This window comes from Paenibacillus elgii NBRC 100335, assembly GCF_004000865.1.
Classification (GTDB): domain Bacteria; phylum Bacillota; class Bacilli; order Paenibacillales; family NBRC-103111; genus Paenibacillus_G; species Paenibacillus_G elgii.
In genome coordinates this window covers 1-57,671 of record NZ_BIMB01000013.1, presented here as the reverse complement: position 1 = coordinate 57,671, position 57,671 = coordinate 1, and the positions used below count along the sequence as shown (strand labels likewise).

The window sequence follows — 57,671 nt, the reverse complement described above, 5'->3', positions numbered from 1 at the left end:
TCGTTAACGAAAGCGCACGCCGCCACATCGGGCGGGATACGTCGCTTACCGAAGAAACGCTTCGTCAGGCGCTCGATCCCGTGCATTTTGTGGAAATCCGCTCGCTGCCGGGAGGACCGAGTCCGAAGGAAATCAACCGCATGGTCGACCTCCGAATGTATCAGCATCAAGCGCATCTGAATTGGCTGGGACAAGCGGAGGGCAAAATCCAGCGGGCGATGGAGCATCTGGACCAAGTCATGACGGAGTGGAGTGGTTCCTGATGGCAAAATGCAGCATCCCTCTGCTAGCGATTGACGGCGGAGGGACGAAATGCCTTGTCATCTTCATGGATCGGCAGGGCAACGTACTCGGGCAAGGAAAAGGCGGCTCGTCCAATTACCAGGGCATCGGGAAAGACGGTGCGATGCGTGAACTGGTATTCGGAATCGAGGAAGCGATTGCGGACTTGCGTCAAAAGGACGATAGCGCTCTGCCGCAGGCGGAAATCGAGGTGGAGTGCGCCGTGTTCGCCCTTGCGGGGCTGGATACGGAATATGACCGGCGCGTGATTACCGGGCTGGTGCAGGAGGTGCTGGAGCAGCTGCCGATCAGGGTCCAACATCTGATCGTGGAAAACGACGGCTATGCCGCATTGCTCGGCGCCACCGGCGGCCAGCCGGGAATTCTGGCCATTGCCGGCACAGGCTCCATCATCTTCGGGATCAACGAGCAGGGACAGACGGCCAGAGCCGGAGGCTGGGGCCACCGCGTCGGAGATGAAGGCAGCGGCTATTGGATCGGCAAGCAGGCGGTTATGGCAATTCTCAAAGCCTATGACGGCAGGGAGGAGGGCACCCGGCTCGGCGACTGGGTGCTGCCGCATCTAGGCATGGACCAGGAAGAGGACTTGTTCAACTGGATGTACGGCCCGGACTACTCGGTCGAGAAATTGAGCGAGCTGTCCCGTGTGGTAGGCCAAGCGGCTTCGGCAGGGGATCGGGAAGCACAGCGGATTCTTGAGGCGGCCGCTCACGAGCTGTTCATCGGCGTCGCTGCAGTCGTCCGGCGCTTGTCGTTCCTAGACAAACCGTTTACAATGATACTACAGGGCGGCGTGCTGCAGAACGAAGGGCACGTCAGGGAGCTGCTGATGAACAAGATCAAAGCGTACGCTCCGCAGGTTCAACTGGACGAGGCCCGGAAGGAGCCGATTTACGGCGTAACGGCCATGGGGCTCTCCTATTTGCAAACGAAGACGTCCACAGAGGCGTAGTGAAATACGAACAACAGGGGGCTGAAGGGGAATGAAGAAAAGATGGTTATTCGTTTTCGCCCATCCCGACGACGAATCCTTTGCAGCCGGAGGGACAATCGCCAAGCTTAGCGGCACCGGCCACGAGGTCGTTCTGGCATGCGCCACCTCGGGATGCAAGGGGAAGTCGGGCGAGTTTCAATTCGCCACCCGCGAAGAGCTGGCCAGGCACCGGGAAGAGGAGCTGCGCAGCGCGTGCTCCGTACTCGGCGTTGCTGAGCTGATTCTGTACCGTTATCGGGACGGCGAATTAAAGTCGATCGATCCGGAAGCGTTGGCGGAGCGGATTCGCTCGACCATTGCGGAGCTGAAGCCGGATGCGGTGCTGACGTTCCCGCCGGACGGGGTAACGGGGCATCCCGATCATATCGCGATTTCCCAAGCGACGGAGAAGGCGGTCGCGCTGGCGGAAGCGGAGTACCCGGAGGGACGGCGGCCATCTTTTTATTACACCTCGATCCCCCATTATTATGACCACTGCCAGGACTCGGGACCGAAGGATACGTGCCCGATTACGGCACGGGTCGATATCAGCGACTACCGTCAGCACAAGGGGCGGGCTTTGCAGGCTTACCGGAGCCAGGTTTACTCGGTGAACCGCGCCTATCCCGGGGTGATGGAAGACGACTTCACGGTGATCCGAAACTACGAATATTACACCTTGGTTCGCGCCAACGGCCAGCACGTTCAAGACATGACGAAGACGGCTTTGAGCGAGCTGCCGACGATGGATTTGACCTGACGGATCGCGATAAATCGAATAAGCGGATTTCCGATTTAGTTCCTGCCGTTCCTTTGCGAGCGGCAGTTTTTTTTGTTCGGTCTTGACAAATGAATCAAAAATGTCATAATGATATTATCGAAACGGAGAATTAGAAGGAGGAGTGGCGCATGACTATGGAAAACGGTTCGAACTATACGGCAAGCAAATACCGGACGCCGGACGGGGCGCCGGCGGATATCGTCATCTTCACCATTACGTCCGAGCCGCAGCCGACGGCGACGAAATCTCTGCCGAAGCGGGAGCTGCAGGTGCTGCTCATCAAGCGGAAGGTATGGCCGTACGAGGGCATGTGGGCGCTGCCCGGAGGCTTCTCCCGGGAGACGGAGTCGATGTACGAGACCGCGAGGCGCGAGCTGCAGGAGGAGACCGGTGTGGACGGCGTTCACATGGAATATTTCAACGTCTACAGCGACCCGGGCCGGGACCCGCGGGGATGGATTATCTCCCATGCTTTTTTCGCGCTGGTGCATGAGAAATATTTGGCCGCGCGGGCTGCTGCCGACGATGCGGCGGAGGTGGCGCTGTTCCCGGTGTCCGAGGCGCTGACCCGGCTGGAGCTGGCCTTCGACCACAGGCGGATTCTCTCGGATGCGCTGGAGCGGGTCAAGCAGAGCATGCTGGTCACCCCGATTGCCGGAGAATTTCTGCCGGACGAGTTCACGCTCGGCGAGCTGTATCAGGTCATCCGGACGGTGGTGCCGGACTTCGAGGAAGCGAACTTCATCCGCAAAATGAAATCGACCCAGAGCCGCAGCGGAGTGTTGGAGGAGATTCGCGACGCGAACGGGGAGCCGAAGAAATCGAACCGCTACTCGCAGCGCGCCGCACAGTTGTACCGTTTTACCGGCAATCTGCCGAAGCTGTCGTTGTACAGCTAATTTTTTTAGGTTTCGATATAGTCGTTTTGAAAGTATTGAAGTTGTATTGTCAACGTAGAACTACATCGGGAGGATGAGATTCATGGACAGATGGTATACGATGGTCGGACTGCTCGCCTGCATGCTGTTGGTCGCTTATTTCACGTCGTCGACGCCGCTGGAGATTGTGGCTACGACGAGCGGACTGCTCAGCGTATGGCTGACGGCGCGGCAAAACATTTGGTGCTTTCCGGTCGGGCTGGTGAATGTAGCGTGCTTTTTCGTCATGTTCTACGATGCAAAGCTGTATGCGGATATGACGCTGCAGGTCGTGTTTTTCGTCTTGAGCATTCAAGGCTGGATCGTCTGGCTGACCAAGCGCGGTCAGGCCAAGGTGCGGCCGACGCGGCGGATGACGCCGCAGCTCGGCTTGGGGCTGGCGCTGCTGCTCGTCGTCGTGACGGCAGGCTGGGGCTACGTGCTCGCCCGCTTCACGGACGCGTCGATTCCATATGTGGACGCGTTCATTGCGACGCTGAGCATTCTTGCGCAGCTGCTGCTGTCGAACAAGGTGCTGGAAAACTGGCATTTCTGGATTGCGGTCGACGTGCTGTCGATCGGGATGTATGCGTATAAAGAGCTGTATGTTTTGGCCGCGCTGTACGTAATTTTCCTCGGCATCGCGACAAGCGGGCTGATTCAGTGGCGCAGCGAATACCGGGCCGCGCGGCGGAACGGACGCATGGGGGTGAGCTTATGAGCGACAAGCGGTTAACGGTCGGGTTGACGCTCGGCAAATTCGCGCCCTTGCACCGGGGGCACCAATATATGATCGAAACGGCCCTCGCGGAGACGGATCACGTGATTGTCGTCATCTACGATTGTCCCGAAACGACGGACATTCCGCTGACGGTGCGGGCGGACTGGATTCGCGCCTTGTACCCCGAGGTCGAGGTAATCGAGGCTTGGGACGGGCCGACGGAAACGGGCTATACGCCGGAGATCAAGAAGGCGCAGGAGGATTATATCCTCGGCCTGCTTGGCGGGCGAAGAGTGACGCACTTTTATTCCAGCGAGCCGTACGGCGAGCATATGAGCGAAGCGCTGAACGCCGTGAACCGGCAAGTCGACGCGAAGCGGGAGGCATTTCCGGTATCGGGAACGGCGGTGCGGCACGACCCGCCCGCGAACCGGGCGTTCGTCCATCCGCTGGTGTACCGGGATCTGGTGACGACCGTCGTCTTCCTCGGCGCACCCTCGACCGGTAAAACGACCGTGTGCGAAGCGCTGGCCCGCGAGTTCGGGACGGCCTGGATGCCGGAGTACGGACGCGAGTATTGGGAGCAGCATCAGACCGACCGACGGCTGACGCCGGACCAGCTGGTAGAAATAGCCGAGGGGCATCTGGCCAGGGAGGAAAAGCTGCTGCCGGAGGCGAACGGGTATCTCTTCGTCGATACGAATGCGATCACGACGTTTATGTTCGCGCACTATTACCACGGAATGGCGCTGCCGCGGCTTCGGGACTTGGCGGCGCAAGCGGCTTCGCGTTACGATCTCGTCTTTATGTGCAGCGACGACATTCCGTACGACGACACGTGGGACCGTTCAGGCGACGTGCAGCGCCGCGTGTTCCAGAAGCAGATTGCCGCCGATCTGGCGGCGCGTCGGGTGCCTTACATCCCGCTGCATGGCAGCTTGGAGGAACGGATCGCACAGGTGAAGCGGGTGCTGAGCCGCTACCGCAAGTATGCGAGCCTCGGCACACCGTGGGCGGAACTATAGGAGGGGGAAAGCAGAATGAGCGATAAAGGAAAAAGCTTGGCGGACCGCATCAAAGGCGGGCTGTACGGCGTCGCCGTCGGCGATGCGCTCGGCGGGACGACCGAATTCATGAGCGCCAAGGAAATTCGCCGCAAGTACGGCTATTTGACCGACATTGTCGGCGGTGGCGTATGGGATCTCGAACCGGGGGAAGTGACGGACGACACGATGATGACGCTTTGCGTGGCGGAGGGCATTCTCGACTACCCGGACGACCCGATGACGAGCATCGGGGAGCGCTTCCTGGCGTGGTACCGTTCCGATCCGAAAGATATCGGCAATATTATTCGCCGGGCGTTCACACGGTATGGCGGCCATTGGTTCGAGGCGGCCTTCCTGGCCGACCAGGATCTGGGCCGCAGCGCGGGCAACGGCTCGCTGATGCGCTGCCTGCCGGTGGCGCTCGCCTATGCCGATCCGGATCGGGTAAACCGCATGTCGCGGATGCAGTCGAAGATGACGCACTACGACGAGCGGTGCAACGAAGCGTGCGGCTTGTACAACCGCATCGCGCTGCGGCTGCTGAATGGCGAAGAGCTGCGCCCGGCGATGGCTGCGGAAACGCTGGGCACGCCGTACGCTTCCGCGCTGGCCGAAGCGCCGGACTGCGAGCCGACCGGCTTCGTCGTCGATACGCTGCGCTGGGCGTTCTACTGCTTGCAGCAGGGGGACGGCTTCGCCGATGTCGTGCAGCGGGCCGCCAATCTCGGCGGCGACAGCGACACGATCGGCGCCATCGCGGGCGGACTGGCGGGCGTGTATTACGGCTACGCCGGCATCCCGGCTGCGTATGCGGACGCCATCTTGATCAAGGACCGGCTGGACGCCGTGGCGGAGCGGCTGACGGCGCTGCGGCAGGCTACCTCCGACGGTTCGCAGTAGAAGCGGCTTAGCTTTTCTCTTTTAACATGGAAGGCCGTTTCAGCTTCAGCTTTTGCGAATTGTCCATCCGGACCTTCACCTTTACGCTTTGCAGAGAGTCTTTATTGAGGAAAAACTCGTCCTTTTGGGCGAGTTTTCGCCATTTTTTCGGATCCTTGCGGTATAGCGCGTCGGATAGCTGCAGCACATCCATTTTGCGCTCCAGTCCTTTGCGGTACGTGTGCTCGATTTCTTCTTTTATTTTCTGCTCCGCTTGCCGCTGAATTTCCTTTTCGTCCATTGGACGGTTGTATTGAAATACGCCGCCGGAAGTGGATACCTCGATGTTGAAGCTCACCCGGTTTTGCTGTACCACGGGAGAGATCACGGCTTTCGGCTTCTGCATGACCACCACCGCCGTCGGCTGCTTCGGATCGCCGAGCGCAAGCACGCCCCGGGAGGTGGAGCGATTCATCCAGCGAAAGCCGAGCAAATCTTTACTCGGCATCGCCGCGACCAGCTTGTCCTTCTTCATGCCGTACACTCCGTCCATCATCAGGTTCTTATGCGGAGCTGTGTTTTTGGTCCACGCTTTTTCGTTGATGGTGATGGAAGGCAGGAGAGAGGTCATTCCGGGCTCGTACAGGGTAGACATAAAATGGTACAGCCGCAGCGGCTGGATAAAAGAGCTTTGCCGGTAGATATCCGTGGGACTGCTGAGCTGGGAGTAAAGCATCGAAATGTTCAGAATCGGGTTAGCCGATAAAATCTCGCGCATCGGACGGTCGGTTCCGAACACCCACGGCGTCTGCCGGAATTCGTTGAATCGGCCCCACAGATCCATAACGTCCGTGATTCCATGCTCCAGCAGCGCTTTGCTAAAGACGATCGAGGAGATGTGACTCCAGGAAATGGATTGATGCGAAGTGCGGTACACTTGAAAGATGGCTTCATCGAAGGTGGAGGCCGTGCCTTCCCCGATAAAATTGCTCGGATTGGCCCGCCGCCCGCCGCTCTCGACCTTGGCGATGTTCGTGAAATCAATCACTTGGACGTACACTTTATATTGGCCTTTCACATAATCGATACCGATCGCATTCGGGTAAATGACTTGCTCGACGGACCTCATGCCGCAGGCGGAGAGCAGCAGGAGCGGCGGTAAAATAAGCATCAGCTGGAGCAAGGGATGCCTGCGCATCGGTCATTCCTCCCGTTCGGGCGAAGTCTTCTGCAAAAAGCGGAGCCTTTTCGTCAGTCGGTTGAACGGGGTGCGAAAAAACTCCGGAACAATCTCCTTGAAGGATGTAGGAGACAGCGGCGCCATGAGCGGAACGCCAAAGGAGGTCTGGTTCACCAGATAGGTGATGATCGCAAAGGCCGAGAGCAGAAAGCCGAACAAGCCGAAGCTTGCCGACAAGATCAGCACGAAAATGCGCAAAATCGAGATCGTCCCGAACAGCGTCTGGGTCGTCGTCACGAAGGAAGCGACCATGCTAGTGGCCATCACGACCACCATGCTCGGCGAGGCCAGACCGGCGCTGATCGCGGCCTGACCGATGATGAGGCCTCCCACCACCGACAGCGTCTGTCCGACGTTAGGCGGCAGGCGCATCCCCGCTTCGCGAAACAGCTCGAACAGGATCAGCATGGCGAAAAGCTCCAGTTGGCTCGGAAAAGGGACGCCTTGCCGCGAAATGACAATCGTCGCCAGCATGCTCACCGGAAACTGGTCTTGATGAAACGTCAGCAGCGCGATCCAGAACCCGGGCAAAAAAACGGCCAGAAACAAACCGAACATGCGCAGCAGTCGGCCGAAGGCGACAAAGTAGAAGTGGGTATGTGCGTCCTCGGCGGATTTGAAGGCGAACGTCACGGTAATCGGCGCGATCGCCACGGTGGGCGATCCGTCGAAGAGAATGACCAGCCTGCCTTTCAGCAGGGCCCGGACGGCGAAATCCGGGCGCCCCGAATGATAAGCGGCGGGAAACAACGCGAACTTGGAATCGACGATCCGCTCGATCAGCTCCGAAATGCTGAAGAGGCCATCCATCTCCAGCCTTGAGATGCGCTCCTCTACCACCCGAATGGTCCGCGGGTCCGTCGTTCCGTCCATATACATCAAACCGACCCGGGTGCGGGATTTGAGGCCGACCCGGAATTCCTTATAGCTCAGATGATGGGATAGCAGCCGTTTCCGGATCAGCGCGACGTTCGTATCGAGCTGTTCGATGAAGCCGTCCCGGGGACCCAGCAAGGAGGTTTCCGTCTTGGGTTCTTCCGGGCTTCGGCTTAGCGGAGCGGCCAGATTGCAGCTGTATAAGCGGTCCGATTCCGTCAAAATCAGCAGGTGGCCTCGGAACAGCAGGTCATTGGCCTGCCGAAACCAGTCCTTTCCTTCGACCGGCTGCAGATTCAGCCCGGTGATGCCGGAAAGGACGTGAGGAGCTTCACTCGCAATGTCCGGGGCAGCCTCCGCCAGTCTTGGCAGGACGGTCTGGTTTAGCTTGTCGGTATCGGTCAAGCCTTGGCAATAATAGAGCAGCAGTCGCGTGCTTTCGCTCGAAGAGACCGGATATTCGACGGTTAAGAACAAAATGTCCTGGCTTTTCTCATAGACCGAGCGCAAATACGGCTCGTTTTTTACAGGCGGCAGCTCATGATGAGTATTCATGGTCCATTCCCTTTCTGGCGACGGGGCAGCAAGGTCATTCCTGCCAGCGTGAAGGACAGCGCCAGCACCGCGCCCGATATATAGGGCAGCGTCGTTTGCAGCGTGCCGAGAAACCGCAGGCCCGTTACAGGAAAATAGGGCGCAATAATGAACACCCCCGAGCATACGATCAGCCATGGAAGCGATTTTTGTTTCCATAGAAGGCTTGCCATGTCTGCGATCAGATACATCGCCAAGGAAATTCGAATGTAGGCACCCGACAGCCATTGGTATACGGATAAAAAGTCGAGATGCTCGATATATTTACCGAGGTTCACCAGTCTCCATTCTTCAAATGCGGGATACCGGAGCAAGCCGGCCCGGACCGGCCCGAACTCGACGATCGCTCCGATCAGCGGCCCCATAGTCAGTCCTACCAAGATGATGCCTAGCGCCAGAAGATGAATGTACTTTAACGTTTTGCGAATGCGGTGCCGCATCAAGACAAGGACGAACAATTCGGTTAAGCCGGCCCCGATATACGGAATTCCCCGCAGTGCGGGCCCGTAGCCATTCTCGAAAAACGGCCGCAATAAACCGTAATTTTTGTGCGGGATATTAGACGACATGACGAAGAAACCGAGAATGACGACAATGGGAAGCAGCAGCGCGGCCGTCATGGCGATGCTTCGCAGTCCTTTATAGGCATTGTAAAAGCAAATCCCTACGAGCAGGACTGTAAGGGAAAGTCCGGGCATCAGCGGCAAGTAAATCCGGGACCATTTGATCGTATCCACGGTCGTAATTGCGCCCATGTACACCAAATAAGCGGCAAAGACGGCTGCGAAAAGGATGGCCCAAAACTTGCCGAACCGGATGCGGATCCACTCTGTAATGTGCCGGTTTCCGGTTCGCCGGACGATGCAATAGATCAAGGCCAGCCATACCATATATAAAACCGTCGCAAACAGGACGGAGATCCAAGCGTCTCTGCCCGATACCTCCAGCATAACCGGAATAATGATGACGTGATTCATCAATCCCGTCGACAACATCAGAATCATGGTTGCTTGCAGGAGTGAAATGGTTGGCATGTGCTCTCACCGTTTGGATTCGTTACCCAATTTACCAATATTGTCTTCCATTGGGTAAAGTTTTATCCAAACGCTATCGCGTCCGGAGAAGCGGATGTTAAAATAGGGCGAGGGAGGAGATGTAGGATTGATGAAATTAAATCATGGTTTTTACAGCAGATTTAATGAAGGGTTTGTCACCAAGATTAAAAATACGCCTCAATTCATGAAAGAAATGATGGAACACGCTTTTCCGGATGAAGAGACGCCCATCGATCACTGGGGATCCGATTCATTAGGGGGAGCCGAATTTTTTGTCGATAATACGAATCAAATCGTTAAAATGATCAGCCTCGATTATGAGGATTCGGAGCGGTTTGGCGAAGACGATGAGGAATTGCTTCAGGATGAAGATAGACGCTGGAAACAATACGAAATGACAATAAAACAAAATAAAGAGGATAATTCTCATTTTTTTGTTGATATTGTTGATTTGATAAAGGATGAACTGAAGATTGCCGAACCTCAATATATTGCCGGGGGCGATAAACAGGTTTTTTGTGATTTCATGCCTGAACCTACCAGCCAAGACCATTCTATATTCGATGCTTCAGAATACTTTTTTAGCAGCTATGCGAACATCAGTGCTTATTGGATGCTTAGCGATCGAATCGCCTTTGTTCAATATGCGGAGTCCGATGGGGATGGAGACGTTCAGATTTATGTCACGATAGGCGTTATCCGCCGAATAATAACTTAAATATTTCTATTAAAGGGATAGGAATAATGCTAGTTTTGAGATATAATCTGCATTGGAAATCTTGATTGTGAATGTAGATGTACGGTATACTTTTCTCGCCAAAACAAAACAAGTAAGGAGAATAAGGATGGATAAAGTACTTATTTTCGGACATAAGAACCCAGACACCGATACGATCTGCTCTGCCCTTGCCTACGCGCATTTGAAAACTCAGCTAGGCCAAAATGTCGAGCCTGTCCGCTTGGGCAGCGTCAACGGGGAAACCCAATACGCGCTCGACTACTTCAAAGTAGAAGCGCCGCGCCTCGTCGAGACGGTGGCGAATGAAGCGAAAAACGTCATTCTGGTCGACCACAACGAGCGCCAGCAAAGCGCGTCCGACATCGATCAGGTTCGCGTGCTGGAGGTCATCGACCACCATCGCATCGCTAACTTCGAGACAAGCGGCCCGCTGTACTACCGTGCCGAGCCGGTCGGCTGCACGGCGACGATTCTGAAAAAGCTGTACAAAGAAAACGGGGTCGCCATTCCGAAAGAAATCGCCGGTCTCATGCTGTCCGCGATCATTTCCGACTCGCTCCTGTTCAAGTCGCCTACCTGCACGGATGAAGACGTAGCGGCTGCCCGCGAGCTGGCTGAAATCGCCGGCGTGAACGCCGATGTCTACGGTCTGGACATGCTCAAAGCCGGCGCCGATCTGAGCGACAAAACGATCGCCCAGTTGATCACGCTCGACGCCAAAGAATTCCAAATGGGCAGCTACAAAGTGGAAATCGCCCAAGTGAACGCCGTCGACACGAACGACGTGCTGTCCCGCCAAGCGGAGCTGGAAGCGGCTCTCTCCGGCATCATCGCGGAGAAAAACCTGGACCTGTTCCTCTTCGTCGTGACGGACATCCTGAACAACGATTCGATCGGCTTGGCCCTCGGCCGCGCCGCGCATGCCGTGGAGCAAGCGTACAACGTGAAGCTGGAAGACAACAAAGCCGTGCTCAAAGGCGTCGTCTCCCGTAAATCGCAGATCGTACCGGTGCTCACCGACACGTTCAACAAGCTGTAATATAGGATGCAAACAAGGCCGCCGGCGCATTGCGCTTGGCGGCCTTTTATTTCTCTGAAGCCATCGTGCTATGTTAGTTTCATTTTTGGTATTCGGCGTACCAGGCTTTCACGTAACGCATGTACGTCGTCCAATCCCAACCGGACCCCGGGTCGGTGTGGGTCTGATTCGGGTACTCGCTATGCCCTTTGATGTGACTCCGATCGACCGGAATTCCATAGGTGTAGCACATGAGAGCCGCCAGCTTGGCCGACTGGTTGTACATGGTCGAGGTAAACCATTTTTTCGGATCGCTAACGTAGCCTTCATGCTCGATCCCGATGGTGTAAGAGTTCGCGCTGCGGGCGTGATAAGCAATATCTTTGTCTTTGACCATCTGGGTAATTTCTCCGTCCGAGCTTCTTACGTAATAGTGTGCGGCCGAAGGCCCGTCATGCTTTTGCTGCGCCCAACTGATGGAGCCGGCGTAAGTGCCCTGCATGACGTGGATCACCAGATGCGTAATGGTTCCGCGGCCGCGGTTTCCGGTTGCATAATTGGTGGGATGAGCCGCTTTCCAAATCGGCTTCACCACCGGCTTTCCGGCAAGAGCGGAAATGACGATTTCGTTTTTAATCGTTACCTTATTCCCCGAGGGAATAAACAGCTTGGAAGTGCCCAGCACTTGCTGAAGATAAGAGACGTTCAGCTCGTCATTTTCAGAGCCCAGATACATTTTGATGGCATTGGACCAGTCCGACAGATTGGGCGATTCCCGGAATTCGGGGTTAGCCGTCTTTTGAAATTCGGCAAGAAGCGCGGCCGCTCCCATAATGTTCGACTTATCGTCGGATTTCAGCAAATTCACGTCCAGTCTGGAAAGCTGAGAAGCTTTCTCCAGCGTTTGCTTGACCGGATTGGAAACGAGGTTCATCATTCCGTAACCGTTTTCAAAACTGGGAAGGCCTTCATGGTTGCTTAACCGGGATTCGTTCCAGCCCATCGCAATGAGCAAATCGCGGGGGACCTTATACTGCTTCGATGCTTCTTCGAATGCTGCCAATAAGGTATCGGGCACGACGTAAGCCTGCTCATTTGCCAGCTTGGCTTCCACGTCCAATTGCTGGAGCTCCATGTTTATTGGGCTGCCGCCGTTCTTTGCCGCTTCCTCCGCGTAGCTTGCCCATGGCGCGCTGACCGCGAACAGTGCCGCCAAAGATAAAATGCCTAGTACATGACGAGCCTTCATTCGAGAACCCTCCTAAAAAATGGAATGACGTCCATCTAATAATTAGGCGGGAAACTGCAAAAATCCTCCTTTTATTTCTAAATATTTCTTAATCCAGCGAATTTTCGACATCTTCCGTGCGTCATAACGCCGTTTTTCTGCAGGATCATTCATAATCCTATGCGGGCCGGCCCTTTGTTATATAGTTGCATTGTGCGCGAAATCAGAGCGCCACCGATGCCAATCCAAACTGAGGAGGAATGAATGATGTTCGGTAAAAAAATAGCTGCAAGCGCAATCATGTTATTTGCTTTAACTTCGGCCGTCGCTTTCGCCGATGACACGACCCTGAAGGCGGGCGATGCGAAAGTCCGGGAAGAGGCCCAAAAATTCGTTGTCGATTTTGTCGGGCAAGCATACAAGCCTTACTACACGCTGAATACCATCGACAGCGACATCTCCGAGTATTCGGTGAAAGACAATGTGCTGACGGCAAGGGTCAATATTTCTTTGAGCAAAACGTTAAAAGCCAAGTCGGTCGACGAAATTCCCTACGTCAAAGGAATGAAAGGTCAATCCGCCGCCTTAAAGCAAACCAACGCGATCAGCGCGATGGAAACCGAACAGGTCATCAGCGACCGGCTCAAAGACCTCAGTGAATATATCGGCACGGCAACAGAGCAGAACGATTCGTTCCGGCTCACAGCCAAGGTCGTCAACGGTGTCATCGATAACCAGAGCGCGAAGCTTGAATTTTTGAATTATATGGATTGGATTCCGGCGGCCCACTTCATTCCTGAAACCGAGGAAACGATGATGAAGCATGGACAAAAGGATTTGTTGGAAGCAGTTACGACCAATCGGGCTTACACGGTGCGAAGCGCAGTCCAGCCCCAGGCCGCTTTTACGTACAACCGGATTGCGGCAAGAGATTATGCGAACAAGTACACATCTACGGTGACTAGCTCGCCTTACTACGATACAAGCAAGTGGAATAAAAACTACAAGTTTCATACGGAGAGCGGCGGGGTCGATTGCGCGAACTATGTTTCCCAAGCAATGTATGCCGGCGGGATTCCGACGGATAGCACGTGGAAGCCTGAGTCGATTGCCTGGGTGAACACAGGCCGCAACATTAGCAACGGCTTGGAAGATTACATGGTGCGCACGAAGAAATATTTCTACAAAACCACGAAAGCTACCACGCCGGCCGGCGGATTTATCAGCGCGTTGGATTACTCGCATGTGATGTTTGTCGTGGCTAACGATACCGTGACGATGCAGTACAGCGCCCATACGAACGACAAATTGAAAGCTTCATTCGCCAATTTCAGCGACAGCAAGTTTGAGTTCTTCTATATTAATTCGGCATATTTAAAATAGTGGCTGGGAGATCAGTCCGCGCACTGAAAGAGCAAGGCATCAAAACGGAGCCTGCCTTCGCCAAGGTTCCGGGAATGGAAGGCGATCCGTATGACGCCTTGCTTGGTTTTTCTACACATGGGAATCCGATCTGAAATCGGGTTCCTTTTTACATTTCACTCAAGCGAAGGAATAAGATGTCTGGGACCGATAGGCGATGACATCACGATGAGGATCGTATACGTCCCGTATTTATCGCACTTGTTTCCAAACTCCTCAAGCGCGCGCGTGGAATCGGCCATCACTTTCAATAAGTAGTTATGTTCTCCGCTTGTGCGGTGGCATTCGACGACTTCGGGCGAGGAGCGGCAAAAGTCGAGAAAAGCATGACAATCCCTCGTACGGAACAAAATGTACGCGGCAGCGTGCTTCCCGATTTTTTCCGGTGACACCATCGTCCGATATTCCTCGATGATCCCTTTTTCCTCCATACGCTTTACTCTTTCCGTTACCGCAGGCTGCGACAAGCCTACTTGCTTGCCCAGCTCCGTCATCGAAATTCTCGCCTGACCTTGAAGATGGAAAAGGATTTGCTTATCTACGTGGTCCATCGTGTTCCCCACCTTTTAAATTTAAGGATTTTCCTTAAAACTACCATGATTTCCTTCGTCCAAGGCATGAAATAACATGGTTGCCTTATGTAAATCAAGTCACTGTATTTATATAATAAACTAACGATAGTAAAGTAATCAACACACGAGAGGATGAATAGCATTGCCTACATTGAAGGAACGTATTGATGAAGTTATCGACCGAACCATAGCCGAAAAAAGGCTGGTCGGTGCTGTTGTGAAAGTGTCGCTGGACGGAGAGTCTGTCTATAGCCACGCTGCCGGTTTGGCCGATCGTGAGGGCAATCGGCCCATGCAGGAAGATGCGTTGTTCCGGCTCGCGTCGGTATCCAAGCCTATCGTGTCGACGGCCGCCCTTGTACTTGTAGCGCAAGGCCGCCTTCGGCTGGACGATTCTGTCCACCGCTGGCTGCCGACGTTTCGGCCGCGTCTGAACAATGGCTATTTCGCGGAGATCACGATTCGGCAGCTGTTGACGCATACGGCGGGATTGACTTACCGCTTTTTTCAGGAGGAAAACGGTACCTACGAGCAAGCTGGTGTATCGGATGGCATGGATCAAGCCGGCATTACCCTGGAAGAAAATATGCGCCGCCTTGCAGCTGCTCCGCTCCTTTATACGCCGGGTACCGAGTGGAAATATTCGATTGCGACAGATGTGCTGGGGGCCGTGATCGAGAAGGCTGCAGAAGCACCGCTTGGAGAGGCCGTTCGTTCCTTGGTGACCAAGCCGCTGGCCATGAACGACACCGGATTTACGGCGGTCGATCCCGAGCGCTTGACGGCTGCCTATGCGAATGATATGCCGGAGCCGCGGCGCATGCAAGACCCTGAACAAGTCGCGTTCTTGGAAGGAACGGCCGGTTTCCGGCTGTCTCCCGGACGGGCGCTTGACGATACGGCCTATCCTTCCGGCGGAGCTGGTATGATCGGCAGTGCCGGCGATTTTATGCTGCTGCTGGAAGCCTTGCGGAAGGGCGGAGCCCCGCTGCTGCCGGAGCATCTCGTCCGCGAGATGACCACCAATCAGATCGGTGAGCTGCCGATGGCTTATTGGCCTGGGCGAGGCTTCGGCCTGGGCTTTACGCTGCTCAAAGACCCCGCCGCTGCAAGCACGCCGGAATCACCGGGAACGTGGCGTATGGGCGGTACGTACGGGCATTCGTGGTTTGTCGACCCGGCGCTCGGACTCAGCGTTGCGGCGTTTACCAATACGGCGTTGGAAGGCATGTCCGGCCTATTTACCGAAGAGCTCTGTGAAGCCGTCTATGCCGGGGTCTGGAAATGAACACAGCTCGGGCAACGCCGATATGGTTTATCGCACTCGGATTATTCGGCTTGTATACCATCGAGTTCGGCGTTGTCGGCATTTTGCCAGCCATCATGGAACGATTCCACGTCGGCACGGCCCAAGCCGGCATGCTCGTTGGCGCCTTCGCCTTTGTCATTGCGCTGTTCGGCCCTTTCATGGTCCTGATTCTTTCCAACCGTAATCGCAAACAGGTTCTGGTCCTGTGCTTGCTTATATTCGCAGGGTGCAGCGCATTGTCGGCATTTACCGATCATTTCTACGTTTTGCTGGTGCTGCGCGTGATTCCGGCATTGTTTCATCCCGTGTTTTTTTCCTTTGCCTTTGTCGCAGTCGCTTCCCTGTATCCGGAGGAACAAAGAGCTAACGCTTCCGCAAAAGCTTTTATCGGCACGAGCATGGGAATGGTACTGGGAGTTCCTTTAACAACGTATATAGCGGATCAATTTTCATATGAGGCGTCTTTTCTTTTTTGCGCTATTGTTAATGGCATTGCTGCCGCCGGGATCGCAGTCATCCTTCCCAAAACATCAGCAGCGCCTAGAGTTAAGTACAGGGAGCAGCTCAGTATTTTGCGCAAGATTCCATTATGGTTAAGTATTGGCGCTGCGACTTTTCTTTTTGCTGCGATGTTTGCCGTCTACAGCTATTCTGCGGAATTCCTGGGACAAGTAATGGGGCTGCAGGAACGCATCCTCAGTATCATGCTTGTCGTTTTTGGAGTCGGTGGCGTAGCCGGCAATCTGCTCGCGGGGAAGCTGCTGGGAATGAACAGGCTGCGAACGACGCTCATCCAGCCGTTCGTGCTTGCGATCGCTTATTTCCTGCTGGATTCGGGGGTAACCTCCCTCGTTCCCATAACTGCCGTCATGCTTCTGTGGGGGGCCGCCCATACGAGCGGACTCATCGTAACCCAGACGCTGCTTACGTCGGAAGCTTCGGAAGCTCCTGAATTTGTGAATGCCTTGTACATCTCTTTCATCAATCTTGGCGTGTCCATCGGTTCGGCGGTTGGCGGGAGATTTATTGCTGCGGCAGGTATAGAGGGGAGCTTAAAAGGCGGAATTCTTTTTATTGCATTGACGTTAGTGTGCATCGTTTCCAACATTTGGGTGAAAAGACGGGTTTAACCGAAGTTTCTTTACGCTGCCGTGATATGGGCATTAATGTCTGTGCTAGAAAAGCGTGCGAGTGAATATTTACAAATTGCGGTAACCAACTATTCCATCTTAGTATTCTTAATTGTGTTGACCCCTTCAATTATAAGTTGAAGGGGTTTTGTTTATATTCATTCCTTCGGAAATTCCCTTCAAAATTTTGTTAGAGAATCCGATATATAAGGAAGCCACCATATAAAAGGAAAGCAACAGGTGTAAAAGAGGGGAGTATTGAGATGTTTAATCGCAACAAAAGTGTTTTTTTGATTGGAATGGCTGTTGTAATGCTGTTCGTCAGTTCCGGATGTGCAAAAGAAAAAACCGATGAGGAAAAGATGGCTGAGGCCATTCAGAAATCGATTGCGAACTCTGCTAATAAGACGGATGCTTCTACTAAAAAGGAAGAGCCGACAGTAGAGTCAAAACTGGCTGAGATTAGCAACTTTATAACCGGGACGATTTGGAACGAAGGATTCGTAGACATCGGTTGGTACAAAAGTGACGGTACTAGCAGTACAGGCAAGGAGTTAGACATAGATTTCACAATTGACCGACTTGGTAAAGCGATGGAGAAGAAAGCGGAATATGATGCTTATATAAAGGGATTGGATGCGAAATATGATAATGTGAAGCAAGTTTGGACTAAGCTATCGGGTGAAACCGATAACTTGTACAAACAGCTTAAGGAAAATAAGCCCCAAGCCAAAGACAAGAGTTATAAGTTTAATACGGGATTATTCGAGCAGTATAGTAAAGCTTTTAAAGATGATGTACAGGCGCTGAAGAAGAAATAAATAGGCTTTAAGGTGTCCAATAGAAATGAAGAAACCCTTGATAAAGGGAGTGTTGACAAAGTGGTCTAAAGGGAATGAATCCCTCTAGAGCACTTTGTTTTTTTCATGCCACATTCAAAACGATACATCTTTTGATCGCCTTATTGATTTCCCCGGTTAAAAAATCTATAATGAAAGAAAAAATCAATAAAATAAGAACACCGTTCTTATATACGGAACGAAAGGTTAGCTGCCATGGAAAACAACACAAAGAAAACGGCTGTTCTCGAGACCGGGGACCGGATTCTGAGAATGCTGGAATGCTTCACGATCGAGAAGCCCGAATGGGGAGTGACCGAGCTTAGCGAGCATCTGGGTCTGTACAAAAGCGTCGTTCACCGCATGCTGGTCACGTTGGAGCACCGCGGCTTCATCACCCAAAATCCGCAGAGCCAGAAATATATGCTCGGGATCAAGCTGTTCGAATTGGGCGTCGTCGTCGGCAATCAAATGAATTTGCGAACGGTTGCAAAGCCGGTCATGGAAGAGCTGTGCGAGAACACCAAAGAGACGGTCATGCTCATGATCGTTGACGGTCTGGAGGGCATTTGCGTCGAGAAGGTCGAAAGCACGCAAAGCGTACGTTACACGTCTCCCTTAGGCAAGAGGGTCCCGCTGCATGCAGGAGCCACTACCAAAATATTACTAGCTTATCTCCCCGAGGACAAGATTGACAAAATCATATCAAAAGGCTTGCCGAAATTTACGGACTATACGGTCAGTGACCCGGACGAGCTTCGGCAGCAGCTGCAGACGATCCGAAAACAAGGCTATTGCATCTCGTCCAACGACTTCTCGCTGGGAGGAATGGGGATTGCCGTTCCGATCATGGACCATTCGGGGGAAGTTGTAGCCGGGTTGTCCATCTCTGGATTGGAGTTCCGGATGAACGATATTGCAGACAGCTTACTCCGGCAGTGCCAGGCTGCAGCGGACTCGATATCCAAGAGACTTGGCGCGCGTTAATTTTTTTTAGACATTTGAAAGAACGTTGTTCCGCATATAAGAACAATGGAGTTGGTCGTTTGACAACGAAATATGACAGCGTTTACTTGACTGAAACCAAGACAAGGAGGTGATCCTATGTCATATGCCCGGTATAGTGATGGCGCGGCGGCACGGATTGACGTTTTTTAAACTTTATGGGGGAGTGAAAGAACATGGGTCAAGACAAACATACGGATAACAGCAGCGTGAATTCCAAGGTCATCTTAATCGCGATGCCTTGGGTCATCTTTTTACTCTTCATGCAGGTGTTTAATGAAAACGTTTTTTCGCTGGTCACGCCGAAAATCGCGGAAGATTTCGCGATCACGCCGGGGACCGTCAGTTGGGTCGTCACGATCGGCGGGCTCATTCTGGGCGTCGGCGGAGCCATTTATGCGGCGCTCTCCGACAGCATCTCGTTCCGCAAGCTGTTCGTCTTTGGCGTCGTTACTTTTGTGGCGGGCTCACTACTCGGCTTTATTGTTCAGTCCTCGTTTGTGCTGGTGGTCTTGGCCAGAGCCATTCAATGTATGGGGGCGGCGGTCATTCCCGGCTGCTTCATCGTGCTCGTGCGGAGATACGCTCCGAAAGAACAACAGCCTCTCTACCTCGGCTACGGTACCGCTATGTACCAGTTATCGGCCGGCATCGGCCATATTATCGGCGGCTACGTCGCCAAATATTTCTCGTGGACGTTCTCGTTCCTGCTTCCGCTCGTCGTTCTGATAACGCTTCCCGTCTTCTTGAAGTATCTTCCGGACGAAACCGGAAAAAAAGGCAAGCTCGACATCATCGGCGCGATCATTTTGACCGTGCTTTCCACCGTTCTCATTTTGGCGGTGACGAGAAAGGATATGGTCATCGGCCTGATCGGACTCGTGATTCTTGTTTTCTTTGTTCTGTATTCCAAGAAACGTACGGACCCGATCCTGGATTTGTCAGTGTTCCGCATTAAAACGTATACCCCTCTGCTGCTGGTCTCGATTCTGATCTATTGCGTGCAGTCGGCCTTTTTCTTTATTTTCCCGTTCTTCATTCGCGACGTGTATAGCGCGGGGATCGAAGTGATCGGGCTTATGTTCGTTCCTGCGAACTTCGGGGCCTTCATTTCGGGGATGCTCGCCGGAAAAATCACGAATAAAATCGGCAAATTAAAAGCATTTTATGTGGGAACAAGCATCGTTTTGGCAGGAATGCTCATGTTCGGCATTTTCCTTGGGATGAATATCATTTATATGTGGATCGCGCTGGCCTTGTTTGGTATCGGTTACACGATCGTTTACTCCGGGTTTTACACTTCGTTTACAGGTCTGCTGCCCGACGATCGGGTAGGAATCAGTATGAGCGTCTACAATCTGATCACCAAAATTATTTTGTCTCTGTTCGTCGCGCTGGTCGGTATTCTCATTTCCCAGGACACGCTGGACGTCAAGCTGCTGCCTCTACCCGAAGGCTTGAAGCATGTTCACCTGTACAGCAACGTATGCTTGTTGTTCTCGCTCATGCTTGCAGGGGGAATGGTGCTGTTCGAGGTATGCTACGGGCGAAAAGAGCGGCAAAGGCTGGCAAGCGAAACGATCGCAGAGCAAGAGGCCGTATAGGATGAAGAAAAAGAAGGGAGAGAATTGCCATGCAAAAAATGATTCTGGATGTAGATACAGGGATTGACGACGCTTTGGCGATTGCCTATGCCGTCTCGCTGCCGACGCTGGAATTGCTGGGCGTCACGACGACTTATGGGATGGCCCCAGTGGACTATTCATGCCGCAATTCGCGCAAAATTCTCGAAGTGCTGGGGGCAACCGACATTCCTGTGTTCCGAGGCTCGGAAAAACCGCTGCAGCGCATCCGGGAATACAACGGCAAAATTCACGGTACCGACGGGCTCGGCGAGACGTTAGGTCCGGTCGAAGGTCCGGTTCCGTCCTCGCAGCATGCGGTAGATTTCCTCATCGAGCAAATTTATGATCACAAGAAGGATTTGACGATCGTTGCCACTGCACCGCTGACGAATCTGGCCGCCGCGCTCACGAAAGCGCCCGAAATTGCCGGAATGGTCGGCAAAGTCGTCATTATGGGCGGAGCCGTCATGACCCCGGGCAACGTGACCAAATTCGCCGAAGCCAACATTATCATTGACCCGGAGGCGGCTAGTATCGTGCTGGAGTCGGGAATGCCGATCACGCTGGTGGGGCTGGATGTGACGAGAAAAACGCTGCTCACGAGAGCGGACGCACAGCAATGGCGGGAAAAAGGGACACCGGCCAGCACCTTTTTCGCCCAATTTACCGAGTTTTATCTGGATGCTTACAGCACGCTCCATCCTTATCTGAAAGGCTGCGCACTCCATGATCCGCTCGCCGTCGGCGTCGCGGTCTATCCCGATCTGGTCCGCACCGTGCCGATGAATATGAAGGTGGATCTGGAAGATAACGCGCTCGGCCGGACGACGGAGGATTTGTACCGGACAACGGAGCCGACGACACTCGTATGCGTGCAAGTCGACGCGGAACGGTTCATGAAGGATTTCTTTGCGCATGTTATCTGAGGCGAGACGGGTAGGGCTTCGCCGCGGTAGGTGCGATGCTGGGGCATAAGTGACAGCGCCGCCGCGGGGTCAATCGGGCGTGCCGCTGGTATGGTACGTGTACGTACGTTCGGCAGGTTAACTGCGTGGGAACGTGGGAACGGCAAAAATTTTTTTGCATGGATAGGAGAACGATGTTCTTATATGAAGGACAAATAGAGAATGTGAGGGGAGCCTGCTTCAATGCTTATGAAATGCGATATTTTAATCAAACATACCGCCGTGATGACTCCCGACTTCGAGATTGTGGATGGGCAGTCCATTGCGATTCACGGGTCGCGGATCGTCGAGATCGGCGCCTATGACGAGCTGAAAGCGAAATACGAGCCGGTGCATCTTCTGGACGGAAAAGGAAAGCTGTGCATGCCCGGCTTGGTCGATGCGCATACGCATACGTGCCAGCAGCTTTTGAAGGGGCGAACGATGGACGAGCTGCCGATGATCTGGTCGCGTATCCTCGTTCCGTTCGAAGGAAATCTGGACGAGCAGGACGTCCGGGTCAGCGCGGAGCTGAGTTGTCTCGAAATGATCAAGTCGGGGACGACGGCCTTTGCAGACGCCGGCGGCGTACATATGCATCAAGCGGCGGAGGCGGCCGTCCAATCCGGCATGCGGGCCGCGATCACGCGCTCCGCCATCGATATCGGGGACTTTCTCCCGGACTCGATGAAGCAGCCGATGCAAGACATTATCGATAGCAACGAGTGGCTGTACAAGACGTATCACGGCGCAGGCGACGGGAGAATCCAGATTTGGTTCGGCATCCGGCAGGTGATGTCCTGCTCGCCGGAGCTGATCCAAGCCGCGGCCGAGAAGGCCAGACAATACAACACGGGCCTGCACGCCCACTTAGCGGAGCATCGCGACGAGGTACGGTACTGCCTGGAGAAGTACAAGAAAAGACCGGCGGAATATTTGGATTCCCTCGGCGCGCTGGGTCCGAACCTGCTGACGGCGCACAACGTCGTCTACTCCGAAGGCGAGATCGATCTGCTTAAGGAGCGGAACGTTAACCTCGTACATTGCCCGCGGGTCAACTTCAGCAGTCACGGCATTCCGAAGACGCCGCGAATGATGCAGATGGGCATGAACCTCGGCATGGGAAGCGACGGGTCGTCCTCTTCGAATCTGAGCCTTTTCGATGAAATGCGGGTGTTCCGCTCGGGCATCCACATGTCCTGGGGCCTTCCGGTATTCGACCCGGTCGTGCTCCCGGCCAAGGAATTGATCAAGATGGCCACGATCGGCAGCGCAAAAGCCATGCTGCTAGGACACGAGATCGGGACGGTCGAGATCGGCAAGAAAGCGGACCTTATTCTTATCGATATCGATCAGCCGCATATCTCGCCGTCCCACAGCTTGATCAACATGATCGTCGAATCGGTGACCAGCAGGGATGTCGAGGACGTCATCATCGACGGAAAACTAGTGATGAAGCAGCGGGAAGTGTTGACGCTCGACGAGGAGCGCATCCTCTATGAAAGCGCGCAGCGAATGAAATCGACCGCGGAAAAAGCGGGAGTGTAGCGGGAAGAGCCGCGGTAGTCAGGTTTGCCTGAGCCGCGGTGTTTTTTGTTGTTTGTGGGGGAGGAGGATTTGAAAAGGAGTTTGATGGAAATCAGCTTTGAATCCTCATAGGTAGGTTCAAAACTGCGTATTTGAAGGTGAAGGGTTCGCTCAAGTGGTGGGTTTCAAATCCCCATAGGTACGTTCAAAACCATAAAAACCTTGCCACCACGTCATTCCTACATATCCCATAATTTCGTTTTTCCAACGGTTAATGCAGCGAACTCTTCGGGCAACGAATGTTGGGGCTGCGGCATTGGTTGGTGGAGGATGCTGGATCAGCGGTCATCATATGGACCCGGAAAAAGGATGGAAGAACACTGGTCCAAGCGATTCCTGCGAGGAATGGATCGAGGAAGACGCCACTGGCACAATAACGGGATTGATCAAAGAGCAAATTGAAAAGGAGGCATCCGCTCAATGAACCGAGTACACGAAGTAAAGACGCTTCCGAAATATTTCGACGCTGCTACTACAGGTCTAAAACGGTTCACAATCCGTAAGAACGATCGCGGATATCAAGTAAGAGTATGATATTCAAGCGTGAATGGGACCCTGGTACAGGAGTTTACACAGGCCGGGAAGCAGCTTTCGCGATCACATTACGTTACCGACTACGGTCAGAAACGTGGCGTCGTGGTGATGGGGATAGAGTTGCAGCGTCCGGGACTGGAACAAGGTGGCTAACGGACAACAAGCAATAATTGACGTTCTGAACAGCCTCGAAGTGATAGACCAGGAAGGCGGCGACCACGCCTACATCCTTGTTGCGGACAACGAAGAGAACCGGCAGAAACTGCGGGCCGTCGGAGTGACGGACGAATAGATCACGGAGGCTGGAGAAGACGGAGAGAGCTTTTTCCTCCTTGTTTTGGCCCTAAACAACAATCTGGCGGACGATTACGAGCGAGGGAAGTTCGTGATCTGGGGACCGATCGACGACGAGTTGCGCTATCGGGTGCTTGAAGGGAATGGCACCGCCGAGGATGCCTTCCGGCTGCTCAAACTGAATAGGAGGGCTTCAAATAAATTTGTATGAGGTCAGCTACCCTGCCGGAATGTGGGGTAACTACCCTGCGTACTCTATTCTCAAAACTGCCAAAACAGCAAGGGCAGCTAAATACGATGAATATTTAGAGCCTAGTGATTGCTAGGATATCTCATATATCAACTTCTGCAAAATGGTCCGCGTCCGTAAAGTCGGACAATCGGAGCCACTCCCCGGATCAGCTTCATTCGATCATCCGGAACGGATTGATATCGTAAACCGATTGACTCGAGAGATCGGCAGCCGAGGCCGTCAATTCCTCTATTCGAAAAAACATGATAGGTTTGCTTCTTTTCGCTGGGCGAATGGACGGCTTTGGTACACAGACGATTACACCGGCGAGCCGATGTTGATGGTGCTTGGAAAAGAAGGGAAGACACGAGATCAGAGCCACGCCTTTTCTCACGGCGGTACTCTCTGGGGACTGGTGAACGATTTCCTTGATTATATCTTTGGCGACGATGACGCGAATCACAACAATGGGTACGGCGGTCTGTATTGCCCGCATTGGGATATCTGGACGAAGATATGCAAGACATAAGGGAGATAGCCATCGAGCTTGGGTACCTAAAGCAACCTAAAGTCAAGAATGCAGTTTGAATACGGGAATAGGCGGTGAATTATCGGGGCGTCTAATAGTAGACACCCCGAATCCCTGATTAATTTTGGACAACATGCTTACTACCTTGCGCTAACATGAAATCATTCCGGGTAGAGCGTTACATCAATCTTAATAGGACTATTATGCTGGCTAAAGTATTCGACGTGATACGTTCCAGGGAGAAGCGTTATATATTTTTCTCTAAATTTTCCGTTGCCTGAAAAGTCGAAGGGTCCTCTGCTCCCACGAAAGTCATTTTCATTGATTAAATCGTAGGCTACATTATTAATAGTAGTGCCATCAAGAGAGTTTTGAATAACTTGTAATCTATATTGTCTAGGAGTAGTAATTGTAATTTTCGCATCTGTCCTCCTAATCCACTTTCCTCCTACTACATAATCATCATAGAAGTAGATTGTATCAGATGCCGCAGGCTGCACTTGGTTTAGACCTGATACTCGCTGACCATTACCTGTAGTTTGTGCATTTGCAGTAGAATTGTCGAGTGGAGAAGCTACAATACCGGCTGTAAGCGAAAGAGCCAGCAAACCATTAACTACAAATTTCTTCAATGTAAATCATCTCCTTTAAATGGAATAATTTACTATAATATAATATTAACAACAATATCCTTGGTTGTAAATTGATATTTTGTGAACTCTATCTTGTTACCTTACAAACGACCGGCCGATATGCTGGCACTGAATCGGTACTGTCTCTTCACAGCTTTGCGCGATGGGCTCGGGGAGAGGTATCCCAAGACAAAGGGTGAGGGGATGAAATGAAAAAGTGTAAATGACGACTCCCCCACATGGTTAGTGGGGGAGAGCAGGGATTATGAGGGGAAGAGGTCACCTCTAATCTCGATAGGGGTGGCATGCCAACTTCTGTAATCGATTCTATAGGTACCCGGTGATAGCGTAAAAGATCTTATATGTTTGCCGTTGCCTACAAATTCGAACCATGGACTAGTATTGCCCGTCGTTTCATTCGCTATTAGATATCTTACCGCCTCAATGTTTGTGTTGTCATAGCTGTATTGTTTCACTTGGAGAGTGTAGTTTGTGGTGCTAGTAACTGTTAATTTTTCTGGCGCTGTAACCCACCAATCATCTCTCGTTAAATAATTGTGATCAAACCAAATAGCGCTATACCCAGACGGCTGTACTTGTGCTTGTGTTGGTTGAACATTGACAGCATGTACTTTTGCAGGAGCATCGACAGATAAGGTCACAATCCCGGCTGTAAGCGAAAGAGCCAGCAAACCATTAACAACAAACTTCTTCAATGTAAATCATCTCCTTTAAATGGAATAATTTACTACAATATAATATTAACAGTGTTTTCCTTTATTGTAAATTAGTATTTTGCGAGTTCTATCTTGATACCTTACAAAAAGACAAATTGTCCATTTGAAATAGAGGTGAAAGCGTTGGCGCAACCTGAAGGAAAAAGCATGTTCAAGGTAACACTGACATATAACCATACTCTTGTTCGGACGGCATATGCGGTACAGCAACTAGAGAACGGTATAACTCAATTTTTACTTTACGATGATCATTTAAAAAAAATGGCTTTGGATGCCAGCAAGTGAATATGTGCCATTTATTGAGGGACCAAAGGAAAAACGTAATGGTCAATCTTGAATATCAAAGAACGGAGGTCTTTATTTGCCAGTAATTAAGCATGGGGCGGTTGACATAACAAAACAAAAAGTCCCGGCCAGCGAACTGGTTAGGGACTCTTTAGTTTAACCTAGCCGTGGCCTGCGGATGATTAATAAGCAGCCCAGAGAAAGGGACTAGCCGATTGATAGGAGAACTAAAAAATGATAGACCATGCATTGTTCAGGAATGATTTTATTATTATCACCGGCGGGCCTGGTGCGGGTAAAACCACCCTGCTGAATGAACTACGGAGAAGCGGCTATCCTTACGTTACGGAAGTCGCCAGAGAAATCATTCAAGCGGAGATGTCTTCTCGTGGGGATGCCTTGCCTTGGAAAAGTGCAATCAAGTATCGAGACCTTATGCTGGATAGATCGATCGAAAGCTACCGTAAAGCGTTGTCCAATCGATCGGGGCACATGTTGTTTTTTGACAGAGGCATTCCTGATACGTTGGCATACTCTAATTTGATCCATGCTCCCATTTCAGAGAGGCTTGAATCCGCAGTTCAGAAGTACAGATACAACAAGCAGGTGTTTATTTTGCCGCCTTGGAAAGAAATCTACCAAACGGACAGCGAAAGAGTACAAGATTTTGAAGAGGCGCTGGCTACGTATCACATCTTGTTTGAAACGTACAAGCAGTCAGATTACGAATTGATCGTTGTACCCAAATTATCGGTTGACCAGAGAGCGGCGTTTGTTCTCGGCCATGTTGGGCAGACTCCAATCGACTCAGAGTCTTTTGCGCAATCGTGATTCCTGATGCCAGCCGGATAAATCCCGAACGCACAAAAGCCCTCCTCAATCCCCCGGCATTCACCCTCCCATTCGGAGCGCCAAGATAAAAGAAAGACAGAGCCACAAGCATAGAGGCGTAAACAAATAACTATCCATGGTGGCGAAGCGTGTTCCTCGTAACCTTTTTGTTAAGCCCACGTACCGGAAGTCGCCGATGGCTCGCAGTCCGAATACGATCGCGCATACCCAGCAGCCCCAAGTAACGACAAAAAAGCCGGAAAATGCTTTAATGAGTCCCGCTTCCATCAATAGCAGCACGGATGCCGCAATCAACAGAAAAGCGACGGCAAGTGTTCCGGCCTTACCCGGTACGAAAGCGGGCTGCTGTGCTTTAGTTTCCGGTATCGCGCTGCCCGAACCCCAGGTGCCGCCGAAGGCCCAATAAACGTGGAGACCGCTGATGCTGATAAGCAGCAGGGCAGAGATGACGATAATGGCTATCATTGTTTTACAGCTCCTCCCGGATGTATGCCTTCCCACACGATATCGAAATGTCGCTGAAATAACGTCTCGATTTGAATCGCATCGGTTCCAGCCGAAAGCCAGATCATTAGCGAGTTGAAATAAACGCCGGTCAACACCGCCGCGATATCTTCGCTGGCCGCTTGCTTCGCGAGCTGCCCTTTGTCTTTTGCATCTTCAAGGAGCGCAGCGAGCGCTTGCCTGAACTTTTCGATGATTCTCATCTCGGCGTTGATGAACATGTCGGCGCGCATCATTTCCGACACGACCAGTCTGACCATGTCCGGTTGTTCGGCGTACTGATGAAACAAGTTGCTGAAGAGGTGCAGCAGTTGTTGCTTCAGATCTGGCATGTTTTTGTTGTTTTGGATGGTTTCATGGACGGATTCGAGTTGGGATACGGCTAGATGAAGCAGTACGGCTTCTTTCTTCGGAAAGTAATTATAGAACGTTCCCTTTGCGATCCCACAGGCTTGGGTAATTTCCTCGACCGTAACGTTATCGAAGCCTTTTTCTTTAAACAGCTTTATGGCATGTGTGAAAATGCGCTCTTTCAGTTCTTGCTTTCGGGATGCTCTAAGCATCGGGGAGGGTCACCGCCTTTTTTTAAAAAAAATGACTACGGTCATAAAATGACTTTGGTCATGATTTTACTCCTATTTTTGGTATTGTACAAGTATCAAAAAAGTTACGAAGTATTCAAAGCTTGTGGTAAGGTAGAAGTGCGAGGCATTTTTGCAATGATTGCACATTAAATTCAGGTGACTATGGGTTGGAAAAAGGTGGACAAAGGCTTATAATTTAACTACGCTGCTTGTCGTCGACCCCCAATGCTGCAAAAAAGCCGGGGGATCGACGACAAGGATAGTCGGGCGGCAAAAGGGATTACGGTGTTTGCTGGACTCGATACGTAATTCTTGAATATGTAGAAATGGCTTATTGGCGGGATTTTTATGGGTTTAGAACGTACCTATGAGGAATTGAAACTCAGTATGACGCTCCTTTAGAACCACTATATGCTGGTTTTGAACGTACCTATGAGGAATTGAAACATTCTTCAGCTGATATTAAATCGTTGACAAACATGTAGTTTTGAACGTACCTATGAGGAATTGAAACCTACGATCAAGACAAGCCCAACACGAACAAGGTTTCAGTGTTTTGAACGTACCTATGAGGAATTGAAACTTCCCCTCCTCTCAAGGCTAGGAGAGCGGCCCGGCGTTTTGAACGTACCTATGAGGAATTGAAACCCTCCCGGATCGCCGCCGGGATTCCCTCCCGGATCACGTTTTGAACGTACCTATGAGGAATTGAAACGGATACCGGAGAAGGTCAATAAGCCTTCTCCCCACTATGTTTTGAACGTACCTATGAGGAATTGAAACCCGTCATTCTCGCCTAAAGCAAGCCGGCTGGTCAGGTTTTGAACGTACTTATGAGGAATTGAAACTATGCGAACGTCTTTGTATTCGGGTCATACACTGAGTTTTGAACGTACCTATGAGGAATTGAAACCGACGCCGGCCAGCGGTCCAAGTACGTTCTTGATCGTCGTTTTGAACGTACCTATGAGGAATTGAAATACCGAAGTTCCTGCGTAAACGTCGTTGACAGTGGATGTTTTGAACTTACCTATGAGGAATTGAAACCCTTTATATCGGAGCTAGGTGACCCGAAATAAACGGGTTTTGAACTTACCTATGAGGAATTGAAACGCAAATACGATCGTACAATATAAGTTCGTTACACCGTTTAGAACGTACCTATAAGGAATTGAAACCTCCTTATGCACGAACGTCTTCGTATTCGGATCGTAGTTTTGAACATACCTATGAGGAATTGAAACTGTGCCTAGACTGCTTTTCGTAGATTCAGGAGTGCCAAGTTTAGAACGTACCTATGAGGAATTGAAACTACCACGAAATTGAAGGTGCGTGTACATGATTCAGAAAGTTTAGAACGTACCTATGAGGAATTGAAAAAGATTGGGTGAAGAAGATCGGCCGACACCGACCTTCGATTTGACCGTACCTTCAACGCGTTTGGAAGAATATTTAACGAAGAACCTAGACTGCTCGCTCGAAAGTTCGGTTAGCTATTTCAGCATGTAATGATGATTTGCAGTTCTGGTGATGATTCCGGTTTCTTTCGAATAGACCATGCGGAGATCCTAAGATGCAACCAGTCCAATAATGTGAATTAGCCTGTACATATAAAATTTGATTATATGTATTGCCGCCAATTGGCGGCTTTTTACTGCTAGAGTCCCGGCATATGTGGAGTGAAACCGGGACATACGTACTAGGTCGGGTAGAATAGGTAGTTGTCTGTTCGTATTTTCACAAAAAAAGGGGAACAAAAAGAAACAGCATGATATAATGACACTATCATTTGTTGCCCTCGCAGGGTGACAAAGTTTTGCTGACAGGAGGCGAAGGGGTGCAGATCTATTTCAGAGTCAAAGCGGCCGGCAAAAGGCGTCCGGTGCTGGAGCTCATTGAGGCGGCGCTGCCTGACGATGTGCAGTGTCTGGGGGATGCGATTCGGGCGATTGTAACGGATCAAGTGCAGCGTTTTAACGCGCGCAGCATCGAGCAATCCATTTTTCCTTACTTAAGCCCCGGACAACTGGAGGAGCAGGCTGAATCCGGCAAGGTAGGCTTTCAGGCGGCTTATGACGACCGGAAGGCAAATGCTACTGCTGCGGTCGAGACGGCTTTGCAGGCATTTGAGGACGGCATTTACAAAGTGCTGATTCATGACACAGTTGTGGAGGATTTGCAGGCGCCGCTGACGATTGCGCCCGGATCGGTTTTTACCTTTATACGACTGACCCTGCTGTCGGGAATGATGCGCTAATAGGAGAGGAGTTTGACATGACAGAACGTATTCATCTTGAGTATAAGCGTGAGCCGCTGGATGCCTTGTCTGAGCAATTGCAGGCGAAGAAGGATCATGAGCACTATCCGTTAGCCTTCAGCCTGCTGGACTATTTGACCGCTACATACCAGAACAAGACAAAGCGGGAGCAGCTGTTTATGGCCGAATTGAATCGCGTCTATCCATGTCCGATTGGTGAAATGACCGATGCCGAGCAGCTGTGGGATGGACCGCTGTCATCGGCGTTGGTGTTGCTGTTCGGAGAGGAGAACGAGGCAGAACTGCTGGATTTGCTGCGGCGCCGTATTTTGCGTGCCTATTCAACCTCAACCTATTATCGCAAAGGCTATCGTTCCCGCAATCTGGCTCATTATATGGAAGCCATACTGGCGACAATTACATATTACTATAATGCTCTTGCCTATGATTGCACCTTGCAGGATTATTTGACGAGGCATGATATCATTCTGCCGGATGACTCTATTATGGGCGATCGCATCGCCCGCGAGCTCGATAGGGGTAATGAGACCGTTATTGAGGCGCTTAGAGACATCATGTTTGGCGAAAATCAGACGGCGCTGCTGACAAGGCCGATGATTCGCGGCATTGTGCAGAGCCATAGCGTTGAAGCCTACGAAATGCTGGGGCGTCTCCTGATTGCGGCCAGACTGCAGGAGGGCTTGCGCCAGCACATTATGGAAAGTCTGGACGAAGGAACCGTTGAGGCCGCCGTCTACTTGATTCGCATCGTGCTGGAGCATCAGTTGGAGCGCTTCAGTGCGGTGATCCGGGCACTCGATACGTGGACAGGGCTTGCCTTTACCGATCAGAAGCCGGCGGTCATCCGCAAATGTCTGGAGCTTGCCCTGCGCGCTCTGACGGATGAGAGCTACCGGGAGGAAGCGGAGCATAGCGAAGATTCGCTGGTCTACTATTTCTCGCTGTGGGCGGCGGCGACTTATGATATTGGCGAAGCCACGACGCGCATCCAGCGCGTGCTGAAGGACGGTGCCAGATATAAGAAGCTGGCTTCGCTATACTTCCTGGCCCAGTTGAACCAGCCGGAGATGCAGCATCGGATTGCAAGCGGACATCTGCCGGCAGCCGTCGATGACCCGGAGCAGATGGCTTGGCTGATGAACAGCCTCTATGCCGACTATCGCATCGCCTACCATTATGGGGACGGGGCTATCGATTTGAGCAATTCCCCGATCAGCGAAGACCTTGTAGAGCGGCGCGAACAGTTCCATGCTCTATTGCAGTCGCTAAGGCAGCTCAAAGCGACCAAAACCTTTAGGGAGAGCGTATTCCCTTGGGCAGTGGCAACGCTAGATGCCGATGAGCTATTGCGGCGCATGATGACGTTGGCGGCCTATGATCGGGATGCCGCAATGATTGAGCAGTTGATAGATTGCAGCGACCGGATGAGCTCGAACCTGCGGTACGGTTTGCTGGTTAATTTGATCGGAGCTGCCGCCTCCGGAAAACATCGCGAGTATTTGCTGCAAGCGTTGAATGATAAAAGCACAAGCAACCGCGAGGCGGCGATTAAGCTGCTCGGGCAAACGGCGCTTGCCGCTGCCGAGCTGGACAAAATTGCTGAGTTATTGAAGCTGAAAACAGGCACCCTGCGACAAGCCTGCATTACGCTGCTCATGCAGCAGACCGAGGAGGAGCTGCTGCGGGCGGCGGGTAAGCTTTTGTCCGTCTCGAATGAACAGCAGCGGCTGGCCGGGCTTGCGATTGCCGAATCGTTGCAGCAGGATGGGCAGCGGCAAGCGCTTTATCCTCAAGTGCAGATCCATGTTCAAGCGCTGCATGAGAAGGGGCGGGCAACAGCACAGGAGCAGGTGCTGATCGATAAGCTGCTGCATGCCGCAGATGCGGGCGATGGCGCCGAGAATGGCTTCGGCTTGTACGATGTGAATGAGAACGTGGCGATACCGCCCGGATTCAATCATCCGGAGCTGATCGACGCATCGTATCGGCAGCAAGCTGAGCGGGAAGCGGAATATGTGAGGCAGTATGTGGCGTGGCGGCCGAACGATGTTGTGGCGATTTATCTGCATTTTGAAGCGCTCATTGAGGAGCATTACAATTATGAGTATGAAGCGCAATATTACAACAACTATTCCGAAAAGGTGCTGCTCGGCAATCAGACGTACAGGCTGGCCAAGGTAAAAAAAGCCGATGGCGAAGAGGCTGCCGAGGATAGGCTGGACAGCTATCCGCTGCCGGAGGTATGGCGCCAGGCTGCGCAGGATTTGCAGCTGACGCCGATGCGCATGCTGGTCTTTATGCTCGGAGGGGCGGACCATACGATCAGCTATGCCGCGGAAAAGCAGTGGTTCACTGAGCTCTATGCGGATGTGCAGGATAAGCCAAAAACGCAGCAGTTGGACAAGGCGCTGGAAAAGCTCAAGCATAGGAGAAAAACCGATCAGCTGATTCAACTGTTGTTTCGCGAAGCCGACTTGACTGAAGGCTTTACGGTTTGTATGGCCATCTACCGTTCATTGCGGGCACGGCTGACGGTGGAGCAGTGTATGCTGCCGCGAGCGGAGCTGGACGAAGGAACCATTCATTGGCAGCAGGATGGAGCTCTCTTTCCGGCTTTGGGATCGAGCCTGCTGGGGCAGTGGCTGATGTGGGCAAAGCAATGCGCGCGAAGTGACGAGCAATTTACGGAATATTTCTTCACCGCTTATGCCAGCTACAGGCTGTTAAAGGGCGCCGACAGCGCTACGTTATCCGTCGATTCTTATATGCGTGCGCATCATCTGGGGCTGATCAGCGACGGCGTCCTTTTGCGTGAAATGATGACAGGGAACCAGGCAAAAGATTTCATCCGCCTGTTAACGCATCCGAATTGGAGCAAGCCGCTGCTGGAAAGCGATCCGAGCGTGAGGCCGCTATTGGAGCAGGCAGTGTGCCGTATTGTCGAAATCGAATCGCGCCGCGGCGATTTGCCGACAGATGTATCGAAGCTGTCGTCAGCGATTCAGCGATTTGAAGGCATGCGCTTCTTTGTCGCTATTTTGACCGGATTGGGGAAGGAAACGTTCCAGCGCGGTTACGTCTACAATAGCAGCCTGACAAAGAAGGCCGTGCTCAGCTCGCTGCTGAAATGCTGTTATCCCGCCAAAGGCGAAGATGCGGCAAAGCTCGCCACCTTGCTGGAAAAGACGGATCTGACCGAGCAGCGCTTGCTGGAAGCGGCCATGTATGCGCCGCAATGGGTTGATATCGTTCAGCAGCACCTGGGCTGGTCGGGCTTAAAGAGTGCGGCATGGTATTTCCACGCTCATATTAACGAAACCTTCTCTGCGCAGAAGGAGACGGAAGTGGCGATCTTCTCGCCGATCAGTCCGCAAAGCTTCAATGACGGCGCCTTCGACGGAGATTGGTTCAGAAGCGCGTATGAAACGCTCGGCGCAGAGCGTTTTGACCTGCTGTACAGCTGCGCCAAATATATTACCGATGGCGGCAATTCGCACCGCCGCGCGCAGTTGTTCGCCGATGCCACCTTGGGGAAATTGGACAAGCAGGAACTGGTGGAGGGCATCCGCTCTGCCCGAAATAAGGACAAGCTGCTCAGCTATGCTTTGCTGCCAATCGCGGTCGGAGACAAGCGGGAAGTGCTGGAGCGGTATGAGTTTATCCAGCAGTTTCTGGCGGAAAGCAGGCATTTCGGTGCTCAGCGTCGCGAAAGCGAAGGAAAGGCCGGAGCCATAGCCCTCGAAAATTTGGCGCGCAATGCGGGCTACGGCGATGTCAATCGGATGACCTGGGATCTTGAAGCTGAAAAAATCGGAGAAATCGCGGCTTATTTTTTCCCGCAAGATATTCAGGGCACGAAGCTTTGGCTGGAAATTGATCATGAAGGTCAAGTGGAGCTGAAGGTGGAGAAGGGCGGCAAAGCCCAGAAGAGCATACCGGCTGCCCTGCGCAAGGATGGGCTGGTACTGGCCATGAAAGAGACGCAAAAGGAGCTCAAGGATCAGTATACCCGTGCGAAGCTCAGCTTCGAGCAGGCGATGGAAAATGGCACGCGCTTCACCGCGCAAGAGCTTGGGGCGATCATTCGCAATCCGGTCATTGCGCCGCTCGTGCGCCATCTCGTCTGGATCGATGCGGCAGGGTCGGAGACAGGGGAAGGCGTTATCGGATATTTGCAAGAGCCGGACCAAGGGGCGGACGCATTCACGCTGCGCCAGCCGGACGGCAGCCTGCTGACACTGCAGTCGGATGCCGAGCTGCTGCTTGCCCATCCGGTTCATCTCTATGCGTCCGGGCGCTGGAGCGATTTTCAACGGGACTTGTTTGTGCGGCAGATCAAGCAGCCGTTCAAGCAGGTATTTCGCGAATACTACCGTCTGAATGCTGATGAAACGGCTGCGGTTACGGTATCCCGCCGTTACGCCGGCCATCAGGTTCAGCCTCAGCGGACGGTAGCCTTGTTGCGGGGCCGCACGTGGACCGTCGATTACGAGGAAGGGCTGCAAAAGGTGTACTACAAGGAAAACCTGATTGCCCGCATGTATGCGATGGCCGACTGGTTTACGCCGGCCGATATTGAACCGCCAACCTTGGAGACGGTGCAGTTCTTCAACCGCGAGACGATGGAAGCGGTCAAGCTGGCGGAAGTGCCGCCGGTGATTTTCTCGGAAGTGATGCGCGACATCGACCTCGTCGTCAGCGTAGCTCACGCCGGCGGCGTCGATCCGGAGGCCAGTCATTCGACCGTGGAAATGCGCATCGCGATTGCCCAAGAGCTGCTCATGCTGCTGAAGGTCGAAAATGTGCGGCTGGAAGGCTCTCATGCGCATGTTGCAGGCCAACTTGGCGAATACACCGTCCATATGGGCTCAGGCATCGTGCATAAAAAAGGGACAGGCGCGCTTACCATTCTGCCTGTTCATTCGCAAAGCCGCGGTCGCCTGTTCCTGCCGTTCGCCGACAGCGATCCGCGCACAGCAGAAATTATGTCCAAGCTTCTGCTGCTGGCGGAAGACAGCAAAATTAAGGATCCAAGCATCCTGGCGATGCTATAGCATGCAGAAGAGCGCCCGACAAACGAAGGGCGCTCTTTGTGTATGCGAGAGAATAGTGATTAGAGAGCTCACTCCAGTTACAGGCAACTCGTTTTCCTTACCTTTTGCACCGATTGTCTAATTGTCAAGGATCAAAAAAGATGCGAATTATTTTAGAGGTTTGTGGTAAGGTAGAAGTGCTACGGTTTTTCCACCGATTGTATTATTGGAAACTGGTCTGTTGTTGTGATCATCTCGGCCTTGGAAAAAGGTGGACGAAGGCATATAATTTAACTGTGCTGTTTTGTCGTCGACCCCCAATGCTGCAAAAATACCGGGGGATCGACGACAACGATAGTAGCGTGGTAGAAGGGATTATGGTATTTTCTGGGTGATTTATAATTCTGGGATATGTAGAAATGGCTTAACGACGGGAGTTTGATGGGTTTAGAACTTACCTATAAGGAATTGAAACCATATCGTTTGTTCGTTCCTGGAACAATCGATCGTTCGGGTTTAGAACGTACCTATAAGGAATTGAAACTCTGTCACTGTTTGACCAGGATAACCTTGAGCAGCATCGTTTAGAACGTACCTATAAGGAATTGAAACGCCGTAGTCTGCGCTTGGTTCCCGATCTGCACTGCAGTTTAGAACGTACCTATAAGGAATTGAAACTCGGTAAATTCCGGTAGCCGGCGTTTTTGCTATTATGTTTAGAACGTACCTATAAGGAATTGAAACTGTTCCGTATAATGGCACTGGAATACAAAGTATGTGTCGTTTAGAACATACCTATGAGATTGAAACTAGCGCAATATCCGGACTTTCCGCCGGAGATGAACGTTTAGAACATACCTATGAGGAATTGAAACATAGAATTTTTCTCATTCTTCGATGCACTCCCTGTAGTTTAGAACGTACCTATGAGGAATTGAAACAAGGGCTCCGGTACGATTTTCGGCTATATGGTGAGCATGGCGAGAATTTGCATAGCAGGCCCCTTTAAATCAGCGGTACAAAGAAAGCCTCTCGAGACGATCTCGAGAGGCTTTGTGGCGATTAGAACATAATCGAATGTCTGCGGTCTTGGATGCGTTCGCCGGAACGTGTTCGTTCGACATAGTGGAGCTTATTGTTCGTCATCAGTAAAATCGTAGAGCTTCTCGTTCCATAATGATCGCTCCGAATGTAGATCGAAGAGAGGAGACGCTCCCACTGTAGCGGCACACCGGTGGCAGGCAGCGCATTGTCCGGTGCCGGCTCCGCGTCCTCAAGCAGTTCAAACAACGCATCGACACGGTCTTCCCGAACGTCCTCGAGCTGCGATTCCAGTTCTTTCTTCCCTTTCGTTACCTTCGGCCAATCGGTGTCCAGCAGATGGTTGCTTACGCCGTACACACCGGGTTGGAGCTTTCGAATCTCATGACCTATGTTCGAATAATAATACAGCTCGTTGGGATCGCCAACCAACAAGTTATAGCCCGGATATTCTGTCCGTTCGCGGCGGCGCGTTCCGCGTAAGCCTGGGGCGATTCGTTCCCGACCAAATAGCTGGAGACCAACTGTCCGCGGGATCGCTTATCCTCGGTTTGCTCTGCAGGATCGCGATAATTGGTCAAGGCCGCGAATCGGCCGCTGTTTGTCACGCCCATCCACGTCCCGTTCCGGAGCAGATCCCGTCCGGCCAACACATGAGGGTGATCCGTCCAATAATCAATCGGCGCCGTCGGACGTGCGTAAAACTCATCGCGGTTGGCGGCCATGACGAGTTGGTAAACGGGATGCATCCGGTAAGCGAACAAGATTAAACACAAGCCAATCACGGCCTTTCCGCATCGTTGTCGTATGCATTATAACATCATGGAAGCGCAAGAGAAAATATCCCAAATGAAAGGCCCAAAACGATAGCCGCCAGATTAGTAGAGGTTGTCCTTGTATTCCTTCTGCAGATCCTTCTCCAACTGATCCTGAAACCCGGGCTTCGACATGGCTGCGCTCGCGAGTTCCGCTTCCAAGCTCTTGTTCTTGTTCATCTTCATATGCTCGAGGAATATTTTTGTCGGCTGGATACCGTGAGTAGGCTCTGGCACTGGCCAGAGCTTGGCACGCAAGAGAGCGGGACTCCGGCTCAATTCGATATTGTTGCTTTCGATGGCGATAGCCAGCGCCGGCGTCTTGCCCTGAACGACGAAGCTTGCACGTATTGCCTCGTCAGTCGTAATCCGGGCGGTTCCCGAGACGCGGGCAACATACGTCGATCCTGGGATCAAAAACAATGCCGAGACATGCGGCTGCGCGATGATGTTATGGAAGCTGTCCGTACGGTGATTTCCAGGCCGATCGGCAAACCAAACGCAGCCGTTCTCAACACGTGCCATTTTGTCGGCTGGATCGCCCTTCGGGCTCAGGTCGGCACGGCCGTTTGCATCGATTGTCGCCAGCGCCATAAAGAGGCTGGCGCTAACGAAGTTAGCGGCGTCCTGCGGCGGGCTCTCGTCGGGTAGAGCCTTCCAGAAATTGGAGCGGATCAGCGCCTTTGCGCAATGACCAAAGCACTCCTCAACGCGAATGCGAATCTCACCGTCGATGACATCGACGACCCGACCATTGACGCGCATCGTCTCCCCAGTGCCAGGAAGCAGGAACAGTGAACCGAAACCCGTGCCGGGTCGAGCTAGCGTAGGGTCGTCGAGCATCGCGGCCGGCACTCGAAGCTCGTGCGTATCGGCGGTTACAAAGCCGGAATCGCCACCGCCTAAGGTGACTCCGATCTGGTCGCCCTCGCCGAACCCGGCGAATAAAAGTGGCGATGCCGCAATCCAACGTAGTGCGCCTTCGTCAAGATGGTCGATTGCTTTTAACGTCATCAGAAGCGGAATCTCGCCCACGACCGCCTCGAGGGCTTCGACCGTGTCGATCACGGTTTTTGGATCGAATAATTCCATTACCACCACTCCTTAATAATGATGTTTTCAAGCGATGCTTATCCGTACAATTGACGACATGAATGCTGGCATGTGCTTATGATTATTAACAAGTAAATAATAAATGGATAAGGCGAGTCTGTCAATTTTTTCATTTCGTGTAACAATCAACCTTATTGGAGACGGAGGAGCAGAGATGAGAGCACTTATAGTAAAAATTAGCTACTCGTGACAGGATGTGAGTACGGCCGTCCCGCATCGAACATGATGGACGGAATGACGTATCACTATTGATTGTCATTGTCGTCTGTGTTAAATTTTTGTTTATTAGTTAATAATTTTAGAACGGTCCCGATAGACCGATGACGGAGCGCAAGCATCATTTCGCCAGGGGGAGAAATTTCTTTCTACGAATGGATGCTTGACCGTGAATATTGCCGAAGGCTCGGCGTGCCGGACAAGAAAAGATTTTGTGGCCGTTCTCGACTGTTTGCTGCGATAGACGATGACCGGTTGTGATATATTATTTGTGTAAACCTATCAATTGGAAAACTTCGAAGGAAAGGGATGCGCAATGGATTCTTCCGAGGGACTTAAGCGATTGATTTACGGCCAGTTTCTCCATTTTTCTCATTTGATCGAGCAAACGGTCGAAACCGAGTTGGATGAGTTCGCCGACCAGGCGCGGTTGCTGGGACTTGCCGCGTTTCCGAACAATTTGACCAGCATTCACGTCATCGAGTGCATCGGCAAACACGAGCCGATTAACAATACGTCCATTGCCGAAAAGATGAACTTGTCGAAAGCGGGTATTACGAAAATCAGCACCAAGCTGCATGCGGAAGGATACATCAAGCGAAGCCGGCTGAACGATAACAAAAAAGAAGTGTACTTCAGTCTGACGTCCAAGGGCAGACACGTTTTTGAAGCGCACGAAGCGATGCACGCAAAGATCGATCGCCGATTTTTAAGTACTTTGGACTCGTTTTCGGAAACGGAGCTGCAGGCGGTGTTGAAGTTTTCCCAGAAGATGATCGATCATCTAAACCAAGGGCTGAAGGGAGACCAGGCCCAAAATCCTAATCACCTTGGCAATGGATTGTCTGTAGATTAAGAAATAAAGCAGCTTCTTATGAAAAATAAGAGCTGCTTTATTTGTGTCATCAAGCATGCTACCCTCAATCACCCAACACAGCCAGATCAAGCTGGCTGATGCGTTCAGGATCGGAGATCAGGTCGACTTCGGTAATTTTTCCATGATTCACTGTAAATTGGAGTACATAGAGCAATCGGCCTCGTGGAGCCGCAATAATTCCTACTTGCCCGTTCACAAGGGCGAGTTGTGCTGCTTTCTGCGCACGTCCCGAAACTTGTTTCGCTAGTGGGATGGCTCCTCGCGTTACTCTGGAAGATCCGGTTTGACGATCGTCGCGAAGGATAACGTCCGGGTCAAGAGCAGCTACAAGAGTATCGAAATCGCCTGAATGAGCCGCAGCGAGAAAAGCTTGAACAACGTTGCGTTGGTGATCAAAGTCGGCTTCCGGCATGGCTTTCGCCCCGCGAATTCGGCGGCGTGCCCGGCTCGCAAGTTGTCTTGTTGCACTCTCCGACTTTCCTACAATCGGAGCAATCTCGGTGAAGGGCATGGAGAAGACATCGTGCAGCACGAACGTGATGCGTTCCGCAGGATTCAAATTACCGAGCACGACGAGCAGGGCAATTCCAACAGAATCAGCCAATACGGCTTCTTGTTCGGGATCGATGATATTCTCTTGGCTCGTCAAAGCATCGGGCAAGTGAGTTTCTATCGATTCTTCGCGCCTGGATTTTCGCGATCGTAGCATGTCCAGACATATACGAGAAACAACGGTGGTCAACCAACCTCCCATGTTCTCGATGCCTTTTCCATCCGCACGACTAAGACGCAACCAAGCCTCCTGTACTGCGTCCTCCGCTTCACTCAATGAACCCAGCAATCGAAAAGCCACGGCTTGAAGGTGATTCCGGTATGCTTCGAACGTATTGGCCAATCCGACTTGTTCGTTCATGATTTAATCTCCTCGCCCAAAATAAAAGCCTCTATAAGTATTGACGTATCAAACTGAGACAATGCGACAAGACGCCGACCGTTTGTTGATTTTTTCTTTTCCCAAAAAAATGTTGTCACACTTCCCGGGGCCCAATCCGTCAGCATAGTAACGAGCCAAAAAACGGTTCTAATCCAAGCTAAAGGAGTGCTGCACATGAAATCAAGAATGGACAGTCCCGTTATGATCGTACCCGATGCATCTCAAGCTTTACAAGCCCTGGGCAAAGCCCTGTTTGCATCCGCAGAGCAAACAGGTATTCCGAGCCGTACGCTCTTCCTTGCGTATCTTCGAGCAAGCCAAATTAATGGGGACAGCGTATGCGTCGAGCTTCATTCGCGCAATGCCTTGGCGGCAGGCGAAACTACAGAGCGTCTACTGGCGGTGTCGGCATGGCGTGAGACGAACGGCTTCAATGATGCCGAGCGTGCTGCCCTTGCGCTTAGCGAATCGGTTACCCGACTCAGTGATCGGGAAGACCCGGTGCCGGATGAGATTTTTTACGAGGCGGCCCGACACTTCGATGTGGCTGCACTGGCAACCCTGATCGCCGGGATCGCCACAGCCAACCTCTGGAATCGATTTAACGTCTCTACAAGGCAGATCGCCACAGTTTCCGCGGGCAAATAATCGCAACTAAAAAATAAGTGAAAGTGGGTATTCCATTATGGCAACCGTGTTATATATTACGGCAAATCCGCATGATGATGAAAAATCTTACAGCATGCTAGTAGGCAAAGAGTTCGTACATGCGTATCGATCCGGGAATCCGCATGATGAAGTGATCCATCTTGATCTGTACAAAATGGATATACCGCAGCTTGATCAAGATGTTTTTAGCGGTTGGGGAAAGTTAAAGGAGGGGGGTGCCTTTGAAAACTTGACCGAACCGGAGAAAATGAAAATAGGCCGTATCGGTGAGCTGGTTGACCAATTTGTTGCCGCAGACAAATACGTATTTGTTACTCCGATTTGGAACTATTCGTATCCGCCCGTTATGAAGTCATACATCGACTCCATTTGCATAGCTGGAAAGACCTTCAAATATTTGCCGGATATCGGCCGGGTTGGCTTACTGGGCGATAAAAAAGCCGTGCATATTCAAGCAAGCGGAAGCTTCTTGTCGCCAGGCTCGGACGATGCAGACTTAGAAATGGCTCATCGGCACTTGAAGACCATTATGGAATTTGTTGGAGTTCCTAGCTTTGAGGGGATATTTGTTGAAGGGATGGCTGCGAAACCCGAGCAAGAACCTGCGATAAAAGAAAAGGCCATTCAACAAGCGCGCGAGGTTGCTCTAAGATTCTAACGTTCGGATAAATGAAGAAAATGGGTCATACCTTCGAGGCATGGCCCATTTTCGGAATCATTGAAATTATTTCCCGGCCTTCAACGTCGTTGCCAGAGGGTTACTTCTAATAACTTCATAGTCCCCTTTGCCGGAAGGGAACGGGAACGTAGGGGCTATGTTCGTGGGAAACGTTGTGTAGGGTCCGCCTTTGGAGGTTTGGACTTGGACGTTATTAAATGCAGCGTTTTTATATCTATTCTTGTCTTGGTTATCTTGGGTCGTATGAACCATTTTTACCTTCGTCGGGGCTTTCAAAGAACCGGAGTTTTGTACAGGCAGGGTGTAAGATTCAACTCCGTTAATGTAGAGGGAAGCGGTGTCGTTCAAATTATTGACGAGCTTAATATGGATCTGCTCTCCGGCTGCAGGCTGGCTGGCAAGAGGCATCGACTTGTTGGATGCAGGATTTTGCTTTCCGCAATTCAAGAACTTTTTCCATTTTTCACTCGGAGTATAAGAGATCCCTCCTTCGCACACATCGCCAAGGCCCAAATAAAAAGCGATATAGCCTCCGTCGTTGGATACAAAAACATCGCTCGGAACCGTGAAATAGCCTTGAATTCCGTAGTAATTCGTGTCGGTGAGTAATTTGACGCCGCCTTCACCTGTTGCCGCCGATGCGGTGGTTGTAAAAAACAACGCTATGATTGCGGAAAGAACAGATAAGTATACTTTTTTCATAAATATCTTCCTCTCTTTTATTTTTATCTTTCAAATCCCGTCGCCATAATCCGGCTAACTTGTATTCATGTAAGCCACCTCCAAATTTTTACATCTGGAAACAATTTCAATCTATCATATACAGTTAATTGCTAACAATACTTTTAGTGGAAGTAGTCATGCAACTACCAATAAAAGTAATATATATACCATTTAATTCTTCAAGTAGAAGGCGTCTAACATCCTCACAAAGGGGCACAGAATTCTTTCCGAGGTGTCGAGACCGCCTCGGGCGAGGTGAAACGGTTGGTTGCCGCTTTGAGTATTACTCATAAGGTTCATTTGACGTTGGTTCCCCAATTGCTGTATCGGTTGGGGGACTGGTGTTTTTCATAGAAAGTGAATTTACTATGAACATTACATAATTAGAAAAATAAGTAATTAAATGTTTGGTGATCAAATGAAACAAATGGTACTATCTGATTTAAATAGAAAAAAAAGGAGAGATTTCTTTGAAAAAGCTGGCGGGTTTATTCTTGTTTTTCATTTTGACCATGTTTGCGGCTTCTTCGGCTTTTGCAGCGACGGTCGGTTCGCCCCTCACGAAACCCGAAGAAGGGTGGCAGCGATTTGACGATACGGCTCCGCAGATAGTTTATTCCAATTACACCAACCCGAGAGCCAGTCAAGTCGGAAACTACAACGGTACCGCATCCTACTCCGTCGATCCAAAAGCGGAAATTGAATTCAGATTTACCGGCCCGAAAATAAGAATTATTACTCAAATGTATATTGGACGTGACCCTCTGGATAAAATTACGATCGACGGTGTCTCTTATACTTATACGGAAAGCTCCAATAATCTCATTTATCAAGCCCTGGTCTTCGAGAAGACCGGTTTGTCCAGCGGAGTGCATACGGTTAAAATATCGAGAGTTGCGCCGACAACAGGATATTTGACGTTGGATGCGGTAGATATCGACCCCTCCGGGCAATTGCTGGGCATGATTTTGGAACCGGAACAACTGCAGGCAAAATCGGAAAATGCAAAAGTAACATTAACATGGGGCGCTGTACCGAATGCCAAGGGCTATAATGTGAAAAGAAGCACAACACCGGGTGGTCCTTATACGACCGTTGCCGGCAATGTATACGGCACATCCTACACCGATACGGCCGTAACCAACGGCACAACCTACTATTATGTTGTGACTGCTTTACATGCGGCAGGCGAAAGCGGCAATTCGAATGAAGCTTCCGCAACCCCGCAAGCCCAAGAAAGTAATCGAGCTATTCTGGTTGTTACCTTGGATAACGGACTTGAAAAAGAATTTGACTTGCCCCTGTCGGAAGTACAGGCATTCATCAATTGGTATGAGGGAAAAGCTGCGGGAACAGGCTCGGCCTCCTATGCGATTGATAAGCATGACAACAACAAAGGACCATTCAAGAGCAGAAAAGATTATGTCATCTTTGATAAGATTCTCACATATGAAGTGAGTGAGTATACACCCGCTTCGAAATAGTGCGGGGTCAGAATTCATGAAAACGAGATTGCTGAGGAAACGATATCGGCGGCCACGAGAGGAACGAAGGGGTTCGAAGTGAGGTGAGCATCTCACATGGGTTGGAAAAATATTGGAAAATACTTATAATGTAAATATGTTGTCGTCGACCTCCAATACTGCAAAAAAGCTTGAGGATCGACGACAACAACAGCTGCGAGGGAATACATGTCTTGGCCTTTTGTTTTCGGGGCCGCCTCATTTTCGATAAATGAAAACACGTAGCGGCTGCACTTTTACGGGTTATGAACGTACCTATGAGGAATTGAAACGGGGAAAATGTATGTGGTTTCTATCAAAAGAGTCCGTTTTGAAAGTACCTATAAGGAATTGAAATACTTGAAGAAACGCCCTTCCCATAACACGCCTGCAGTGCACAATGATCAATGCAAACTGTGGTTAGGAGACGAAGCCCCTGAAAAGAAAATACGGAGACCGTTCAGAGTGGAAGCGAGTAGTGGAGAGAAGGTATGCCCAGTCTTATTTGGAAACAGAGAGCTATAAAGGGCATGTAACACTTCTTGAAATTTCCAAAGTCACAGAACCTTTATACGTTACCTATGACGATAAAAATATTTGTATTGCGGGTGACGGTTATTTGTGGCTTCAACAATTCCCATCCGATAAACGTCATTCGGTGACAACAATGTTTGACGCAAGAGGGAAAATTGTTCAATGGTACATTGATATCTGTTACATGAACGGAGTTGGCGAAAACAACATCCCATAGATGGATGACTTGTATTTAGATATCATCATCTTACCGTCAGGAGAAGTTGTCCAAAAGGATGCTGATGAACTGAAAGAAGCCTTGAGGAATGGCACTATTGATAATCAACTTTATGATATGGCTTGGGAAGAGTCTGCTAGGGTCAATGCTCTCGTAAAACACGGGGAATTCCATTTGCTGAAACTTTCTGAAGAACACAAAGACTTTTTATCAAACAGACTTTAAAAATACGACTGAACTAACGGGAAGAAGCATGTGCCCGAAATCCACGAAAAAACGAGGCTGCCGATAAAACGATATCGGCGGCCTCGCTGCTTCATTACTCCGTCGTGCACATTTCGTTACAATCGGTTCAACGGTTCGATGCGGTATGCTGATTTCTCGTCGGCCGCTCCTGTGTGCTCGCCGTGAATGACCCAGCCGTACGACAGCGTCGAAGCCAGCCGATCGCGCTCCTCCACGGTCAGCTTGGCGGAGACCGACTCCTGTCCGGGCTCCAGGCTGAGCTCGGCTTCCTCGCCTAAGGCGAGCAGAAGCCAACTGGAGATGCCCCGCAGCGTGCTGAACTTGATCTGGTAGCCGTTGTAGACGGCCTCTTCGAAGACGGCCGGATCGCTGGAGGCCGACGCGGTCAGCAGCTTGTAGTCGAACTTGAATTTGCTCTCGTCCTGAGGCAGTTCGCCGGCATGGATGCGGCGAAGCCGCTCCTCTTTGGACCAACCGTAGGCGTTTAACGATTCCAGCATGAGGGCGTCCCACTGCGACAGCTTGGCTTTACTTTTATCGGAAGAAGACATGGATGATCGCTCCTTAGTTGTAGGCGTTCGAAAGTTTGTGAAGAAAGAGACCGCCCGGTTGAGGCAGTCTCTTTTCATTATCGCTGAATTCCTTATTTTTTTCCAGCTTTGTAAGCGTTCAGGAACTCTTTGGCTTTGCCGGCATCGGCTTTGAGCTCAAGGCCGGTTTGGACGATCGGGCTGACCGTCGATATGGCTTTGAATTTATTGTTTTTGTAGTAAGCGAGGAACTCGTCTTGATTGACGGAGTAGAGCACCGCTTTTCTCAAATCGGCGCTTTTCGCCACTTCACGGTTTTTCGTGTTGAACAGCAGGTACGAGACGGCGTTGCTCGGCATGGTTTGCAGCGAAAGCTTGCTGTCGCTTTTGACGATGTCGAACTTCGTCTCCGGCACGCTATAGAACAGGTGAATCTCGCCGCTGCGCAGCGCGGATAACGAGCTGTCGGCGTCTTTGATAAAGCGGATCTTGATGTTGTTCACCTTCGGTTCGTGCTTTGTGCCCGCCATGTAAGCCGGGTTTTTGAGGAAGATCGCTTCGTAATCGTTCTTGTAAGACAGGATGTACGGACCGCTTGTGAACAGGGTATTGTTGTATTTTGCGCCTTCGGTTACCGTGTTTTGATCGCCGTACGGGATGTCTTTGTTGACGTCGAATTTGGCTACATCATACGTGTTGATGCTCTCGACTTGCTTCTTGGACACGATGCCTGCCGATTGGTGAGCCAGATAGTTCAGCACTTGTGGGAACGGATTGGTTGTCGTCAGCTTCACGACTTGGTATTTGCCTTCTTTGCTGTTGGCTTGTTTCTTGTCTGAGACCAGCGCGGAAATTTTGGCGCCCAGGCCTTTTTCCAGACCGCTTTTCACCGTTTCGGAGCCGCCGGATTGCTTGATCGTATCGAGAACTGACGGGTCGGTCACGAGCTCCACGTTCTTGATGTGCTCATGCAGCGTGTACGTTCGGTGGTTCGGCACCGAATTTTTGTCCTTCGCGCGCAGCAGGGAGAAAATGACATCGTCTGCGCCTACGCGCTCGCCCGTATCGACGGCCAGCTTATCCTTGATTTGAGCGAAGTTGATGTCGTCCCGCAGAATGAAATAATAGTCTGTATTGCCTTCGGCGATGGCGAAATTATACGACAAGGAGCCTTCGGCGGTCAGCTTGTCGTCATCCGTCAGGTTAAGCAAGCGCACGTACATGTTGGTATTGATGATGTTGATCGAGCCGTCGTTTCCTTTGATCGGGTCGAGCGACGTCAAGGTCGGCAGCGACGATTGCAGGATGATCGGGTCTTTCGCGCGTTTCCCTTCATCCTTGAAATCCAGCTCTTCCCACGGGAGGGAGCGGGATTTCGACAGCCGTACGGACTCCTTTTTCAGAACCTCCTGGTTAAAAGCCTGTGATTTGACGGAGATGTACAGAGGCGCGATATACGCCTTGTCGAATACCAGCTTTTGCTCAAGCTGTTTGTACGTATCTTTGTACTCTCCTTGCGTCTGTGTCGAAGCTTTCTCGATCAAATCGTCGATTTCCTTGTCGGCCACAATGCTGTAGTCGCCGCCCGTTTTGAACAGCGAGCGTACAGCGTAATCCGGGTTGCCGGTTACCGTGGTCCAGCCTGACAGGGAGATGTCGTAATTGCCTGCGTCCTGCTGCGCCTTGAATGAGCCATAGTCCGGTTGAAGGTTCAGCTTGACGTTGAAGCCGTTCTTGGCCAGTTGATCGCGGATGATGTTGACGTCCGCCTCTCCGGAGCTCATAGCGAGCAGCTCGATATCGACCTTGTTACCGTCGCCCGCCGGCTGCTCTGCCGATGGTTTGGATTGCGCCTGTTCGTCTTTGGTTGTTAAAGTGCACCCGCTCAGCATAAGCGATACGCCAAGAATCGCCGGAATGAGCAATTTCCCCTTTTTTTTCAATGGAAGTCCCTCCTGGTGAAAATAAGTTTTAAAATATGAACTCACACACATTCAGTTATCGCCCCTGCATGATTCAAGCATCTGAGAAGGAGATAGAGTATGGATGAGGATTCCGAATGCGTTCCCTGCCAGGATCGGCAGCCTTACTCCAGCTTCGGATCGAGCGCGTCGCGGAGCCCGTCTCCCAAGAAGTTGAAAGAGAGGACCAGCGCGATGATCGCCAGACCCGGGTAGATGGCTGTAAACGAGTGCGACTCGAGGTACGCACTGCCGACCTTAAGAATGTTGCCCCATTCCGGGATATGCGGCTCGACGCCGAGCCCGAGAAAGCTCAAGCTGCTGGTCGAAATGACGGCGCTCCCGATGGTAAGCGTCGATTTGACGATCATCGGAGAGATCGAATTGGGAATGATATGCTTAAACAGAATCAATAGATCGCCGGAGCCGAAAGCCCTCGCCGCCTGTACGTATTCGAGCGTCGAGACGAGCATGACGTTCGCCCTCATCGTTCGGGCATAGGCGGGAATCGCTCCGACGCTCAGCGCGAGAATGAGATTCATGGTGTTGGCGCCGAATGCTGCAATGATCGCAATCGCGAGCAGGATGCCCGGAATGGCGTACAGGATGTCGAGCGCCCGCATGATCACATTGTCCGTCTGCCGGCCGAAGTAACCGGAGATCGCACCCAGAATCCCTCCGACCACAACGGGGATCAGCGTGGACAAGAACCCGACGAACAGCGAGATCCGCGCGCCGAATACGATGCGTGAGAACAGGTCGCGTCCGAAATTGTCGGTGCCCAGCGGGTAAGCCAAGCTCGGAGATTGCAAAATCGCCCCGTAGTTGTTTTCGATCGCCATGCCGTAATCGAACGTCAGATAGCTGCACACGGCGATGGTAAGCAGGAAGCAAATAAAAAACAAACCGAGCATCGAAGTGGAGCTTCTGGACAGGCGCTCGACGGCATGGTGAAGCTTCGAGTCCGACATCTGTTCCTCGTCGCGCAGCTTGGCGATCAGCAGGAGGCCGAGGAACAGGGCGAACAGATTGCCTGTTGCGGCGGTGGCCAGCAGTGCGATGGCGACGATCCACATCCACTTGGGCAAAATCTTGTCTTCTGCATAGAGCGCCACCAGCAGCAAGGCGGCCAGTTGGAGCACGGCTGCCACGATCAGCAGCGCCATGCCTTGCAGGAACGTATTGGCGACGTAAGGCTTGAATACGTTCAAAGCCGAGACGGCGAAGACGAACAATGTCGTAAGCAGCGTATAAAAGGCCAACGTGTAGGCGGCGCTTTTCTTGCGTTTGATGAGCTGGAAGGCCGCCGTCCCGACGAAAATATTGGTTGTCAGCAAGCTGAGCAGCAGCACATAGCCTAATCGGCGCGTGGCCCGTCGCAGTTCGCCGCTGCGAAGCAAGTCTCTTTTGATCAGGAACCTAACCGCTAACTGCAGCAGCCCGAAAACGAGATAGGCGGCGCATGCAGCCAAGACGGCCGGCTTCCAGACCGCGCCGGACCCGTCGTAGCTGTTCAGCAGCAGCAACAGGGCGATTCCGAGCGAAGCGATGCCGGAGAAGCCGGCTTGACTGTATTCCGGGCAAGAGGCCAGCCGGAAGTGGATTTCATGTTTGTTTGGTTGAATGGTTTTCACGGCTGCCACCTGCTAGTATTGTTTCATTTTTGAACGGATTCTTGGATCGAAAAACGCGTACAAAATATCGATCACGACATTGACGATAGAGATTGCGATTGCGGTGTAGACGACGCCGCCCATAATCGCGGGAATGTCCGGGATGAACTGCTTGTCCACGATATAGCTCCCGATGCCGTTGATGTTGAACACCTTCTCGGTCACGGCCGATCCTCCGAGCATTCCGCCGAACTGAAGTCCGATGACCGTAATGATCGGGATCAGCGCGTTGCCTACTGCGTGCCTCCACAGGACGCGCCTGCGGGACAGCCCCTTGGCTTTGGCGGTCGTAATGTAATCCTCGTGAATGACCTCAAGCGTGGAAGAGCGGGTCATCCGCGCAACCGCCGCCGTTAGGCCCGTGCCCAGAACGATAACCGGCATGATCATCGACAGCCCATTCTCCGGGTTATACGTAGCGGGAAGCCATTGCAGCTTGATCGAGAAGTTCAGGATAAAGATCAAGCCTTGCCAGAAGCTCGGGATCGACAAGCCGAGCAGCGCGATGAACATAAACGTATAATCGAAAAACGAATTCGGCCGCGTCGCCGATATAATGCCGATCGGCAGGGCGATGAGCACTGCGATGATCGTGGATATCACCGTGAGTGTCAGCGTCACGGGGAATTTATTGGCGATGGCCGTCGTAACTTCCTCGTTACCCGCAAACGACTTGCCGAGATCGAAGGTCAGGATGCCTCTCAGCGTATCCCAGAGCTGAACCAGATAAGGCTGATCCAATCCATAGAGCTTTTTGAATGCGGCAATCTGGTCGACGGTCGCGGTTTCCCCGAGAATATTGGCGGCCGGTTCCATCGGCGATACGTACAGGATGGTGAAAACCAGAAAGGCGACGCCGAAAATGACCAGCACCGTCATAACCAGCCGCTCCACGATGTATTTCAGATAAGCGTTGCCGTAGATTCTGATCAGCGCATACATCAGGATGCCCGGCAGGAAAGTTACAGCCAGAAACGCCGGGTTTTGGATCAACATCCGAAACGTTTCCGCAAACGTGACCTGCGTCTCGTGGTGCTGCTCCAGATGAGCCTCGACCTGCCGCTGCAGAGCTTCCTTGAACTTTTCGGCGGTGATGCGCTCCGCTTCATGCTCCAGTTGCTTCTGATCGACCTGTTGGTTGAAAAAATGATGCTTCCGGGTCAACTGCTCCTTCGTTTCCGTTAAAATCCGGTCCCGGTAGCCGGATTCCAGCAGCTTGCGTTCCAGACTTCGGTGCAGTTCTTGATGCGCCTTCCGTTTGCGTCCATATAAGTAGACGATGCCGACGATTACGTTTACGGGCGCCCCTGCGAGCAGCAGCAGGAAACGATAAGCCGGGTGCAGCAACATTTTGGAGTAGATGTTCCCGATTCGATCAACGAGACGGGAACCTGTCACGACCGTTTGCCCTGTCAAGCTTGTGCGCTCCCTTTCGAGTAAATTAGTATATTAATATTTGCATTATTCCGAGTGTTATAGTAGATTTTAAGATAAGGGTCGAAAAATGTCAACAATTACTAACGACGACGATGCCAAGTTTTCAAAATTTACGATTCGACACAGGTGACTCCATGGATACGTTATTGCAGGTGAACCAATTATCCGTTTCATTTTATTCTCGCGATAAAGAAGTCGAAGCCGTCCGGAATGTGAGCTTCGAGGTACGCAAAGGCGAGACGCTCGGGATCGTCGGAGAATCCGGCAGCGGCAAGAGCGTCACGGCGCGCACGATCATGCGTCTGCTGCCTTCGCCACCCTCGATGGTGAAGGGTGGAGAGATTTTATTCCAAGGCCAGAACCTGGCCTATAAAACCGAACAAGAGATGGAGCAGATCCGGGGGCGGGAGATCGGAATGATTTTTCAGGACCCGATGTCTTCGCTCAACCCGACCATGCGGATCGGCAAGCAGATCGAGGAGAGCTTGATCAAGCACCGGAAGCTCTCCAAGACGGAAGCGCGCAGGGAAGCGATCGAGATGCTCCGGATGGTCGGCATCCCGTATAGCGAGGCGCGCTATATGCAGTATCCTCATGAATTTTCCGGCGGCATGCGTCAGCGGGTGATGATTGCCATTGCGCTCGCTTGCCGTCCGTCGCTGCTGATCGCTGACGAACCGACAACTGCGCTGGATGTAACGATACAGGCGCAGATTTTGCACCAAATGAAGGAGCTACAGCTTAAGCTCGGCACCTCGATCATCCTCATTACGCACGACTTGGGCGTCGTTGCCGGCATGTGCGACCGCGTCGTCGTCATGAAGGAAGGTGAGATTGTCGAGACGGGCACGACGGAAGAGATTTTCTACTCGCCGAAGCATCCTTATACGATCCGGCTGCTGAACGCGCTGCCCCGGTTGGACGAGAAGAAGAAGCCGAAGGCCGCGCCGCTCATCAAGAGGTCGGCCGAGGATCGTCCGCTGCTGGAGGTCCGGTCGCTGAAGCAGTATTTTGACCTTGGGAAGGGGCAGATCGTCAAGGCGGTCAACGATATCAGCTTCGATATCCGGGCCGGCGAGACGCTTGGCGTCGTAGGCGAATCCGGGAGCGGCAAGTCGACGACGGGGCGAGCGATTCTTCGTCTGAACGAGCCTACCGGGGGCGAGGTGCTTTTCAAAGGGATCGCGTTGAACCGGCTCAACCGAGGTGAAATGAAGACGATGCGGCGCCACATGCAGATGATTTTTCAAGATCCGTACGCCTCGCTGAACCCGCGCCTCCGCATCGTTGATATTATTGGCGAAGCGCTGGACGTGCACCGGATCGCAGGAGGGAAAAAGGAGCGGCAGAAGCGGGTCGAAGAGCTGCTCGATATGGTCGGGCTTAGCCCTGCGCATGCCATGCGGTATCCTCACGAATTCTCGGGAGGTCAACGTCAACGGATCGGCATCGCCCGCACTCTGGCTATCGAGCCGGAGTTTATCGTGTGCGACGAGCCGTTGTCGGCTCTGGACGTTTCGATCCAGTCGCAGATCGTGAAGCTTCTGGAGGAGTTGCAGCAGCGATTGGGTCTTACCTATCTGTTTATCGCGCATGATCTGTCGATGGTCAAGCATATCAGCGACCGCGTGGCGGTGATGTACAAGGGCAAGATCGTGGAGCTGGCGGAAAGCGAGGAGCTGTACGAGAACCCGCAGCATGCCTACACGAAGTCGCTGCTGGCCGCGATCCCGGTTCCCGACCCGAAGGTGGAATCGAAGAAGACGTTTACCGCTGTAGAAGAGTCCTCGAAAACGGACCCGTACGGCTTGGAGCGCTCCAGCTTCGTTGAAGTGAAGAAGGGGCACTGGGTGGCGATTGCTGAGGGGGAGGGTTAGATGAGGGTTTGGGGACGAGCGGGTAGGGGATTAGGAATTAGGGTCGATTCCGTTCGCTGTGCTCGGCTGCTGGAAGAGATTGAAGGCGAGGATACTAAAGAGGTAAAATTAGCTTAAGCAATAGGAATAAACCAGAGCGTCAGAGTTTAATTGCGTTGGAAAAAAACGGGCAAAGTTGTATAATGTAACTGCGCATTTGTGTCGTCGACCTCCAATGCTGCAAAAAAGCCAGGGGATCGACGACAACAAGGGCCGCGTGGGAACAGGGATTTTGGTAGTTGGCGTGGGGGAGAATTGTTTGTTAGATATGTGGGAATAGCGTAACGACGGCGTTTTTGTGGGTTTTGAACGTACCTATGAGGAATTGAAACCGGCAACGTGGCTGACATCTTCGATACAAGGGGGAGTTTTGAACGTACCTATGAGGAATTGAAACTGTTGCCTCAAACAATGCCAGAAGCTCTAAGAATGTGTTTTGAACGTACCTATGAGGAATTGAAACTCTGACTGCGGCACAGCCAGCTCATTGATGTATAAACCCGGTTTTGAACGTACCTATGAGGAATTGAAACACAGCCTTTGTAGGTATTATTGTAACCTATGGAGACCAAGTTTTGAACGTACCTATGAGGAATTGAAACCGGTCAGGGCGGGAGTATCGGCCCGCTGACGACCACCCGTTTTGAACGTACCTATGAGGAATTGAAACTCCAAATACGGTAACAACCCGAACTCATAGTCATGGTTTTGAACGTACCTATGAGGAATTGAAACGAGGGTGGAAACGTGATGCGTGGATTGCCCCCGCAATGTTTTGAACGTACCTATGAGGAATTGAAACAGGTTCTTTCAAAAGAAACGGTAATGAGTAAGGTTTGTTTAGAACGTATCTACGGAGAAGTTGAAACATCCTACGGCGACTGCGGACGTCATGGTCGAAGTTGTTCCGGCTAGGCATATTTTCGGACTCCCAACATCTAGAGCTTCGAAAAAATGGATCTGGGTTTGAAGGAAGAAAAGTCTTTACGGGTCGACACCTGTATCCGGAGCAACATGATTGGAGATAAACCTGCATCAACTTGAAGCGCTGCATATACCGTACACCGTCGTTGGAGAGGCTGCAACAAGAGCAGCCTCTCCCTTGGAGGAGAAGATGCTCCTTGACACTAATGGTTTCATTATGACTGCAATGGAAGCTGTTTTACGGCCTTTGCATATATCTGTGTCGATTCTTACAATTAAGTATGAAGGGCCCGGGCCATCGCATCCATATAGCTTTGAACGGCGCGCTGACTCACTTCCGCTTCCGGAACGAAATTTTCAAAAAGGTGAAAGCATCCGGGATACAGATGAAATTCGACATCTACACCTGCTTGTGCAAGCCGCGTTACATATTCGATCGTCTCATCTCGGAAAAGATCAAGCTGACCTACACACGTATAGGTTGGTGCAGCCCTGCTAAGTTCTCCGCTCTCGACGGTACTGCATAGGGAGATTTCCCGTTGGCATCGTTCTCCTCGCTGAGGTACATGTTCCAAGCCGCCAAGTTGTTCGTTCGGTTCCAGATTGCGCGATCATCCGTAATCTCATGGCTTGATGGCGTGATGTTACGGTTGTCGAGCATCGGGTACAACGGCATTTGAAAGATAATGGATGGTCCGCCTTTATCACGTGCCATCAGCGCGAGTGCTGCAGTGAGCCCGCCGCCTCCGCTTGCGCCGGCAATCGCAACCCGGTTCACATCAATTCCTAGCGATTCCGCCTCCTCTGTCATCCAGACCAGGCCAGCATAACAATCTTCGATAGCTGCTGGGTAAGGGTTCTCGGGAGCAAGCCTGTAATCCACCGACACGACAACGCATCCAGCCGTCTGAACGAAGCGTTCGCACAACTCGTCGTCCATATTAGGATGTCCCATCACATATCCGCCTCCGTGAATCCACAGCATGGCTGGAAGCTTATCATCCTTTCGTCCGGCAGGTTCATAAATTTTAGCCAGCATCTCACCTGCAGCACCCGGAATCGTTCGACTGGTTGTATGTACATGCTCTGACTTCTTCACAGGCGGAGCCGACACCAGACTTCTGCTCCACTCCAAATTCTCTTCCAATTGAAACCCTGGAAATTGTGCAAAGGCCTGTCTTAATTCCGGCAGTATACGTGTATCCATACTCATGTAAATCCCTCCGGCAATATAATGAAACGAAATTGGATTTTCATTCATTCTCGTGTTCTGAATGACGATTGAATGGATACTCCTTATTCCATCTCAGCTTCCCACTTGGCAATTTCCTCTCTTACCCGCGGAGCAACCTCGGTTCCGAGCAGCTCGATGGCCCGCATGACCAGCTCATGCGGCATCGTGCTTAAGGGTACATACATCATAAAGCGTGTAATGCCTACATGCTTGCGCAGGTGGATGATCTTCTGGGCAACCGTTTCCGGATCGCCAACATACAATGCGCCTTCAAAGCGTCGGGCAGCATCAAAACTGGACCGGTCGTAATACGCCCACCCTCGCTCTTTGCCGAGTTTATTCATACCAGCCTGAGTAGAGGGAAAAAATGTATCTGCCGCCAACTCTGTATCCTCTGCAATGAATCCGATTGAGTGAGACCCCACCCGAAGCCGCGATACATCATGTCCAGCATGGGCTGCCGCCTTCTTGTAAAGCTGTACAAGCGGTGCAAAATGCGTCGGACTTCCACCAATGATCGCCAGGATCAATGGCAGACCCAGAAGACCTGCACGTACGGCGGACTCTTGGGTACCTCCGCTGCCAATCCATATGGGTAAAGAGTCCTGAACGGGACGCGGGTACACACCAAGATTATGAATCGCTGGCCGATGGCCTCCCCTCCATGTTACTTTCTCGGATTCCCGTAATTTCAGAAGCAGTTCGATATTTTCATTAAATAACTCCTCATAATCATGTAAGTCATAACCAAACAACGGAAAAGACTCAATAAAGGAACCTCTGCCTGCTATGATCTCGGCACGTCCATTGGAGATGCCATCAAGCGTAGCGAAATCCTGAAACACACGTACAGGATCGGCTGATGAAAGGACCGTTACAGCACTAGTCAGCCGAATCCGTTTAGTTAGAGGTGCAGCAGCAGATAACACAACTGCTGGCGAAGAAGCAGCGTAATCTTCACGATGATGCTCACCTATGCCGAAAACATCAAGTCCCACCCGATCTGCGAGAACGATTTCTTCGACGACTTCGCGTATTCGCTGCGCGTGACTTATCACTATACCAGTCTCAATATCAGGCTTTGTTTCTACGAACGAAGTAACACCTATTTCCATGGTTCATCTCACCTTTTTTGATTTTTCTCCTGCACTACGCCCAGCAGAGATTCGGGGCAACCCTAAGGTTTAAGAAGAATGCTCTAGACAACGGATTAAAGCCGTCCAATCCATTTCACCATAACCTCGGGCCATTCCTACAGAAAAATGATTATGAATAAGTTGGCCCAGAGGCAGAGGAGCATGGACGGACTGCGCTGCCTTTATAGCCAGTTCAACATCCTTCAGCCCAAGCTTCATTTTAAAACCGGCCGGTTCAAAGCGCTGTTCTGTCATGATCGCTCCATAGTTCTGATATACCGGAGATTGAAAAAGAGCATTCACGACATCCATAAAGCGGGCCGGCTCTACGCCGTACTTTTCCACCATCAGCTGCGCTTCCGACAAAGCTTCCAGCATCGAAGCAATTAAAAAGTTTACGCCTATTTTTACAACATTCCCTTCTTCGCCATGATCCCCAATCTCGAATATTTCTTGACCCAATGCTGCTAAAACAGGAATTACTTGTTGTCTGGCTTGTTCCGGACCTGCCAAAAGGATGCGCAATTTAGCTGCTTTAGCAGCATCCGGTCGCCCCAGCACCGTGGCGGACACAAAGTATTGCTTTCTCTCTGCATGCGCGGTAGATAGTTTCCGAGCCAGGTCTACACTTATCGTACTTGCAGATAGGTGAATCCCTTTTTCCGGCAATCCGTTCAGAATTCCATTCGGTCCCTCAACGACCTCCTCCAAAGCGGCATCATCAGAAAGCATGGTTATGACAAGATTGCTCTCTTTGGCAGCCTCCAACGGTGTTTCGGCATATCGTGCTCCCTGATGCATTAAGGGTTCCGCTTTTTCAGGGGTACGATTAAAGATGATTAATTCATAACCGGCTTGCAGCAAATTTTGTGCCATTGGAAAGCCCATATTTCCAAGCCCAATAAACGATACTTTCATAAGTCTCATCTCCATATTTATTATGAATTACGATAACGGAACGATCGTTCCAAAACGGTCAAAAAAAATTTATATTCCTTCAATGACAATTCTTATCATGTCCTTTGCTCGTTGCTGATCTGGATCTACTTTTGCCATGATATTGATGCTTTGATGTAAATTCAGCAATAAGTAAGACAGCGCTTTGACATCTGTAGTTTTATCGATTTCGCCTGATTGTCGGCCTTTTTCCAAAAGCTCGTAAAAAGCCTGTTCCAAATTCAAAAAACTGGTCTTTATTAATTCATTTAATTTTTCATCTGGCGACTCTAGTGTTGTAGCTGCATTCGTTACAAAACATCCGCCCGGTAGGCTAGTATCATACGCTGTCGCAATATGATGCTCAAAATATTGTCGAAGTCCTGCTCTAACGTTTGATGCCCGTTCAAGAATGACCCGTTTATTGAAGCTAACCTTTTTGTAATGTTCCAGTGCAGCAAGGTACAATGCTTGCTTGTCGGAAAAAGTATCGTAAAGACTGGATCGGCTAATGCCCATAACTTGCAGCAAGTCCGGAATGCTTGTTGCCTCATAACCCTTTTTCCAAAACAACAGCATCGCTTGGTGTAACGCTTGATCCTCGTTAAACTCTTTTGTCCTAGCGATGAGTAACACCTCCCGTAATTGCAATATAACATATCTGAACCGATCAGTCCAGAAAGGATAAAAGAAGACTTATTTTTTCGTAACAATTCTCTCTGAACTACAAATTTGCGGGCTGACTGAAAGCGAGGAGTTGTATGAGAACCCGCAGCATGCCTACAAGAAGTGCGATCCCGGAACGGGCTGGGAGTTACAAATTAGGAGTGGGTTCCGTTCTTTGTGTTCGGCCAATGCCGCAAAAAAACGGGGGATCGACGACAACGAGGGCCACGCGGGAACAGAGATTTTGGTAGCTGGCGTGAGAGGAATTTGTTTTCTTATATGTGAAAAATGGCGTAACAGCGTACCTATGATGAGTTGAAACCTGTGGGATATCCCGCCATGAGGCCAGTCGCATAATCCAGTTAAGAAAAGATTTAAAGCCCCGGAGCTAGAGT

General features: G+C 51.5%; 48 protein-coding genes, 3 pseudogenes and 3 CRISPR repeat arrays (1 of these 54 running past the window's edge). Of the genes and pseudogenes, 30 read left to right on the top strand and 21 right to left on the bottom strand.

What is annotated here, in order from left to right; all coding sequences use genetic code 11:
* The 7 genes from argH to PEL01S_RS12340 all read left to right on the top strand — a co-directional run.
* On the top strand, window positions 1–263 hold the 3' portion of the coding sequence (argH, locus tag PEL01S_RS12370; protein ID WP_108533071.1) for an argininosuccinate lyase. It extends 1,246 nt beyond the left edge of the window; only the last 263 of its 1,509 coding nucleotides appear in the window; the start codon falls outside the window, past its left edge; the stop codon is at window positions 261–263.
* Complete coding sequence (locus tag PEL01S_RS12365; RefSeq protein ID WP_127460511.1) at window positions 263–1,255, top strand: N-acetylglucosamine kinase; 993 nt, start codon at window positions 263–265, stop codon at window positions 1,253–1,255. The genes argH and PEL01S_RS12365 overlap by 1 nt, the downstream gene beginning before the upstream one ends.
* Window positions 1,256–1,286: 31 nt before the next feature.
* Complete coding sequence (locus tag PEL01S_RS12360; protein ID WP_127460510.1) at window positions 1,287–2,036, top strand: PIG-L deacetylase family protein; 750 nt, start codon at window positions 1,287–1,289, stop codon at window positions 2,034–2,036.
* A 149-nt stretch (window positions 2,037–2,185) separates the two neighbouring features.
* On the top strand, window positions 2,186–2,956 hold the full coding sequence (locus PEL01S_RS12355) for an NUDIX domain-containing protein (protein WP_063186256.1): 771 nt from the start codon (window positions 2,186–2,188) through the stop codon (window positions 2,954–2,956).
* An 82-nt stretch (window positions 2,957–3,038) separates the two neighbouring features.
* A complete protein-coding gene (pnuC, locus tag PEL01S_RS12350; RefSeq protein ID WP_063186258.1) occupies window positions 3,039–3,695 on the top strand; it encodes a nicotinamide riboside transporter PnuC in 657 nt (218 codons plus the stop codon).
* A complete protein-coding gene (locus PEL01S_RS12345) occupies window positions 3,692–4,720 on the top strand; it encodes an AAA family ATPase (protein ID WP_127460509.1) in 1,029 nt (342 codons plus the stop codon). Before pnuC ends, PEL01S_RS12345 begins: the two co-directional genes overlap by 4 nt.
* 15 nt (window positions 4,721–4,735) lie before the next feature.
* Window positions 4,736–5,641 carry an ADP-ribosylglycohydrolase family protein gene (locus tag PEL01S_RS12340; protein WP_127460508.1) on the top strand — a complete coding sequence of 302 codons (906 nt, stop codon included), beginning with the start codon at window positions 4,736–4,738 and terminating at the stop codon, window positions 5,639–5,641.
* A gap of 7 nt (window positions 5,642–5,648) precedes the next feature.
* Here PEL01S_RS12340 and PEL01S_RS12335 read toward each other — a convergent pair whose 3' ends face one another.
* From PEL01S_RS12335 to PEL01S_RS12325, 3 genes are read right to left on the bottom strand one after another with little or no spacing between them, the layout of a single operon-like run.
* Window positions 5,649–6,818: a Ger(x)C family spore germination protein gene (locus tag PEL01S_RS12335; protein WP_127460507.1), complete on the bottom strand. Its 1,170-nt coding sequence runs from the start codon at window positions 6,816–6,818 to the stop codon at window positions 5,649–5,651.
* A gap of 3 nt (window positions 6,819–6,821) precedes the next feature.
* Window positions 6,822–8,291 carry a spore germination protein gene (locus PEL01S_RS12330; protein WP_127460506.1) on the bottom strand — a complete coding sequence of 490 codons (1,470 nt, stop codon included), beginning with the start codon at window positions 8,289–8,291 and terminating at the stop codon, window positions 6,822–6,824.
* On the bottom strand, window positions 8,288–9,364 hold the full coding sequence (locus PEL01S_RS12325) for an endospore germination permease (RefSeq protein WP_063186268.1): 1,077 nt from the start codon (window positions 9,362–9,364) through the stop codon (window positions 8,288–8,290). Before PEL01S_RS12325 ends, PEL01S_RS12330 begins: the two co-directional genes overlap by 4 nt.
* Window positions 9,365–9,494: 130 nt before the next feature.
* On the opposite strand from PEL01S_RS12325, the gene PEL01S_RS12320 reads away from it, so the two are divergent.
* Window positions 9,495–10,103, top strand: coding sequence for a hypothetical protein (locus tag PEL01S_RS12320; protein WP_218032546.1), 609 nt, complete (start codon window positions 9,495–9,497; stop codon window positions 10,101–10,103).
* 127 nt (window positions 10,104–10,230) lie between these two features.
* Window positions 10,231–11,163 carry a manganese-dependent inorganic pyrophosphatase gene (locus PEL01S_RS12315; protein WP_127460504.1) on the top strand — a complete coding sequence of 311 codons (933 nt, stop codon included), beginning with the start codon at window positions 10,231–10,233 and terminating at the stop codon, window positions 11,161–11,163.
* A gap of 79 nt (window positions 11,164–11,242) precedes the next feature.
* On the opposite strand, the gene PEL01S_RS12310 is transcribed toward PEL01S_RS12315, so the two are convergent.
* The gene (locus PEL01S_RS12310) at window positions 11,243–12,391 is read right to left on the bottom strand and encodes an N-acetylmuramoyl-L-alanine amidase (protein WP_127460503.1); all 1,149 of its coding nucleotides are present in this window, start codon (window positions 12,389–12,391) and stop codon (window positions 11,243–11,245) included.
* Between the two features lie 246 nt (window positions 12,392–12,637).
* On the opposite strand from PEL01S_RS12310, the gene PEL01S_RS12305 reads away from it, so the two are divergent.
* Window positions 12,638–13,753: an amidase domain-containing protein gene (locus PEL01S_RS12305; RefSeq protein ID WP_127460502.1), complete on the top strand. Its 1,116-nt coding sequence runs from the start codon at window positions 12,638–12,640 to the stop codon at window positions 13,751–13,753.
* Window positions 13,753–13,887 (top strand): DUF4269 domain-containing protein, encoded by a 135-nt coding sequence (locus tag PEL01S_RS12300; RefSeq protein ID WP_251600074.1) that lies wholly within the window; start codon window positions 13,753–13,755, stop codon window positions 13,885–13,887. Before PEL01S_RS12305 ends, PEL01S_RS12300 begins: the two co-directional genes overlap by 1 nt.
* Window positions 13,888–13,908: 21 nt before the next feature.
* On the opposite strand, the gene PEL01S_RS12295 is transcribed toward PEL01S_RS12300, so the two are convergent.
* Complete coding sequence (locus PEL01S_RS12295; protein WP_010498435.1) at window positions 13,909–14,343, bottom strand: Lrp/AsnC family transcriptional regulator; 435 nt, start codon at window positions 14,341–14,343, stop codon at window positions 13,909–13,911.
* A gap of 163 nt (window positions 14,344–14,506) precedes the next feature.
* On the opposite strand from PEL01S_RS12295, the gene PEL01S_RS12290 reads away from it, so the two are divergent.
* The 10 genes from PEL01S_RS12290 to PEL01S_RS35870 all read left to right on the top strand — a co-directional run bounded on the left by PEL01S_RS12290 (window position 14,507) and on the right by PEL01S_RS35870 (window position 24,392).
* Window positions 14,507–15,652, top strand: a complete 1,146-nt coding sequence (locus tag PEL01S_RS12290; protein WP_127460501.1) for a serine hydrolase domain-containing protein — start codon at window positions 14,507–14,509, stop codon at window positions 15,650–15,652.
* Window positions 15,649–16,803 carry an MFS transporter gene (locus PEL01S_RS12285; protein ID WP_127460500.1) on the top strand — a complete coding sequence of 385 codons (1,155 nt, stop codon included), beginning with the start codon at window positions 15,649–15,651 and terminating at the stop codon, window positions 16,801–16,803. Before PEL01S_RS12290 ends, PEL01S_RS12285 begins: the two co-directional genes overlap by 4 nt.
* 263 nt (window positions 16,804–17,066) lie before the next feature.
* On the top strand, window positions 17,067–17,624 hold the full coding sequence (locus PEL01S_RS12280) for a hypothetical protein (protein WP_127460499.1): 558 nt from the start codon (window positions 17,067–17,069) through the stop codon (window positions 17,622–17,624).
* 234 nt (window positions 17,625–17,858) lie between these two features.
* On the top strand, window positions 17,859–18,629 hold the full coding sequence (locus PEL01S_RS12275) for an IclR family transcriptional regulator (protein WP_010498431.1): 771 nt from the start codon (window positions 17,859–17,861) through the stop codon (window positions 18,627–18,629).
* Between the two features lie 194 nt (window positions 18,630–18,823).
* Window positions 18,824–20,251, top strand: a complete 1,428-nt coding sequence (locus tag PEL01S_RS12270) for an MFS transporter (protein WP_127460498.1) — start codon at window positions 18,824–18,826, stop codon at window positions 20,249–20,251.
* A gap of 29 nt (window positions 20,252–20,280) precedes the next feature.
* Window positions 20,281–21,198, top strand: coding sequence for a nucleoside hydrolase (locus PEL01S_RS12265; RefSeq protein ID WP_127460497.1), 918 nt, complete (start codon window positions 20,281–20,283; stop codon window positions 21,196–21,198).
* 222 nt (window positions 21,199–21,420) lie between these two features.
* On the top strand, window positions 21,421–22,764 hold the full coding sequence (locus PEL01S_RS12260; RefSeq protein ID WP_127460496.1) for an amidohydrolase family protein: 1,344 nt from the start codon (window positions 21,421–21,423) through the stop codon (window positions 22,762–22,764).
* 459 nt (window positions 22,765–23,223) lie between these two features.
* Complete coding sequence (locus PEL01S_RS35255) at window positions 23,224–23,337, top strand: DUF3850 domain-containing protein (RefSeq protein WP_127460495.1); 114 nt, start codon at window positions 23,224–23,226, stop codon at window positions 23,335–23,337.
* A 145-nt stretch (window positions 23,338–23,482) separates the two neighbouring features.
* Window positions 23,483–23,629, top strand: a complete 147-nt coding sequence (locus PEL01S_RS35250) for a hypothetical protein (protein WP_239551572.1) — start codon at window positions 23,483–23,485, stop codon at window positions 23,627–23,629.
* 457 nt (window positions 23,630–24,086) lie between these two features.
* Window positions 24,087–24,392 carry a YoqU family phage-derived protein gene (locus PEL01S_RS35870; protein WP_503826319.1) on the top strand — a complete coding sequence of 102 codons (306 nt, stop codon included), beginning with the start codon at window positions 24,087–24,089 and terminating at the stop codon, window positions 24,390–24,392.
* Between the two features lie 161 nt (window positions 24,393–24,553).
* On the opposite strand, the gene PEL01S_RS12240 is transcribed toward PEL01S_RS35870, so the two are convergent.
* Both PEL01S_RS12240 and PEL01S_RS12235 read right to left on the bottom strand, forming a co-directional pair.
* Window positions 24,554–25,024, bottom strand: coding sequence for a hypothetical protein (locus tag PEL01S_RS12240; protein ID WP_127460494.1), 471 nt, complete (start codon window positions 25,022–25,024; stop codon window positions 24,554–24,556).
* A 263-nt stretch (window positions 25,025–25,287) separates the two neighbouring features.
* The gene (locus PEL01S_RS12235; protein WP_127460493.1) at window positions 25,288–25,740 is read right to left on the bottom strand and encodes a hypothetical protein; all 453 of its coding nucleotides are present in this window, start codon (window positions 25,738–25,740) and stop codon (window positions 25,288–25,290) included.
* Between the two features lie 540 nt (window positions 25,741–26,280).
* On the opposite strand from PEL01S_RS12235, the gene PEL01S_RS12230 reads away from it, so the two are divergent.
* Window positions 26,281–26,877 (top strand): AAA family ATPase, encoded by a 597-nt coding sequence (locus tag PEL01S_RS12230; RefSeq protein WP_127460492.1) that lies wholly within the window; start codon window positions 26,281–26,283, stop codon window positions 26,875–26,877.
* A gap of 60 nt (window positions 26,878–26,937) precedes the next feature.
* Here the strand turns inward: PEL01S_RS12230 and PEL01S_RS12225 are convergent, their stop codons facing one another.
* Together PEL01S_RS12225 and PEL01S_RS12220 are read right to left on the bottom strand one after the other, a co-directional pair.
* A complete protein-coding gene (locus PEL01S_RS12225; protein ID WP_108533270.1) occupies window positions 26,938–27,363 on the bottom strand; it encodes a DUF3995 domain-containing protein in 426 nt (141 codons plus the stop codon).
* Window positions 27,360–27,965 (bottom strand): TetR/AcrR family transcriptional regulator, encoded by a 606-nt coding sequence (locus PEL01S_RS12220; RefSeq protein WP_127460491.1) that lies wholly within the window; start codon window positions 27,963–27,965, stop codon window positions 27,360–27,362. The genes PEL01S_RS12225 and PEL01S_RS12220 overlap by 4 nt, the downstream gene beginning before the upstream one ends.
* A gap of 373 nt (window positions 27,966–28,338) precedes the next feature.
* Window positions 28,339–29,366: a CRISPR direct-repeat array (repeat unit 30 nt; unit sequence GTTTTGAACGTACCTATGAGGAATTGAAAC).
* A 457-nt stretch (window positions 29,367–29,823) separates the two neighbouring features.
* On the opposite strand from PEL01S_RS12220, the gene PEL01S_RS12215 reads away from it, so the two are divergent.
* Together PEL01S_RS12215 and PEL01S_RS12210 are read left to right on the top strand one after the other, a co-directional pair.
* The gene (locus PEL01S_RS12215; RefSeq protein ID WP_255320106.1) at window positions 29,824–30,243 is read left to right on the top strand and encodes a hypothetical protein; all 420 of its coding nucleotides are present in this window, start codon (window positions 29,824–29,826) and stop codon (window positions 30,241–30,243) included.
* Between the two features lie 17 nt (window positions 30,244–30,260).
* Window positions 30,261–35,318 carry a DUF4132 domain-containing protein gene (locus tag PEL01S_RS12210; RefSeq protein WP_127460489.1) on the top strand — a complete coding sequence of 1,686 codons (5,058 nt, stop codon included), beginning with the start codon at window positions 30,261–30,263 and terminating at the stop codon, window positions 35,316–35,318.
* 424 nt (window positions 35,319–35,742) lie between these two features.
* Window positions 35,743–36,041: a CRISPR direct-repeat array (repeat unit 30 nt; unit sequence GTTTAGAACGTACCTATAAGGAATTGAAAC).
* A 318-nt stretch (window positions 36,042–36,359) separates the two neighbouring features.
* Here the strand turns inward: PEL01S_RS12210 and PEL01S_RS12205 are convergent.
* A pseudogene (locus tag PEL01S_RS12205) lies at window positions 36,360–37,063 on the bottom strand (NRDE family protein).
* A 153-nt stretch (window positions 37,064–37,216) separates the two neighbouring features.
* Complete coding sequence (locus PEL01S_RS12200) at window positions 37,217–38,245, bottom strand: pyridoxamine 5'-phosphate oxidase family protein (protein WP_127460488.1); 1,029 nt, start codon at window positions 38,243–38,245, stop codon at window positions 37,217–37,219.
* 553 nt (window positions 38,246–38,798) lie between these two features.
* Between PEL01S_RS12200 and PEL01S_RS12195 the strand changes: the two genes are divergently transcribed.
* Window positions 38,799–39,338, top strand: coding sequence for a MarR family transcriptional regulator (locus PEL01S_RS12195; protein WP_127460487.1), 540 nt, complete (start codon window positions 38,799–38,801; stop codon window positions 39,336–39,338).
* Window positions 39,339–39,402: 64 nt separating this feature from the next.
* On the opposite strand, the gene PEL01S_RS12190 is transcribed toward PEL01S_RS12195, so the two are convergent.
* The gene (locus tag PEL01S_RS12190; protein ID WP_127460486.1) at window positions 39,403–40,272 is read right to left on the bottom strand and encodes a sigma-70 family RNA polymerase sigma factor; all 870 of its coding nucleotides are present in this window, start codon (window positions 40,270–40,272) and stop codon (window positions 39,403–39,405) included.
* Between the two features lie 195 nt (window positions 40,273–40,467).
* Between PEL01S_RS12190 and PEL01S_RS12185 the strand changes: the two genes are divergently transcribed.
* The gene (locus PEL01S_RS12185; protein WP_127460485.1) at window positions 40,468–40,941 is read left to right on the top strand and encodes a carboxymuconolactone decarboxylase family protein; all 474 of its coding nucleotides are present in this window, start codon (window positions 40,468–40,470) and stop codon (window positions 40,939–40,941) included.
* A 37-nt stretch (window positions 40,942–40,978) separates the two neighbouring features.
* Entirely contained in the window at window positions 40,979–41,620 is a 642-nt protein-coding gene (locus PEL01S_RS12180; protein WP_127460484.1) for an NAD(P)H-dependent oxidoreductase, read from the top strand.
* Between the two features lie 66 nt (window positions 41,621–41,686).
* Here the strand turns inward: PEL01S_RS12180 and PEL01S_RS12175 are convergent, their stop codons facing one another.
* Window positions 41,687–42,343: a hypothetical protein gene (locus PEL01S_RS12175; protein ID WP_127460483.1), complete on the bottom strand. Its 657-nt coding sequence runs from the start codon at window positions 42,341–42,343 to the stop codon at window positions 41,687–41,689.
* A 491-nt stretch (window positions 42,344–42,834) separates the two neighbouring features.
* On the opposite strand from PEL01S_RS12175, the gene PEL01S_RS12170 reads away from it, so the two are divergent.
* Both PEL01S_RS12170 and PEL01S_RS35865 read left to right on the top strand, forming a co-directional pair.
* The gene (locus tag PEL01S_RS12170; protein ID WP_127460482.1) at window positions 42,835–43,848 is read left to right on the top strand and encodes a fibronectin type III domain-containing protein; all 1,014 of its coding nucleotides are present in this window, start codon (window positions 42,835–42,837) and stop codon (window positions 43,846–43,848) included.
* 496 nt (window positions 43,849–44,344) lie between these two features.
* Window positions 44,345–44,842 (top strand): annotated as a pseudogene (locus tag PEL01S_RS35865) (ribonuclease FAU-1 family protein).
* Window positions 44,843–44,958: 116 nt separating this feature from the next.
* Here the strand turns inward: PEL01S_RS35865 and PEL01S_RS12160 are convergent.
* The 4 genes from PEL01S_RS12160 to PEL01S_RS12145 form a co-directional block, all read right to left on the bottom strand.
* Complete coding sequence (locus PEL01S_RS12160; RefSeq protein WP_127460481.1) at window positions 44,959–45,414, bottom strand: hypothetical protein; 456 nt, start codon at window positions 45,412–45,414, stop codon at window positions 44,959–44,961.
* Window positions 45,415–45,506: 92 nt separating this feature from the next.
* The gene (locus tag PEL01S_RS12155; RefSeq protein WP_371860697.1) at window positions 45,507–47,285 is read right to left on the bottom strand and encodes an ABC transporter substrate-binding protein; all 1,779 of its coding nucleotides are present in this window, start codon (window positions 47,283–47,285) and stop codon (window positions 45,507–45,509) included.
* A gap of 194 nt (window positions 47,286–47,479) precedes the next feature.
* Window positions 47,480–48,988 (bottom strand): ABC transporter permease, encoded by a 1,509-nt coding sequence (locus PEL01S_RS12150; protein ID WP_127460479.1) that lies wholly within the window; start codon window positions 48,986–48,988, stop codon window positions 47,480–47,482.
* 12 nt (window positions 48,989–49,000) lie between these two features.
* On the bottom strand, window positions 49,001–50,443 hold the full coding sequence (locus PEL01S_RS12145) for an ABC transporter permease subunit (protein ID WP_127460478.1): 1,443 nt from the start codon (window positions 50,441–50,443) through the stop codon (window positions 49,001–49,003).
* A 155-nt stretch (window positions 50,444–50,598) separates the two neighbouring features.
* Here PEL01S_RS12145 and PEL01S_RS35550 point away from each other — a divergent pair, with 155 nt between their 5' ends.
* On the top strand, window positions 50,599–52,341 hold the full coding sequence (locus PEL01S_RS35550) for an ABC transporter ATP-binding protein (protein ID WP_127460477.1): 1,743 nt from the start codon (window positions 50,599–50,601) through the stop codon (window positions 52,339–52,341).
* A 341-nt stretch (window positions 52,342–52,682) separates the two neighbouring features.
* A CRISPR array of direct repeats spans window positions 52,683–53,182; the repeat unit is 30 nt; unit sequence GTTTTGAACGTACCTATGAGGAATTGAAAC.
* Between the two features lie 397 nt (window positions 53,183–53,579).
* Here PEL01S_RS35550 and PEL01S_RS12135 read toward each other — a convergent pair.
* From PEL01S_RS12135 to PEL01S_RS12120, 4 genes and pseudogenes are all read right to left on the bottom strand, one after another.
* Window positions 53,580–54,289: pseudogene (locus PEL01S_RS12135) on the bottom strand (alpha/beta hydrolase).
* Window positions 54,290–54,600: 311 nt separating this feature from the next.
* Complete coding sequence (locus tag PEL01S_RS12130) at window positions 54,601–55,653, bottom strand: LLM class flavin-dependent oxidoreductase (protein WP_127460476.1); 1,053 nt, start codon at window positions 55,651–55,653, stop codon at window positions 54,601–54,603.
* 69 nt (window positions 55,654–55,722) lie between these two features.
* On the bottom strand, window positions 55,723–56,592 hold the full coding sequence (locus tag PEL01S_RS12125; RefSeq protein ID WP_127460475.1) for an NAD(P)-dependent oxidoreductase: 870 nt from the start codon (window positions 56,590–56,592) through the stop codon (window positions 55,723–55,725).
* Between the two features lie 69 nt (window positions 56,593–56,661).
* On the bottom strand, window positions 56,662–57,189 hold the full coding sequence (locus PEL01S_RS12120) for a TetR/AcrR family transcriptional regulator (protein ID WP_127460474.1): 528 nt from the start codon (window positions 57,187–57,189) through the stop codon (window positions 56,662–56,664).
* Window positions 57,190–57,671: the final 482 nt, after the last annotated feature.

Bases quoted from the DNA above. Each gene is read 5' to 3' on its own strand.
- PEL01S_RS12260 (WP_127460496.1), top strand. From the start codon at position 21,421: ATGCTTATGAAATGCGATATTTTAATCAAACATACCGCCGTGATGACT.
- PEL01S_RS12320 (WP_218032546.1), top strand. From the start codon at position 9,495: ATGAAATTAAATCATGGTTTTTACAGCAGATTTAATGAAGGGTTTGTC.
- PEL01S_RS12175 (WP_127460483.1), bottom strand. From the start codon at position 42,343: ATGAAAAAAGTATACTTATCTGTTCTTTCCGCAATCATAGCGTTGTTT.
- PEL01S_RS12155 (WP_371860697.1), bottom strand. From the start codon at position 47,285: ATGCTGAGCGGGTGCACTTTAACAACCAAAGACGAACAGGCGCAATCC.
- PEL01S_RS12365 (WP_127460511.1), top strand. From the start codon at position 263: ATGGCAAAATGCAGCATCCCTCTGCTAGCGATTGACGGCGGAGGGACG.
- PEL01S_RS12265 (WP_127460497.1), top strand. From the start codon at position 20,281: ATGCAAAAAATGATTCTGGATGTAGATACAGGGATTGACGACGCTTTG.
- PEL01S_RS12210 (WP_127460489.1), top strand. From the start codon at position 30,261: ATGACAGAACGTATTCATCTTGAGTATAAGCGTGAGCCGCTGGATGCC.
- PEL01S_RS12345 (WP_127460509.1), top strand. From the start codon at position 3,692: ATGAGCGACAAGCGGTTAACGGTCGGGTTGACGCTCGGCAAATTCGCG.
- PEL01S_RS12270 (WP_127460498.1), top strand. From the start codon at position 18,824: ATGGGTCAAGACAAACATACGGATAACAGCAGCGTGAATTCCAAGGTC.
- PEL01S_RS12190 (WP_127460486.1), bottom strand. From the start codon at position 40,272: ATGAACGAACAAGTCGGATTGGCCAATACGTTCGAAGCATACCGGAAT.
- PEL01S_RS12160 (WP_127460481.1), bottom strand. From the start codon at position 45,414: ATGTCTTCTTCCGATAAAAGTAAAGCCAAGCTGTCGCAGTGGGACGCC.
- PEL01S_RS12200 (WP_127460488.1), bottom strand. From the start codon at position 38,245: ATGGAATTATTCGATCCAAAAACCGTGATCGACACGGTCGAAGCCCTC.
- PEL01S_RS12230 (WP_127460492.1), top strand. From the start codon at position 26,281: ATGATAGACCATGCATTGTTCAGGAATGATTTTATTATTATCACCGGC.
- PEL01S_RS12355 (WP_063186256.1), top strand. From the start codon at position 2,186: ATGACTATGGAAAACGGTTCGAACTATACGGCAAGCAAATACCGGACG.
- PEL01S_RS12195 (WP_127460487.1), top strand. From the start codon at position 38,799: ATGGATTCTTCCGAGGGACTTAAGCGATTGATTTACGGCCAGTTTCTC.
- PEL01S_RS12275 (WP_010498431.1), top strand. From the start codon at position 17,859: ATGGAAAACAACACAAAGAAAACGGCTGTTCTCGAGACCGGGGACCGG.
- PEL01S_RS12125 (WP_127460475.1), bottom strand. From the start codon at position 56,592: ATGAAAGTATCGTTTATTGGGCTTGGAAATATGGGCTTTCCAATGGCA.
- PEL01S_RS12325 (WP_063186268.1), bottom strand. From the start codon at position 9,364: ATGCCAACCATTTCACTCCTGCAAGCAACCATGATTCTGATGTTGTCG.
- PEL01S_RS12280 (WP_127460499.1), top strand. From the start codon at position 17,067: ATGTTTAATCGCAACAAAAGTGTTTTTTTGATTGGAATGGCTGTTGTA.
- PEL01S_RS12310 (WP_127460503.1), bottom strand. From the start codon at position 12,391: ATGAAGGCTCGTCATGTACTAGGCATTTTATCTTTGGCGGCACTGTTC.
- PEL01S_RS12335 (WP_127460507.1), bottom strand. From the start codon at position 6,818: ATGCGCAGGCATCCCTTGCTCCAGCTGATGCTTATTTTACCGCCGCTC.
- PEL01S_RS12285 (WP_127460500.1), top strand. From the start codon at position 15,649: ATGAACACAGCTCGGGCAACGCCGATATGGTTTATCGCACTCGGATTA.
- PEL01S_RS35550 (WP_127460477.1), top strand. From the start codon at position 50,599: ATGGATACGTTATTGCAGGTGAACCAATTATCCGTTTCATTTTATTCT.
- PEL01S_RS12220 (WP_127460491.1), bottom strand. From the start codon at position 27,965: ATGCTTAGAGCATCCCGAAAGCAAGAACTGAAAGAGCGCATTTTCACA.
- PEL01S_RS12295 (WP_010498435.1), bottom strand. From the start codon at position 14,343: ATGGACCACGTAGATAAGCAAATCCTTTTCCATCTTCAAGGTCAGGCG.
- PEL01S_RS12315 (WP_127460504.1), top strand. From the start codon at position 10,231: ATGGATAAAGTACTTATTTTCGGACATAAGAACCCAGACACCGATACG.
- PEL01S_RS12330 (WP_127460506.1), bottom strand. From the start codon at position 8,291: ATGAATACTCATCATGAGCTGCCGCCTGTAAAAAACGAGCCGTATTTG.
- PEL01S_RS12130 (WP_127460476.1), bottom strand. From the start codon at position 55,653: ATGGAAATAGGTGTTACTTCGTTCGTAGAAACAAAGCCTGATATTGAG.
- PEL01S_RS12360 (WP_127460510.1), top strand. From the start codon at position 1,287: ATGAAGAAAAGATGGTTATTCGTTTTCGCCCATCCCGACGACGAATCC.
- PEL01S_RS35255 (WP_127460495.1), top strand. From the start codon at position 23,224: ATGAACCGAGTACACGAAGTAAAGACGCTTCCGAAATATTTCGACGCT.
- PEL01S_RS12120 (WP_127460474.1), bottom strand. From the start codon at position 57,189: ATGCTGTTGTTTTGGAAAAAGGGTTATGAGGCAACAAGCATTCCGGAC.
- PEL01S_RS12180 (WP_127460484.1), top strand. From the start codon at position 40,979: ATGGCAACCGTGTTATATATTACGGCAAATCCGCATGATGATGAAAAA.
- pnuC (WP_063186258.1), top strand. From the start codon at position 3,039: ATGGACAGATGGTATACGATGGTCGGACTGCTCGCCTGCATGCTGTTG.
- PEL01S_RS12185 (WP_127460485.1), top strand. From the start codon at position 40,468: ATGAAATCAAGAATGGACAGTCCCGTTATGATCGTACCCGATGCATCT.
- PEL01S_RS12305 (WP_127460502.1), top strand. From the start codon at position 12,638: ATGTTCGGTAAAAAAATAGCTGCAAGCGCAATCATGTTATTTGCTTTA.
- PEL01S_RS12225 (WP_108533270.1), bottom strand. From the start codon at position 27,363: ATGATAGCCATTATCGTCATCTCTGCCCTGCTGCTTATCAGCATCAGC.
- PEL01S_RS12340 (WP_127460508.1), top strand. From the start codon at position 4,736: ATGAGCGATAAAGGAAAAAGCTTGGCGGACCGCATCAAAGGCGGGCTG.